Source organism: Streptococcus suis (assembly GCA_022354845.1).
Classification (GTDB): domain Bacteria; phylum Bacillota; class Bacilli; order Lactobacillales; family Streptococcaceae; genus Streptococcus; species Streptococcus suis_AA.
The window spans coordinates 1,499,201-1,556,871 of sequence record CP031970.1 but is presented as its reverse complement, the minus strand read 5'-3'; the positions used below and the strand labels follow the sequence as shown (position 1 = coordinate 1,556,871).

Annotated in this window: 60 protein-coding genes and 1 pseudogene (2 of these 61 running past the window's edge); 47 read left to right on the top strand and 14 right to left on the bottom strand. The window is 39.6% G+C overall.

All coding sequences use genetic code 11. The features are described from left to right. From D2A30_08190 to D2A30_08145, 10 genes are all read left to right on the top strand, one after another. Positions 1–133: the 3' end of a cell division protein FtsQ gene (locus tag D2A30_08190; GenBank protein ULL21553.1), read on the top strand. 890 nt of this gene lie to the left of the window's left edge; the window shows 133 of its 1,023 coding nt (coding positions 891–1,023); the start codon falls outside the window, past its left edge; it ends in the stop codon at positions 131–133. Between the two features lie 143 nt (positions 134–276). Continuing rightward, a complete protein-coding gene (gene ftsA / locus D2A30_08185; protein ID ULL21552.1) occupies positions 277–1,653 on the top strand; it encodes a cell division protein FtsA in 1,377 nt (458 codons plus the stop codon). A gap of 23 nt (positions 1,654–1,676) precedes the next feature. After that, the gene (gene ftsZ, locus D2A30_08180) at positions 1,677–2,912 is read left to right on the top strand and encodes a cell division protein FtsZ (GenBank protein ULL21551.1); all 1,236 of its coding nucleotides are present in this window, start codon (positions 1,677–1,679) and stop codon (positions 2,910–2,912) included. Between the two features lies 1 nt (position 2,913). Continuing rightward, positions 2,914–3,588, top strand: a complete 675-nt coding sequence (locus D2A30_08175; protein ID ULL21550.1) for a YggS family pyridoxal phosphate-dependent enzyme — start codon at positions 2,914–2,916, stop codon at positions 3,586–3,588. Positions 3,589–3,602: 14 nt separating this feature from the next. Further along, positions 3,603–4,169, top strand: a complete 567-nt coding sequence (locus D2A30_08170; protein ID ULL21549.1) for a DUF552 domain-containing protein — start codon at positions 3,603–3,605, stop codon at positions 4,167–4,169. A gap of 5 nt (positions 4,170–4,174) precedes the next feature. Further along, positions 4,175–4,438 (top strand): YggT family protein, encoded by a 264-nt coding sequence (locus D2A30_08165; protein ULL21548.1) that lies wholly within the window; start codon positions 4,175–4,177, stop codon positions 4,436–4,438. Between the two features lie 2 nt (positions 4,439–4,440). Continuing rightward, a complete protein-coding gene (locus tag D2A30_08160; protein ID ULL21547.1) occupies positions 4,441–5,232 on the top strand; it encodes an RNA-binding protein in 792 nt (263 codons plus the stop codon). A gap of 8 nt (positions 5,233–5,240) precedes the next feature. Next, a complete protein-coding gene (locus D2A30_08155) occupies positions 5,241–5,933 on the top strand; it encodes a DivIVA domain-containing protein (GenBank protein ULL21546.1) in 693 nt (230 codons plus the stop codon). 227 nt (positions 5,934–6,160) lie between these two features. Beyond that, positions 6,161–6,604: a GNAT family N-acetyltransferase gene (locus tag D2A30_08150; GenBank protein ID ULL21545.1), complete on the top strand. Its 444-nt coding sequence runs from the start codon at positions 6,161–6,163 to the stop codon at positions 6,602–6,604. 10 nt (positions 6,605–6,614) lie between these two features. Next, positions 6,615–9,404, top strand: coding sequence for an isoleucine--tRNA ligase (locus D2A30_08145; protein ULL21544.1), 2,790 nt, complete (start codon positions 6,615–6,617; stop codon positions 9,402–9,404). A 63-nt stretch (positions 9,405–9,467) separates the two neighbouring features. Here D2A30_08145 and D2A30_08140 read toward each other — a convergent pair whose 3' ends face one another. The 3 genes from D2A30_08140 to D2A30_08130 all read right to left on the bottom strand — a co-directional run bounded on the left by D2A30_08140 (position 9,468) and on the right by D2A30_08130 (position 12,683). Further along, entirely contained in the window at positions 9,468–9,776 is a 309-nt protein-coding gene (locus tag D2A30_08140) for a DUF1827 family protein (protein ULL21543.1), read from the bottom strand. 46 nt (positions 9,777–9,822) lie between these two features. Then, positions 9,823–10,290 carry an NUDIX domain-containing protein gene (locus D2A30_08135; protein ULL21542.1) on the bottom strand — a complete coding sequence of 156 codons (468 nt, stop codon included), beginning with the start codon at positions 10,288–10,290 and terminating at the stop codon, positions 9,823–9,825. 146 nt (positions 10,291–10,436) lie between these two features. After that, positions 10,437–12,683 carry an ATP-dependent Clp protease ATP-binding subunit gene (locus D2A30_08130; GenBank protein ULL21541.1) on the bottom strand — a complete coding sequence of 749 codons (2,247 nt, stop codon included), beginning with the start codon at positions 12,681–12,683 and terminating at the stop codon, positions 10,437–10,439. Positions 12,684–13,011: 328 nt separating this feature from the next. Here D2A30_08130 and D2A30_08125 point away from each other — a divergent pair, with 328 nt between their 5' ends. From D2A30_08125 to D2A30_08110, 4 genes are all read left to right on the top strand, one after another. Then, entirely contained in the window at positions 13,012–13,242 is a 231-nt protein-coding gene (locus D2A30_08125) for a DUF1797 family protein (GenBank protein ULL21540.1), read from the top strand. 118 nt (positions 13,243–13,360) lie between these two features. Next, positions 13,361–14,035, top strand: a complete 675-nt coding sequence (locus D2A30_08120; protein ID ULL21539.1) for an amino acid ABC transporter permease — start codon at positions 13,361–13,363, stop codon at positions 14,033–14,035. A 7-nt stretch (positions 14,036–14,042) separates the two neighbouring features. After that, positions 14,043–14,777, top strand: coding sequence for an amino acid ABC transporter ATP-binding protein (locus D2A30_08115; GenBank protein ID ULL21538.1), 735 nt, complete (start codon positions 14,043–14,045; stop codon positions 14,775–14,777). A gap of 128 nt (positions 14,778–14,905) precedes the next feature. Continuing rightward, positions 14,906–15,757, top strand: a complete 852-nt coding sequence (locus D2A30_08110; protein ULL21537.1) for a bifunctional methylenetetrahydrofolate dehydrogenase/methenyltetrahydrofolate cyclohydrolase — start codon at positions 14,906–14,908, stop codon at positions 15,755–15,757. A gap of 80 nt (positions 15,758–15,837) precedes the next feature. On the opposite strand, the gene D2A30_08105 is transcribed toward D2A30_08110, so the two are convergent. Continuing rightward, positions 15,838–16,746, bottom strand: coding sequence for a neutral zinc metallopeptidase (locus tag D2A30_08105; GenBank protein ULL21536.1), 909 nt, complete (start codon positions 16,744–16,746; stop codon positions 15,838–15,840). Positions 16,747–16,913: 167 nt separating this feature from the next. Here D2A30_08105 and D2A30_08100 point away from each other — a divergent pair, with 167 nt between their 5' ends. The 12 genes from D2A30_08100 (at position 16,914) to D2A30_08045 (ending at position 26,351) form a co-directional block, all read left to right on the top strand. After that, positions 16,914–18,257, top strand: coding sequence for an exodeoxyribonuclease VII large subunit (locus D2A30_08100; GenBank protein ID ULL21535.1), 1,344 nt, complete (start codon positions 16,914–16,916; stop codon positions 18,255–18,257). Further along, complete coding sequence (locus D2A30_08095; protein ID ULL21534.1) at positions 18,232–18,447, top strand: exodeoxyribonuclease VII small subunit; 216 nt, start codon at positions 18,232–18,234, stop codon at positions 18,445–18,447. Before D2A30_08100 ends, D2A30_08095 begins: the two co-directional genes overlap by 26 nt. Continuing rightward, positions 18,447–19,316: a polyprenyl synthetase family protein gene (locus tag D2A30_08090; GenBank protein ULL21533.1), complete on the top strand. Its 870-nt coding sequence runs from the start codon at positions 18,447–18,449 to the stop codon at positions 19,314–19,316. Before D2A30_08095 ends, D2A30_08090 begins: the two co-directional genes overlap by 1 nt. After that, positions 19,309–20,130, top strand: a complete 822-nt coding sequence (locus D2A30_08085; GenBank protein ID ULL21532.1) for a TlyA family RNA methyltransferase — start codon at positions 19,309–19,311, stop codon at positions 20,128–20,130. Before D2A30_08090 ends, D2A30_08085 begins: the two co-directional genes overlap by 8 nt. Continuing rightward, positions 20,123–20,548, top strand: a complete 426-nt coding sequence (locus D2A30_08080; protein ULL21531.1) for an arginine repressor — start codon at positions 20,123–20,125, stop codon at positions 20,546–20,548. Before D2A30_08085 ends, D2A30_08080 begins: the two co-directional genes overlap by 8 nt. A gap of 3 nt (positions 20,549–20,551) precedes the next feature. Beyond that, positions 20,552–22,207: a DNA repair protein RecN gene (recN, locus tag D2A30_08075; GenBank protein ID ULL21530.1), complete on the top strand. Its 1,656-nt coding sequence runs from the start codon at positions 20,552–20,554 to the stop codon at positions 22,205–22,207. Between the two features lie 134 nt (positions 22,208–22,341). Continuing rightward, positions 22,342–22,992 (top strand): HD domain-containing protein, encoded by a 651-nt coding sequence (locus D2A30_08070; GenBank protein ULL22020.1) that lies wholly within the window; start codon positions 22,342–22,344, stop codon positions 22,990–22,992. A gap of 242 nt (positions 22,993–23,234) precedes the next feature. Beyond that, positions 23,235–23,615, top strand: coding sequence for a hypothetical protein (locus tag D2A30_08065; GenBank protein ULL21529.1), 381 nt, complete (start codon positions 23,235–23,237; stop codon positions 23,613–23,615). 146 nt (positions 23,616–23,761) lie between these two features. Continuing rightward, complete coding sequence (locus D2A30_08060) at positions 23,762–24,595, top strand: DegV family protein (GenBank protein ID ULL21528.1); 834 nt, start codon at positions 23,762–23,764, stop codon at positions 24,593–24,595. Beyond that, the gene (locus D2A30_08055) at positions 24,588–25,424 is read left to right on the top strand and encodes a GDSL family lipase (protein ID ULL21527.1); all 837 of its coding nucleotides are present in this window, start codon (positions 24,588–24,590) and stop codon (positions 25,422–25,424) included. Before D2A30_08060 ends, D2A30_08055 begins: the two co-directional genes overlap by 8 nt. Next, the gene (locus tag D2A30_08050; protein ID ULL21526.1) at positions 25,393–25,992 is read left to right on the top strand and encodes a DUF2140 family protein; all 600 of its coding nucleotides are present in this window, start codon (positions 25,393–25,395) and stop codon (positions 25,990–25,992) included. Before D2A30_08055 ends, D2A30_08050 begins: the two co-directional genes overlap by 32 nt. Before the next feature lie 83 nt (positions 25,993–26,075). After that, the gene (locus tag D2A30_08045) at positions 26,076–26,351 is read left to right on the top strand and encodes an HU family DNA-binding protein (protein ULL21525.1); all 276 of its coding nucleotides are present in this window, start codon (positions 26,076–26,078) and stop codon (positions 26,349–26,351) included. 256 nt (positions 26,352–26,607) lie between these two features. On the opposite strand, the pseudogene D2A30_08040 reads toward D2A30_08045, so the two are convergent. From D2A30_08040 to D2A30_08025, 4 genes and pseudogenes are all read right to left on the bottom strand, one after another. After that, positions 26,608–27,521, bottom strand: a pseudogene (locus tag D2A30_08040) (site-specific integrase). Positions 27,522–27,644: 123 nt separating this feature from the next. Further along, positions 27,645–28,502, bottom strand: a complete 858-nt coding sequence (locus D2A30_08035) for an Abi family protein (GenBank protein ULL21524.1) — start codon at positions 28,500–28,502, stop codon at positions 27,645–27,647. Positions 28,503–28,729: 227 nt separating this feature from the next. Then, entirely contained in the window at positions 28,730–29,068 is a 339-nt protein-coding gene (locus D2A30_08030) for a DUF898 family protein (GenBank protein ID ULL21523.1), read from the bottom strand. 87 nt (positions 29,069–29,155) lie between these two features. Further along, positions 29,156–29,932 (bottom strand): XRE family transcriptional regulator, encoded by a 777-nt coding sequence (locus D2A30_08025; protein ULL21522.1) that lies wholly within the window; start codon positions 29,930–29,932, stop codon positions 29,156–29,158. A gap of 545 nt (positions 29,933–30,477) precedes the next feature. Between D2A30_08025 and D2A30_08020 the strand changes: the two genes are divergently transcribed. Beyond that, on the top strand, positions 30,478–30,945 hold the full coding sequence (locus tag D2A30_08020; GenBank protein ULL21521.1) for a GNAT family N-acetyltransferase: 468 nt from the start codon (positions 30,478–30,480) through the stop codon (positions 30,943–30,945). Between the two features lie 22 nt (positions 30,946–30,967). Here the strand turns inward: D2A30_08020 and D2A30_08015 are convergent, their stop codons facing one another. From D2A30_08015 to D2A30_08005, 3 genes are all read right to left on the bottom strand, one after another. After that, positions 30,968–32,227 (bottom strand): hydroxymethylglutaryl-CoA reductase, degradative, encoded by a 1,260-nt coding sequence (locus D2A30_08015; GenBank protein ULL21520.1) that lies wholly within the window; start codon positions 32,225–32,227, stop codon positions 30,968–30,970. A 208-nt stretch (positions 32,228–32,435) separates the two neighbouring features. Next, a complete protein-coding gene (locus D2A30_08010) occupies positions 32,436–33,605 on the bottom strand; it encodes a hydroxymethylglutaryl-CoA synthase (protein ID ULL21519.1) in 1,170 nt (389 codons plus the stop codon). Positions 33,606–33,630: 25 nt separating this feature from the next. Continuing rightward, the gene (locus D2A30_08005; GenBank protein ULL21518.1) at positions 33,631–34,815 is read right to left on the bottom strand and encodes an acetyl-CoA C-acetyltransferase; all 1,185 of its coding nucleotides are present in this window, start codon (positions 34,813–34,815) and stop codon (positions 33,631–33,633) included. A 223-nt stretch (positions 34,816–35,038) separates the two neighbouring features. Between D2A30_08005 and D2A30_08000 the strand changes: the two genes are divergently transcribed. The 3 genes from D2A30_08000 (at position 35,039) to D2A30_07990 (ending at position 37,773) form a co-directional block, all read left to right on the top strand. Beyond that, the gene (locus D2A30_08000) at positions 35,039–35,731 is read left to right on the top strand and encodes a 2,3-bisphosphoglycerate-dependent phosphoglycerate mutase (protein ID ULL21517.1); all 693 of its coding nucleotides are present in this window, start codon (positions 35,039–35,041) and stop codon (positions 35,729–35,731) included. A gap of 107 nt (positions 35,732–35,838) precedes the next feature. Further along, positions 35,839–36,222 carry a lactoylglutathione lyase gene (locus D2A30_07995; GenBank protein ID ULL21516.1) on the top strand — a complete coding sequence of 128 codons (384 nt, stop codon included), beginning with the start codon at positions 35,839–35,841 and terminating at the stop codon, positions 36,220–36,222. A gap of 129 nt (positions 36,223–36,351) precedes the next feature. Continuing rightward, positions 36,352–37,773, top strand: a complete 1,422-nt coding sequence (locus tag D2A30_07990; protein ULL21515.1) for a peptidoglycan GlcNAc deacetylase — start codon at positions 36,352–36,354, stop codon at positions 37,771–37,773. A gap of 266 nt (positions 37,774–38,039) precedes the next feature. On the opposite strand, the gene D2A30_07985 is transcribed toward D2A30_07990, so the two are convergent. After that, on the bottom strand, positions 38,040–39,122 hold the full coding sequence (locus D2A30_07985; protein ULL21514.1) for a DEAD/DEAH box helicase: 1,083 nt from the start codon (positions 39,120–39,122) through the stop codon (positions 38,040–38,042). After that, positions 39,112–40,098, bottom strand: a complete 987-nt coding sequence (locus D2A30_07980; protein ID ULL21513.1) for a gfo/Idh/MocA family oxidoreductase — start codon at positions 40,096–40,098, stop codon at positions 39,112–39,114. The genes D2A30_07985 and D2A30_07980 overlap by 11 nt, the downstream gene beginning before the upstream one ends. Positions 40,099–40,199: 101 nt before the next feature. Here D2A30_07980 and D2A30_07975 point away from each other — a divergent pair, with 101 nt between their 5' ends. The 6 genes from D2A30_07975 (at position 40,200) to D2A30_07950 (ending at position 44,366) form a co-directional block, all read left to right on the top strand. Beyond that, positions 40,200–40,829, top strand: coding sequence for a uridine kinase (locus tag D2A30_07975; GenBank protein ULL21512.1), 630 nt, complete (start codon positions 40,200–40,202; stop codon positions 40,827–40,829). A 1-nt stretch (position 40,830) separates the two neighbouring features. Then, the gene (locus tag D2A30_07970) at positions 40,831–41,370 is read left to right on the top strand and encodes a PadR family transcriptional regulator (GenBank protein ULL21511.1); all 540 of its coding nucleotides are present in this window, start codon (positions 40,831–40,833) and stop codon (positions 41,368–41,370) included. Between the two features lie 91 nt (positions 41,371–41,461). After that, positions 41,462–41,731 carry a DUF1294 domain-containing protein gene (locus tag D2A30_07965; protein ULL21510.1) on the top strand — a complete coding sequence of 90 codons (270 nt, stop codon included), beginning with the start codon at positions 41,462–41,464 and terminating at the stop codon, positions 41,729–41,731. 64 nt (positions 41,732–41,795) lie between these two features. After that, the gene (locus D2A30_07960) at positions 41,796–42,293 is read left to right on the top strand and encodes a GAF domain-containing protein (GenBank protein ULL21509.1); all 498 of its coding nucleotides are present in this window, start codon (positions 41,796–41,798) and stop codon (positions 42,291–42,293) included. Next, positions 42,293–43,960, top strand: a complete 1,668-nt coding sequence (locus D2A30_07955; GenBank protein ULL21508.1) for a DNA polymerase III subunit gamma/tau — start codon at positions 42,293–42,295, stop codon at positions 43,958–43,960. Before D2A30_07960 ends, D2A30_07955 begins: the two co-directional genes overlap by 1 nt. 217 nt (positions 43,961–44,177) lie before the next feature. Continuing rightward, positions 44,178–44,366 (top strand): DUF3272 family protein, encoded by a 189-nt coding sequence (locus D2A30_07950; GenBank protein ULL21507.1) that lies wholly within the window; start codon positions 44,178–44,180, stop codon positions 44,364–44,366. Here the strand turns inward: D2A30_07950 and birA are convergent. Beyond that, positions 44,332–45,288, bottom strand: coding sequence for a bifunctional biotin--[acetyl-CoA-carboxylase] ligase/biotin operon repressor BirA (birA, locus tag D2A30_07945; protein ULL21506.1), 957 nt, complete (start codon positions 45,286–45,288; stop codon positions 44,332–44,334). The genes D2A30_07950 and birA overlap by 35 nt on opposite strands. A 65-nt stretch (positions 45,289–45,353) precedes the next feature. Between birA and D2A30_07940 the strand changes: the two genes are divergently transcribed. The 11 genes from D2A30_07940 to D2A30_07890 form a co-directional block, all read left to right on the top strand. Further along, a complete protein-coding gene (locus D2A30_07940; protein ULL21505.1) occupies positions 45,354–46,388 on the top strand; it encodes a M20/M25/M40 family metallo-hydrolase in 1,035 nt (344 codons plus the stop codon). Position 46,389: 1 nt separating this feature from the next. Then, positions 46,390–47,127: a CBS domain-containing protein gene (locus D2A30_07935; protein ULL21504.1), complete on the top strand. Its 738-nt coding sequence runs from the start codon at positions 46,390–46,392 to the stop codon at positions 47,125–47,127. A gap of 8 nt (positions 47,128–47,135) precedes the next feature. After that, on the top strand, positions 47,136–47,603 hold the full coding sequence (locus D2A30_07930; protein ULL21503.1) for a deoxycytidylate deaminase: 468 nt from the start codon (positions 47,136–47,138) through the stop codon (positions 47,601–47,603). A 623-nt stretch (positions 47,604–48,226) separates the two neighbouring features. Beyond that, a complete protein-coding gene (locus D2A30_07925) occupies positions 48,227–49,417 on the top strand; it encodes a methionine adenosyltransferase (protein ULL21502.1) in 1,191 nt (396 codons plus the stop codon). 31 nt (positions 49,418–49,448) lie between these two features. After that, entirely contained in the window at positions 49,449–50,045 is a 597-nt protein-coding gene (locus D2A30_07920) for a flavodoxin family protein (protein ULL21501.1), read from the top strand. 204 nt (positions 50,046–50,249) lie between these two features. Continuing rightward, on the top strand, positions 50,250–51,509 hold the full coding sequence (locus D2A30_07915) for a UDP-N-acetylglucosamine 1-carboxyvinyltransferase (GenBank protein ID ULL21500.1): 1,260 nt from the start codon (positions 50,250–50,252) through the stop codon (positions 51,507–51,509). 94 nt (positions 51,510–51,603) lie between these two features. Beyond that, positions 51,604–52,176, top strand: coding sequence for an N-acetyltransferase (locus D2A30_07910; protein ULL22019.1), 573 nt, complete (start codon positions 51,604–51,606; stop codon positions 52,174–52,176). Continuing rightward, positions 52,173–53,033 (top strand): methionyl aminopeptidase, encoded by an 861-nt coding sequence (locus D2A30_07905; GenBank protein ULL21499.1) that lies wholly within the window; start codon positions 52,173–52,175, stop codon positions 53,031–53,033. The genes D2A30_07910 and D2A30_07905 overlap by 4 nt, the downstream gene beginning before the upstream one ends. 244 nt (positions 53,034–53,277) lie before the next feature. Next, a complete protein-coding gene (locus D2A30_07900; GenBank protein ID ULL21498.1) occupies positions 53,278–54,195 on the top strand; it encodes a YihY/virulence factor BrkB family protein in 918 nt (305 codons plus the stop codon). Between the two features lie 243 nt (positions 54,196–54,438). Beyond that, positions 54,439–56,076, top strand: a complete 1,638-nt coding sequence (locus D2A30_07895) for a hypothetical protein (protein ULL21497.1) — start codon at positions 54,439–54,441, stop codon at positions 56,074–56,076. A 2-nt stretch (positions 56,077–56,078) separates the two neighbouring features. Beyond that, a protein-coding gene (locus D2A30_07890; GenBank protein ULL21496.1) for an ATP-binding protein crosses the window boundary here: on the top strand, positions 56,079–57,671 show its 5' portion. It continues 1,404 nt past the right edge of the window; 1,593 of the gene's 2,997 nt are visible here — the first part of the coding sequence; it begins with the start codon at positions 56,079–56,081; the stop codon falls past the right edge of the window.

The window sequence follows — 57,671 nt, the reverse complement described above, 5'->3', positions numbered from 1 at the left end:
TACGATTTTGGTTCCTTTAAGTGAAATTGATACCAAGTTGCCATACTATTCAAAAATTGTGTTGGATATTGTCGAACCGTCTGTCATAGATATGGAAGTAGGAATCTATCGATATGTCAAAACTAGTCAATAAAAATATAGAAATTTTCTTAGAAAAAGCCATTCGAGACACTTTTTTTCTAGAAGATATGATATAATAAAAGATGACTAATTGCACTATTTTTTGAAAATTGGAATTATGTTTGTTAAAGTTGAAAGTAAGAGAGGACGGATAGAATGGTAAAAAGCGGCTTTTTTACGGGTTTAGATATTGGTACAAGCTCCGTTAAAGTCTTGGTGGCTGAATATACAGATAATGAAATGAATGTGATCGGAGTTAGTAGCGTAAAAAGCGCTGGCGTTAAGGATGGCATTATTGTAAATATTGATGTAGCGGCAGGTGCGATTAAAAAAGCACTAGAACAAGCAGAAGAAAAATCAGGAATTCGTATTGATAGAGTAAATGTTGGTTTACCAGCAAATCTATTGCAAATTGAACCAACCCAAGGGATGATTCCTGTCACAACAGATTCTCAAGAAATTACAGATTTAGATGTTGAGAATGTAGTGAAGTCTGCTTTAACAAAGAGTATGACACCTGAGCGCGAAGTTATTTCCTTCATTCCAGAAGAGTTCGTTGTAGATGGCTTCCAAGGGATTAAAGATCCTCGTGGTATGATGGGGATTCGTTTGGAAATGCGTGGCATGCTTTATACTGGACCACGTACCATTCTTCATAACTTACGAAAAACAGTTGAACGTGCAGGTGTTCAGGTTGAGAACATTGTGATTTCACCACTTGCTCTTACACGCTCTGTTTTGAATGAAGGAGAACGTGAATTTGGTGCAACAGTGATTGATCTTGGTGGAGGTCAAACGACTGTAGCAGTTATGAGAAACCAAGAGTTGCAATATACGAATATTTACCAAGAAGGTGGAGACTACATCACTAAGGATATTTCTAAGGTATTGACAACGTCACAAAGTATTGCAGAAAACCTTAAATTCAACTACGGAATTGCATATCCGCAGGATGCAAGTGATAAGGAAAAATTCACTGTTGAGGTGATTGGAGAAAGCACACCTGTTGAAGTAACAGAACGTTATTTATCAGAAGTTGTTTCAGCCCGTCTTCGTCAAATTTTTGACCGAGTAAGACAGGATTTGGAACGTACTCGTGCTCTTGATTTGCCAGGCGGTGTTGTCTTGGTTGGTGGCGGTGCCATTTTACCAGGTATCGCAGAATTGGCCCAAGAAGTATTGGGAGCTAATACAAAACTTTTTGTTCCAAATCAAATTGGTATCCGCAATCCTGCTTTTGCTAGCGTGATTAGTTTTGTTGAATATGTTGGTGGTTTAGAAGAAGTTGAAAAGATTGCACAGCGCGCGGTAAATGGTGAAGCTGATTTGCGTCAAAAACCTATTGATTTTACTGTTTCTCGTCCTCGAGTTGTTCCAACTATTCAACCTGAGGTGACTATTCCTGTTGAGACAAACGAGGATAATGAAAGATCTCTTCATGATTTTGAAGAAGAGCATGATGAAACACAATCAGCGACAAGAAGCAATTTCACAGATCGTCTTCGTGGTTTGTTTGGTAGCATGTTTGAATAAGTATAGAAAAGGTGATAAAAACTATGGCATTTTCATTTGAAGCAGCAGCAAGTCATGGTGCTGTCATTAAAGTAATTGGTGTCGGTGGTGGCGGTGGTAACGCCATCAACCGTATGATTGAAGAAGGTGTGGCTGGTGTTGAATTTATCGTAGCCAACACAGACGTACAAGCATTGAGTAGCTCAAAGGCAGAAACAGTTGTCCAATTGGGTCCTAAATTGACTCGTGGTTTGGGTGCTGGTGGTCAGCCTGAAGTTGGTCGCAAAGCAGCTGAAGAGAGTGAAGAAGCTTTGACCAATGTTCTTTCAGGAGCTGATATGGTCTTCATTACTGCTGGTATGGGCGGTGGATCTGGTACAGGGGCAGCTCCAGTGATTGCACGCATTGCAAAAAATTTGGGTGCTTTAACAGTTGCGGTTGTAACACGTCCATTTGGATTTGAAGGAAACAAGCGTGGCAACTTTGCGATTGAAGGAATTGAAGGTCTTCGTGAACAAGTAGATACACTCTTGATTATTTCAAACAACAACTTGCTTGAAATTGTTGATAAGAAAACTCCATTGTTGGAAGCCTTGAGTGAGGCTGATAACGTACTCCGTCAAGGTGTACAAGGGATTACCGATTTGATTACGAATCCTGGTTTGATCAACTTGGACTTCGCTGATGTGAAGACAGTGATGGAAAACAAAGGAAATGCTCTTATGGGTATTGGTATCGGTACAGGTGAAGATCGTGTTGTTGAAGCGGCTCGTAAAGCCATTTATTCACCACTTCTTGAAACAACAATTGATGGTGCTGAAGATGTCATTGTCAACGTAACTGGTGGTTACGATATGACGTTGACAGAAGCCGAAGAAGCTTCAGAGATTGTAAATCAAGCAGCTGGACAAGGTGTCAATATTTGGTTGGGAACATCAATCGATGAGTCAATGAAAGATGAAATCCGAGTAACTGTGGTTGCAACTGGTGTTCGTGAAGAACCAACAGAGCGTGCTAGCCGTTCACGTGTATCAGAGCATGTAGCACCTCGTCGCACTCAGCATTTTGATTTACCAACCAATCCTACGCCGTCTGCTAGCCGTGATGTGACTCAACCTGAGTCACCAAAAGCATCAGCATTTGGTGAATGGGATTTACGTCGTGAAAACTTAATCCGTTCTACAGAAGCAGAACCACAATCTGGTGTTTCCGTTGAAAAATTTACAATGGATGCGGATGAGGACGAATTAGATACACCGCCATTTTTCAGAAATCGTTAAAATGAATCTACAAAAAAATAGAGATGATGTGTTTGCTACTGTTGAACATGCAGAGAAAAATGCACATCGGCCTAGTCAATCAGTGAATGTCATAGCTGTCACAAAATATGTTGACAGCTCTATTGTTAGAGAATTGATTAAAACAGGTATTCATCATATTGGTGAAAATCGTGTTGATAAATTTTTAGACAAGTATCATGCCTTATCTGATCAAGAATTGACTTGGCATCTGATTGGTACACTTCAAAGAAGAAAAGTGAAAGATGTGATCAATTATGTCGATTACTTTCATGCTTTGGATTCAGTCAAATTAGCTGAGGAGATCAATAAACGTGCAGAAAAACCGATTAAATGCTTCTTACAATTGAATATTTCAGGTGAGCAAAGTAAGCATGGCTTCTCTATTGATGAATTAGAGGAGATTATTCCTCAATTGATCCCTTTTGAGAAAGTGGAAGTTGTTGGTTTGATGACAATGGCACCTTTTGATGCTGATTCAGAAGAATTAAACGAAATTTTCTCAAAAATGAATGAGATACATAAAACACTTTCAGCAAGAAACATACCGCATATGCCATTTACTGAATTAAGTATGGGAATGAGCGGTGACTATGTACAGGCAATACAACATGGGGCAACCTTTGTCCGTGTAGGCTCTGCATTTTTTACTGAATAGGGGATGAAGTAGGTATGGGAATTAAAGATACATTTAAAAATTTAGTTAACTATTTTGAAGTAGAAGATGCAAACGAGGTTGATGAACAGTACCAAGCAAATTCTACTGGTAATAAACGACCAGCAATGCATGCTGCTACAATAAAACCGATCAGCAGACCTGTTGAAAGACCAAGTCGTGGCGAATCACGAGGGGATGTAAACAGTGGATCGGAGTCGCGGTTGCAACGCTTACATGATCGTCAGCAAGAATTAATGTCTCATAGCGAACAAGGTAATTTGAAATCAACAATTGATATTAAGTTTCCAAAACGTTATGAAGATGCACCAGAAATGGTTAATCTCTTGTTGGATAATGCAAGTATTTTAATTGATTTCCAATACATGTCTGAACAACAGGCACGCCGTTGTTTGGATTATTTGGATGGGGCACGATCAGTTCTTTCTGGAAATTTAAAGAAAGTTTCAAATACAATGTGGCTGTTAACCCCTGTAAATGTAACGGTGCATATTGAGGAACTCCGTAACACAAATGTCGGTGCGAATCAAGATTCACAATTTGATTTTGATATGAAGAGGTAAATTTTATGCAATTTTTGATTTTTCTTATTTTAAAAATTGTAGAAATTTATTCGTATTTTTTATTGGCATATGCATTATTGAGCTGGTTTCCCAATCTCTATGCGACTCCATTGGGGCGTTTGATTCAGTGGGCTGTGGCACCTATATTAAAGCCGTTTAGACGGCTCAATCTACAGTTCATGGGCTTGGATTGGACAGTTATGGTTGCAATGATTGCACTCAACATTGGAACTCGTATACTGATTCGCATCCTGCTTTTGCTAGCTTAATCATGAAAAATGATAAACAAATAATGCAACATTTTGCCAAGGAAGAAAGGGAATTCGTTGAGAAAATAATGGATATGTGTCAGCAAGTTGAAGATACATATTCCTATAGATTAACGCACTTTCTACATCCCCGACAAGATGATATTGTATCTAAAATTGCGCATTATTATCAATTACAAACTTTTTCAAGTCGTGACTTCTTGCCAACTGAACATTCGAGAGTCATTATTGCTCCAAGTTACTATGAAATAGATACTCAGGATTTTAGGCTAACAGCTCTTGATTTATCTTTTTCAAGAAAGTTTCATACTCTTTCTCATTCTCAAGTATTAGGAACTTTTCTAAATCAATTGGGGATTAAAAGAGAATACTTGGGTGATATCATTGTCAATGAAGAACAGCTTTTGGTGTTTTTAGATGAAAAGTTTGGACAGATTGCTCAACAGTCTATCACCAAAATTGCTCGTGTTCCTGTCAAGGTACGAGAAATTTCATGGCTGTCAGTTCAATTATTGAACCAACAGGACTGGCGTTCAAAAGATGTTCTTGTTTCCAGTTTGAGACTGGATAAGTTGGTTGCGGTTGCTTTTAATCTTTCACGCTCTACTGCGAATAAGTTGATAGAAGCAGGGCATGTAAAGTTGGATTATCTCCAATCCGATCAACCAAGTCGGACAGTTGAAATTGGGCAATTGATTAGTGTGAGAAAACACGGTAGAATTCGATTAAACGAGTTTTTAGGTTTTTCTAAGCAAGGAAAGATAAAATTAAAGATAGACATAGTAAAAACTTAGGAGGAACCATGGTACTAACAGCACTAGAATTAAAAGATAAAACCTTCGGAACAAAATTCCGTGGTTATGATGCAGATGAAGTTGATGACTTTTTAGATATTGTAACGCGTGATTATGAAGAGTTAGTTCGTAAAAATCACGAACAAGAGCTGGAATTGAAGAGTTTGCGTGAGCGATTGGCTTATTTTGATGAAATGAAAGAATCGTTAAGCAAATCCGTTCTATTGGCTCAAGATACTGCTGAAAAAGTGAAAAAAGCTGCGGATGAGCAAGCAGCAAATATCATTAAACAAGCAGATTATGATGTGGCAACCTTATTGCATGAAGCGAAAGATAAGGCAAATGAAATTCTTCGTATCTCGACTGATAGTGCTAAAAAAGTAGCGGTTGAAACAGAAGAGTTGAAGAATAAAACACGTGTGTTCCATCAGCGCTTGAAATCAACAATCGAAAGTCAGTTGTCATTGGTAAACTCACCTGAGTGGGAGGATATTTTACGACCAACTGCATCTTACATCCAAACAAGCGATGAAGCCTTTAGAGAAGTATTGGTAAAAGTGCTTGATGAAGAAGCACCTGTGGAAGAGAAAGACTTGGATTATACCTTACAACTTTCTGAAGAAGAAATTGCAGAATTGACACGTCAAGCAACAGCATTTGAAGAAAATGAAACAATTGCCTTGTCAATTGATGAAAAATAACTGAGAGCAAAGACACTATCAATAGAAATATTTTTAGCGAGTAGGAGACGGTGGAAGCCCTACAATCCCTTTCTTGCGATAATCCCTTTGCATGATTTTTCCTGAAAGAAGTAGGGAAAGACGTCGGTTCACGTTACGAACGCTTGAGGGATAGGGGAAACTCTATCTGAACTAAGGTGGTACCACGAACTTTCGTCCTTATTTGGCGGGAGTTTTTTTTATTTTTTATGATACGATTAGAACTGGTAAACAAAGATAATTTTGATCAGGTGCTAGATCTTGAAGTAGCACCTAAAGATCAGCGCCGAGTGGCGTCAGTTGAATATTCATTAGCTCAGGCATGGCTGTATCGAGATAGTGAAGACCTATTTCCATATGCTGTTAAATCTGGACAGCTAACAGTGGGATTTCTCTTGTTGTCCTATCAGCCTATGGAAAACAGTTATTATATCTGGCGCTTGCTCATTGATCAGAAGTATCAAAATCAGAGCTTTGGCAAGGAGGTCATTCGGCAAGTGTTACAACGAGCTAGGGATGATCAGCAGTGCCATAAGGTTACCGTAAATTATGTAATCGGTAATCATAAAATGCGGTACATCTTAGAAAAATTTGGCTTTCAGCCAGTCGGTTTAGATGGTCAAGAAATGAAAATGGAATTAATTGTTAAATAAAGGAGTTATGATGAAACTAAAAGAAACCCTCAATTTGGGTAAAACAGCCTTTCCTATGCGCGCAGGTTTGCCAACACGCGAACCTGAATGGCAAAAAGCTTGGGATGAAGCAAACTTGTATGTGCGACGTCAAGAACTGAACGAAGGAAAACCGTCCTTCCACCTACACGATGGTCCTCCCTACGCAAACGGAAATATCCACGTTGGGCATGCCTTAAATAAAGTTTCTAAAGATATCATTGTCCGTTCTAAATCGATGTCTGGTTTCCGAGCTCCTTACGTACCAGGTTGGGATACTCATGGTCTTCCAATTGAGCAAGTCTTGGCAAAACAAGGTGTTAAACGGAAAGAGATGGACTTGGTTGAATACCTTGAAATGTGTCGTGATTATGCCTTAAGTCAGGTAGATAAGCAACGTGATGACTTCAAGCGTCTTGGTGTCTCTGCTGATTGGGAAAATCCATACATCACCTTGACGAAAGACTACGAAGCAACTCAAATCCGTGTCTTCGGTGCTATGGCAGACAAGGGCTATATCTACCGCGGTGCTAAGCCTGTCTACTGGTCATGGTCATCTGAATCTGCCCTTGCTGAAGCAGAAATCGAATACCATGACATTGATTCAACATCCCTTTACTATGCTAACAAGGTCAAAGATGGCAAGGGGGTGTTAGATTCAGATAGCTATATCGTTGTTTGGACAACTACACCATTTACTGTTACAGCTTCACGTGGATTGACAATGGGTGCAGATATTGATTATGTACTTGTTCAGCCAGAAGGTTCTGACCGTAAGTATGTATTGGCAGAAGCCTTGGTTGATAGTTTGGCAGCCAAATTTGGTTGGCAATCCTTCGAAGTGATTTCAAAACACAAGGGTGCTGAGTTTGAATATATTGTCACAGAGCACCCATGGGATATTGAAGTGGATGAATTGGTCATCTTGGGTGATCATGTAACGACAGATTCAGGTACTGGTATTGTCCATACGGCTCCTGGTTTTGGTGAAGATGACTATAATGTCGGAATCAAATACAATTTAGAGGTGGCCGTAACTGTCAACGAACGTGGCTTGATGATGGAAAATGCTGGTCCTGATTTTGAAGGGCAATTCTATGACAAGGTTGTTCCAACTGTAAAAGAAAAACTAGGGGACTTGCTTCTTGCTAGTGAAGTGATTAGTCACTCTTATCCATTTGACTGGCGGACCAAGAAACCAATTATCTGGCGTGCAGTGCCACAGTGGTTTGCTTCTGTTTCTAAATTCCGTCAAGAAATTTTAGATCAAATCGAAGCAACAAACTTCATTCCAGGTTGGGGTAAAACACGTCTCTACAATATGATCCGTGACCGTGGTGACTGGGTCATCTCACGTCAGCGAGCTTGGGGTGTACCACTTCCTATCTTCTATGCAGAAGATGGTACAGCGATCATGTCTAAGGAAGTGACGGACCACGTTGCAGCTCTCTTTGAAGAGCATGGTTCAATCATCTGGTGGAAATCAGAAGCTAAAGACCTTCTTCCAGCTGGATTTACTCATCCAGGTTCACCAAATGGCGAATTTACCAAAGAAACAGATATCATGGACGTATGGTTTGATTCTGGTTCATCTTGGAATGGTGTCATGAACGCTCGTGAAAACCTTGCCTATCCAGCAGACCTTTATCTTGAAGGATCTGACCAATACCGTGGCTGGTTTAACTCTTCCTTAATCACCTCTGTAGCAGTCAATGGTAATGCGCCATATAAGGCAGTATTATCACAAGGATTTGTCCTAGATGGTAAAGGCTTGAAGATGTCTAAATCTCTTGGTAATACGATTTTACCAAGTGATGTTGAAAAACAATTTGGTGCAGAAATTTTGCGTTTGTGGGTGACTTCAGTTGATACGTCAAATGATGTCCGTGTATCAATGGAAATTCTTGGACAAGTTTCTGAAACTTACAGGAAAATTCGTAACACACTCCGTTTCTTGATTGCTAATACCTCTGATTTCAATCCAGCAAGCGATGCGGTAGCTTATGACGAGCTTCGTTCAGTTGACCAATACCTCTTGGTGAAATTCAACAAACTGGTTGCACAAATCCGTGATGCCTACGATAGCTATGATTTCATGGCCATCTACAAGTCTGTGGTAAACTTTGTCACGCTTGACTTGTCAGCCTTCTACTTGGATTTTGCTAAGGACGTGGTCTACATTGATGGTGCGAAATCCTTGTCTCGCCGTCAGATGCAAACTGTTTTCTATGACATCTTGGTGAAAATTACCAAGCTCTTGACCCCAATCTTGCCACATACCGCAGAAGAAATCTGGTCATATTTGGAATACGAACCAGAAGAATTTGTACAATTGGCGGAAATGCCAGAGGTGGAAACCTTTGCGAATGATGCGCAGTTGTTGGCTGACTGGGAGAAGGTTATGGTCTTCCGTACTCAGGCACAAAAAGCCTTGGAAGAAGCGCGTAATGCAAAAGTGATTGGTAAGTCACTTGAAGCGCATTTGACAGCCTATGTCTCAGCTGAAACCAAGTCATTCTTGGAAGGCTTAAATGCTGACCTTGCTCAACTTTTGATTGTATCTGATTTGACAGTTACCACCGAAGCTGCTCCTGCATCAGCGGTAGAAGTTGATGATCTTGCCTTTACTGTTGCTCGTGCAACTGGTGAAGTTTGTGATCGTTGCCGTCGCATTGATACTAGTGTTGTAGAGCGTAGCTATGGTGCAACAATCTGTGACCACTGTGCAAGCGTAGTGGAAGAAAACTTTGCGGAAGCAGTAGCTCAAGGTTTTGAAGCGTAAGTATAAAAGTCTATCTATTTTTGGATAGGCTTTTTTCGAAAAAAAAAAGAAGCCTTGAGCTTCTTAATCTTCAGTAATAATAGGGATAGACATTTCAATTAGGCGGTCAGTATGAATCGTTTGAATGGCTGCCTTATTTATTATCCGTTCATCAACTTTCCGACGTAGAAAATAATCGCGAATTTTATTGACTTCTGCTGGTTGGATGGCACGGTATTTATTTCTAATAAGGAGCTCGTAATGTCGTGGAGCTTGTGTAAAAAGGACATCGGTGTTTCCTGCAGAATAGGTTTCTACTAGGAAAGCATCGGTATTGGCTAGTTGATTTTGCACTAATTGAGAATGACTATTCGTCGTATTGATAATTTTCATGCGAAAATTCCTCCGTCTCTTTGGCTACATTATAGCACTCTTGGGCTTATTTATCCAGTCTTTTTTGAGCTAATTCTAGCTTTTTCCATTGTTCAATTCCCCATTTGTGGCTACCACGTTTCAGTTTGTTAATAGCCTCTTCAATAGGAAACCAAGCAATATGATTAAAGTCTTCTAATGGTGCCCCAACTTGTTTGTAACTGGTAACTTGATAGATATAAGCTGGGTTGTAAAAATGAGTATCACGATGGCTGGAATAAAAATACTCAGCCGCTTGACCAAAATATTGTCCGATTTTAGCGGTGAAGCCTAATTCTTCAATTAATTCTCTTTCTAGGGCTGATAGGTGATTTTCCCCTTCCTCAATCTCTCCACCTGGGAGGAACCAGGCTCCATTAGGAGCTTGAACCAATACAATTTTCTCTAATTTCTCATCAGGAATAACAGCATAGACTCCATAACGATTGGTGTAGTGTACACCATTCTTTTTTTCACCGAAAATTGCATTTGACATGGTATTCTCCTTTTAATAGGGGCTTTTTTTTATTATACCATTTTAGCCTAAATTTTTCTTTAAGTATTTGTTGGAATTTTTTGAATTTTATGGATTGGAGATAAAAAGAGCGGGGCAACCTAGCCGGATGCCTCCGCTAACATGTTTTATTTTTCTTTTGGCGGTTGAGCTTTGATTTGGATGGTGCCTTTATTGGTCATGACAGCTCGTAAATCTTTCTCATTAGGATTCTCTAAATAGAAATCGGTAATGGCATCTTCAATTTGGTCTTGAATGGTCCTGCGAAGGGGACGTGCACCCATTTTAGGATCGTAACCAAGATCAACTAATTTTTCCTTTACTTTATCGGTCACATGTAGTCGAATACCGTTTGTAGATAAGCGACGGTTGACGTCTTCCAACATGAGACTGACAATTTGGAGCAGATGTTCTTTTGTAAGTGGTTGGAATTCAATAATTCCATCGAAGCGGTTCATGAATTCGGGAGTGAAGAAATTACCGAGTTGGCCAAGAACAGATTGTGTACGACCTTCCATAGCGGCTCCAAATCCCACGCTGGCCTCAACCTTACCTGTACCAGCATTTGAAGTCATAATGATAATGGTATCTTTGAAGCTGACTGTTCGCCCTTGTCCATCTGTCAGTCGACCGTCATCAAGAACTTGTAGGAACATGTGCATCACATCTGGATGCGCCTTTTCAACTTCATCAAGGAGAATGAGTGAGTATGGATTGCGACGGACTTTTTCTGTTAGTTGGCCAGCTTCTTCATACCCCACATATCCAGGAGGGGCACCGACTAGTTTTGCAACTGCGTGTTTTTCCATATATTCAGACATATCAAATCGAATCATGCTGTCCGCTGAACCGAAGAGCTCAATGGCTAATTGTTTTGATAATTCTGTTTTACCGACGCCAGTAGGTCCTACGAATAAGAAGGAACCAATTGGACGATTTGGTGCTCCAAGTCCTACACGATTGCGACGGATTGCTTTTGCAATTTTATCAACAGCATCGTCTTGTCCAATGACATGCGCTTTGAGATCACTTGCCAAATGTATCAATTGAGACTGTTCTTTTTCTTTCAGCTCGCCAACAGGGATATTTGTTTTTTGTTCAATGATGGCTTCGATTTCTTTTTCGGTAATGAGAGGAATATCCTCCTCACTAATCGTTGCCTTTTGCATTTCTTTATATTTTGCAATTTGGTCACGATAATAGGCAGCTTTTTCGTAATCTTCATTACGAGTTGCTTGTTCTTTACGATTTTCGGCATCAATTAACCGTTGGTCAATTTCTTTAGGATCCACGAAGTTCAAGGTTAAGTTCATTTTTGATCCAGCTTCGTCTAGCAAATCAATCGCTTTGTCAGGTAAGAATCGGTCTTGAATATAGCGGTTGGATAATACGGCCGCAGCTTCAATTGCCTCAGGGGAATATTTTACATGGTGGTAGTCTTGGTATTTATTCTGAATACCTTTTAAGATAGTGATTGTTTCTTCAACACTTGGTTCGTCAACTTTTACAGGTTGCATCCGACGTTCAAGAGCTGCATCTTTTTCTATAATGCGGTATTCATTTAAAGTAGTAGCACCGACCAGTTGCATTTCACCACGAGCGAGGGCGGGTTTTAGAATATTGCCGGCATCCATGTTTCCATCTCCTGCAGAACCAGCTCCGACAATCTCATGAATTTCATCAATGAAGAGAATAACTTCACGTCGGTTCCGAATTTCTTCCATGAGTTTTTGCATGCGTTCTTCAAATTGACCTCGGATTCCTGTTCCTTGAACAAGGCTGACAACGTCTAATCGAATGACTTCTTTGTTTTGAAGTTTATGTGGAACGTCCCCGTCTACAATTTTTTGTGCTAGTCCTTCAACGACTGCAGTTTTACCAACACCGGGCTCACCGATAAGAACGGGGTTGTTTTTGGTGCGACGGTTCAAAATTTCAATCACCCGAGTGATTTCTTGATCGCGTCCAATAACGGGGTCAATATCTCCACGTCGTGCAATCTCAGTAACATTAATCCCAAATTCTTCCAGCAATCCATTTGGTTGTGGGACTGTTTGGGTTTGACCCGCATTTGGTTGATTGAATCGACCACCACCGTTGCCACCGCCTGCTTGAGTAGGAGGTGTTTGATCTCGATTCTTACCAGCTGGGGTATTACCAGGGTAACCACCTAAATGATTGAAAAATTCACTAAAGGGATCCATATTGTTTGGATTAGTTAAGTTCTCCCCTAAGCCACGTAAGATAGCATTATTTGGATCCGTTTTCATAATTTGATAACAATTATGGCAAAGGTCAACTTTCTGTTGTTTTCCATTCATATTTGTATAGAGATGAATGGTGGCATCATTTATTTTACAGTTTGTACAGAGCATTCAATTACCTCTTTTCTAATAGTAACATTACAAAACTCTGTGAAAATTAATCTCATATTTTCCTACTCGAATGTTAGAATATTGTGTATAGATTGAGTCACATACCATTGCGCAATCAGATGAATTTCCACGAAGTAAGGTCTTTATTGAATAGTCAATAAAGGTCAGTTCTGTTTTAATTATATCAAGTTTTGGAGAAAATGCAAGAAACTGATATGCATTCTAGTCTTTCTTTTTACGAAAAATTGGGGGAAGAAATTACTTAAAAATAAGACTTTTTCACAAAATTATGGTAGAATATTTCTATATTAAGAAGAGGAGAATGAATATGGAATCACATTTGGTGAGAATTATCAATCGTCTTGAAGCCATGGCCAGTGATGGTGGTACCTTGAAACGTAATTTTGAACGTGATGGTGTTGTCGTTGCAGAAGTTGCCTACAGCTATGACGAAGAAAATGGTTCAGTATTTACCCTACGTGATGTTGCTGCTCGTGAGACATATACGTTTGACAGCATTGACTTGATTGCAATGGAAATTTACGAATTGTTGTACTAAATACAGGATAGTTAAAAGCGCCACCGGTGCTTTTTCTTTTGTGAATAATTAATCTAGGCATTTGCATAGTTATTCGAAAATGATATAATGTAGTATACGTCTTTTGAGGAGTGAAGATATGAATTTTTCTTTTTTGCCTGATTATTGGGCTTATTTTAATTATGGTGTATTAGTTACCCTTATTATCGCTGTATTTGTTGTTGCCTTTGGTAGTATTTTGGGTGTTTTATTAGCTTTTGCACAACGGAGTAAATATAAATTACTTGTCTGGTTTGCTAATATTTATGTGTGGATTTTCCGTGGGACTCCTATGGTTGTACAGATTATGATTGGTTTTACCATGACTCATTTAGTTGCTCCAACTTTTCAGTTAGGTATTTTATCAGTCGATTTGTCTCGCCTGATTCCAGGGATGGTTATTTTATCGATGAACTCGGGGGCTTATGTATCCGAAACAGTACGTGCGGGGATTAATGCTGTTCCGAAGGGACAATTGGAAGCAGCCTACTCACTTGGTATCCGTCCTTATCAAGCGATGCGCTATGTCATCATGCCTCAAGCTATCAAGAATATCCTACCTGCCTTGGGGAATGAATTTGTAACAATTGTAAAAGATAGTTCCCTTTTATCAACAATCGGCGTTGTTGAGTTGTGGAATGGAGCGACTACGGTCTCTGCGTCAACTTACATTACAACGGAGCCTTTGTTATTTGCAGCCTTCTATTATTTGATTGTGACAAGTGTGTTAACGTTGGGCGTCCAATACTTTGAGAAAAAATTGAATAAGGGGTGACATTGATATGGCAGAGGTTATTATTTCTATTAAGGGTTTGCACAAATACTTCGGAGATAATGAAGTGTTAAAGGGTATTGATTTGGATATCCAACAGGGAGAAGTTGTTGTAATTATCGGTCCATCAGGTTCTGGGAAATCAACATTTCTACGGACAATGAACCTTTTAGAGGTGCCTACTAAGGGAAATGTTACATTTGAAGGTGTCGATATCACTGATAAGTCAAATGATATCTTTAAGATGCGTGAAAAAATGGGGATGGTATTTCAACAATTTAATCTCTTCCCTAATATGACAGTCTTGGAAAATATTACCTTATCACCAATTAAGACAAAGGGAATGAAGAAGGCTGATGCTGAGAAGAAAGCCATGGACCTACTGGCTAAGGTTGGGCTACCAGATAAGGCGACTGCTTATCCACAGAGTTTATCAGGTGGGCAACAGCAACGTATTGCAATTGCTCGCGGATTGGCAATGGATCCAGATGTCTTGCTTTTTGATGAGCCTACGTCTGCCTTGGACCCTGAGATGGTCGGTGAGGTCTTATCGGTTATGCAGGATTTGGCTAAATCGGGAATGACCATGGTGATTGTAACCCACGAAATGGGTTTTGCAAGAGAAGTTGCTGATCGTGTCATCTTTATGGATGGAGGAGTAATCGTTGAAGATGGAACTCCTGAAGATGTGTTCGAACACACGAGAGAAGAACGGACGAAAGATTTCTTATCGAAAATCCTATAACGATAGATACAACAGGATAACTCCGAAAACGTTCGGAGTTTTTCTATATGTTGGATTTTCAAGGAATCGTCCATAGTCAGACGAATGTTTTTACGATATAATAGAAAAAAACTAGAGGAGATTTTAAAATGACAGTCATTGATGGTAAGGCATTAGCAGCAAAAATGCAAGTAGCTTTAGCAGAGAAAACAGCTCAATTGAAGGCAGAAAAAGGATTGATTCCGGGACTTGTAGTGATTTTAGTGGGTGAAAATCCAGCAAGTCAGGTCTATGTACGGAATAAAGAACGTTCAGCCTTAGCAGCAGGGTTTAAGAGCGAAGTAGTACGAGTACCAGATACGATTTCTGAGAAGGAGCTCTTGGCATTAATCGAACGCTATAATCAAGATTCTGAATGGCATGGTATTTTAGTCCAGTTGCCTTTACCTGTCCATATCAGTGAGGAAAAGGTTTTATTGGCAATTGATCCAGATAAGGATGTAGATGGTTTCCATCCGACTAATATGGGGAAATTCTGGTCAGGACATCCAGTTATGATTCCTTCAACACCAGCAGGGATTATGGAGATGTTCAAAGAATATCAGATCGAGCTAGAAGGAAAAACGGCTGTGGTTATCGGTCGTTCAAACATTGTTGGGAAGCCGATGGCGCAGTTGCTTTTAGATGCAAATGCGACTGTCACGATTGCTCATTCTCGGACAAAAAATCTGCCAGAATTAGCTAGACAAGCTGATATTCTTGTCGTTGCCATTGGGCGTGGACATTTTGTTACCAAGGAATTTGTCAAACCAGGGGCAGTGGTGATTGATGTTGGTATGAACCGAGATGCAAATGGCAAGCTGATTGGTGATGTCCAGTATGATGAAGTAGCAGAAGTTGCAAGCTACATCACACCAGTCCCAGGAGGAGTTGGTCCAATGACCATTACCATGCTGATGGAACAGACATATGAAGCTTGTGTCAGAAGTGAAAAGTACTAGTTTCAACTTTTATGGATGAGATAAAAACAAACGAATAAATCAAAAATCCCCAATCATGCACAGATGATTGAGGATTTTTATTAGGGATTTTCTACTGAAAATGTATCTGCATGGGCAAGATCACCATAGGTGTACCCAAGGTTAAACCATTTTTTTCGCTGTTCGGAGGTTCCATGGGTGAAACTGTCTGGAACGGTGCGGCCATAGGCTTCTTGCTGTAGGGTATCATCGCCGACAGCATGAGCTGCATTCATGGCTTCGTCGATGTCCCCAGCATCTAGTATACCTTGACCATCTACATATTTAGCCCAAGCCCCAGCATAGTAATCAGCCTGCAGTTCGAGACGAACGTTCAGGGCATTTCCTTCTTCATCTGATAATTGTGCTCGTTTTTGATGGTATGCCCCAAGAACTTCCAATTCATTTTGGACATGGTGTCCAACTTCGTGGGCAACGACATAGGCCATCGCGAAGTCACCAGACGCCTTGTATTTGCTAGATAATTCTTGGTAAAATGATGTGTCGATATAAATTTTACGGTCAGCTGAGCAGTAAAATGGCCCAGCTTGAGCAGATCCGATACCGCAGCCCGTTTGGGTCTGATCGGTATAGAAAACCATGGTAGGTGCTGAGTAGGTTAAATCATTGGCTTCAAATTCTTGGATCCAAAAATCTTCTGTTGAGCCTAACACCTTACTCATAAATTCAGCATCGGCATCAGACACATTTGTACCTGTGGTGGTGACTTGACTGGACTGATAAGAATTCGTTCCAGTAGAAGGAGAGAGCAATCCACCTAAATTAGACATTCCACCGAATGCTAATAGTAGGATGAGGACTAGCAATTTTCCTTTCCACCCGAGACGTGAAAACAATAAGCCTAATAAGACGTTTCCTCCCGATGAACCTGACGAATAGGACGAGCCAGAACTAGATTGGCCACGTCGGTCCTCAATATTGGAACTTTTTCGTAAATTATCTAATTTCATATATCCTCCCCAGAAACTCTCCACATCGTTTCTTCTAATCTTTCATAAACTATTATATAGTAAAATACCGAAAATAGCACATGAAAGCGTTTGGAATTTATGGGTTAGGTTCTGTATAATAGTGCAAAATTTGGTATAATAGTACGATACTGACAGAAGGAGTGGGCATGGTTGAATATTTATCGGTTAGTCATCTAACGAAGTATTTGAAATTAAAATTTGACCGAGATCCGTACTTGGAGAGGGTCTACTTGACAGGTCAGGTATCTAACTTCCGCAAACGACCTTCCCATCAATATTTTTCGCTCAAGGATGATAAGGCGGTCATTCAGGCGACGATGTGGGCGGGTGTTTATAAACAGTTGGGCTTTGAACTTGAAGAGGGAATGAAAATCAACGCTGTCGGACGTGTCCAGCTTTATGAACCGAGTGGTTCCTATTCCATTGTCATTGAGAAAGCTGAGCCAGATGGTATTGGTGCTTTAGCAATAAAGTTTGAACAGCTGAAACAAGCTCTGACACAGGAAGGATTGTTCAAGCAAGAGTTTAAGCAGGAGTTGCCTCGGTTTACCAAGAAAATTGGGGTCATTACTAGTCCGAGCGGAGCTGTTATTCAGGATATTATTACGACAGTCAGCAGGCGATTTCCTGGAGTGGAAATACTTCTCTATCCTACAAAGGTTCAAGGAGATGGTGCCGCTCAGGAGGTTGTTGCCAATATACAAAGAGCCAATGAACGGGATGATTTGGATGTTCTGATTGTTGGTCGTGGTGGTGGCTCAATTGAGGACCTCTGGGCATTCAATGAGGAAGTAGTCGTTCGGGCAATTTTTGAATCCCGTATTCCTATTATTTCTAGTGTCGGTCATGAAACCGATACAACCCTGGCAGATTTTGTAGCAGATCGCAGAGCAGCCACCCCGACAGCTGCAGCAGAATTGGCAACACCTGTGACCAAGGCAGACCTGCTGGGCTATCTCAATCAGCAGGAAAATAGAGCCTATCAGGCCATGGGAAATCGATTGAAATTCTTAAGAGGTCAGCTTGAAAAAATTAGCCAGTCAGTCATGTTTCGTCAGCCTGAACGCTTGTATGATGGTTATTTACAAAAATTAGACCGCTTGACCAATCAATTGCAAATGCGTATGAAAGAAGTATATAGCCAGCAGAAACAGGCTAGTCTCTTGCTAAATCAGCGGCTATTAGGGATGCAACTTGGTCGTAAAGTAGAGAGCTTCAAAGAGAGAATCATCCAGCAGGAACGACTCTTGAAAAACAATATGACGAACATCTATAACCATAAACTGGCTAAGGCGGATAAATTGATTGAGGCCTTGACCATGCTGGATACTAGCCGTATTGTGGCTCGAGGCTATGCGATGGTTTTACAAGATGGGCGAGTCATAGATAGTGTAGAAAACGTACAAATGGGTGAGAATCTAACCATTCAAATGAAGAATGGTCAACTTGATGTGGAGGTAAAGCATGTCCAAACAGACGAAAACATTTGAAGAAAATTTAGCTGAATTAGAAGGTATCGTAACCAAATTGGAACGAGGAGATGTGGCTTTGGAAGAAGCACTTGCTGAGTTTCAAAAAGGGATGGTCCTATCGAAAGACCTACAAAAGACGTTAGCAGAAGCTGAAAAGACCTTGGTTAAGGTCATACAGGCGGATGGTAGTGAAGCGGAGCTTGGTTAATGGTAGCTAACAAATTGCATATCCTAGAGGAAACCATGGCTGACTTTTACCAGCCTCAAGTGGCTGAACGACTCAACCAATCGGTCCTTTACTCGCTACAAGCTGGTGGCAAACGGATTCGCCCCCTGCTCTTGTTGACTGTATTGGAGTCTTTTGGGATAGAGTTGCAGCCTGCTCATTATCAAGTGGCAGCATGCGTAGAGTTGATTCATACTGGGAGTTTAATTCATGATGACTTGCCTGCTATGGACGATGATGATTTCCGTCGTGGACGTTTGACCAATCACAAGGCTTATGATGAAGCAACTGCAATTTTAGCTGGTGATAGTCTCTTTTTAGATCCTTTTGGATTTTTGGCTCAAGTTCATTTACCTGCTGAGACAATCGTTGCTCTCGTGAGAGAGCTTTCTCAGGCATCTGGGACCTTTGGAATGGTTGCTGGCCAAGTGTTGGATATGGCTGGTGAAGGGCAGTCTCTGTCCTTGGAGCAATTACAAACCATTCATGCCAATAAAACTGGGAAATTATTGACATTTGCTTTTGTAGCAGCTGGTTTGATTGCTGGTCAGACAGATGCGATTATCCACCATTTGCAAAATGCTGGTCAGCTTGTCGGTCTAGCCTTTCAAGTCCGGGATGATATTTTGGATGTGACAGCCACTTTTGAGGAAATCGGAAAAACACCCCAAAAAGATTTATTGGCTGAGAAATCTACCTACCCTGCCCTAATGGGCTTGGAAGCCTCAAAAGTTTTTCTAGAGGACACCCTGAATCAAGCAATCAGCGAGCTAGATCAAGTGGCTAAACTAGTCCCATTTTCAACAAAAGAAATCAAAGAAATCATAGAAAGTTTACGAATTAATGGCTAAGGAAAGAGTAGATGTATTAGCTTATAAACAGGGGCTTTTCGAGACGAGAGAGCAGGCCAAACGTGGTGTTATGGCTGGATTGGTCGTATCGGTCATCAATGGTGAACGTTACGATAAACCCGGTGAGAAGATTGATGAGGGAATCGAACTTAAACTCAAGGGGGAAAAACTCAAATATGTCAGCCGCGGTGGTCTCAAATTGGAGAAAGCCTTGCAGGTTTTCCAATTATCGGTTGGGGGGCAAATAACAATTGATATTGGGGCATCAACAGGTGGATTTACGGATGTTATGTTGCAGGCTGGTGCTAAGCAGGTTTATGCAGTAGATGTCGGTACCAATCAACTCGCTTGGAAATTGCGTCAGGATGAGCGCGTGATTAGTATGGAACAGTACAATTTCCGCTATGCTGAGTTGGGAGATTTCGAACTTGGTCAACCAAGTTTTGCATCTATTGACGTCAGCTTTATTTCACTGAGTCTGATTTTGCCAGCACTCCATCGTATATTAGTGGATGGTGGTCAGGTTGTAGCCTTGGTCAAACCACAATTTGAGGCAGGACGTGAGCAGATTGGGAAAAATGGCATTGTCAAGGATAAATCCGTTCACTTGAAAGTATTGGAAGATGTTACAGCAATGGCTATCGAAAATGGCTATTCAGTTAAGGCACTTAGTTTCTCTCCAGTTCAAGGAGGTCATGGGAATATCGAATTCCTGGCTCACCTAGAGAAATCCATTCAACCAAGTACGATTGCAAAAGAGGAATTAACAAAAGTAGTTTATCAAGCACACGAGGAATTTAAAAAGGATGAATAAACGAGAACGATTAGAAGTCATTAAAGATTTGGTAGTTCGATTTCCGATTGATACACAGGAAGAAATTGTTGACCGACTTGAAGCTATGGGTGTTCATGCCACACAGGCAACGGTCTCTCGTGATATTAAGGAATTGGGCATTATTAAGGTACCTGCTAAGGATAAGGGCTATATTTATGGCTTATCAAAGGGTAGTGGGCAAAAGAATAAGACATCAAAGCTATTAAAGTATGATTCCATGGGGCAGATGCTAAATTTGGTCTTGGTTCCTGGCAGTACTGCAGTTTTCAAGCGCCAAATTTTGGAGCAGTTCGAAGAATGTCTTTTTAGTGTCATTGCAGATGATGATAGCATTTTAATCATTCTAAAGGACAGTGATATGATGCCTCAAATAGTTCAATCCATTAGAAGTTGGTAGACCATGTTACTAGAGGTTTCGATAAAAAATTTCGCGATTATTGAGCATGTTTCATTGAATTTTGAAAAAGGGATGACCATCTTGTCTGGTGAAACTGGTGCTGGGAAGTCCATTATTATTGATGCGATGAATTTGATGCTGGGTGCGCGTGCAACGACAGATGTGATTCGACATGGAGCTCCGAAAGCTGAAATTGAAGGGTTGTTTTCGTTTGAAAATAGCAGAGCAGTGAAGCAGGTTTTGACTGACCAAGGGATTGAGGTTGCAGATGAGTTGATTATTCGCCGCGAAATCCTTCAAAATGGGCGTTCAGTTAGCCGTGTAAATGGGCAAATGGTAAACCTATCTGTTTTGAAGCAAATTGGCCAACATTTAGTAGATATCCATGGTCAGCATGACCAAGAAGAACTCATGAAAGCCCAATACCATATTCAACTGCTGGATAGTTTTGGGGATGATGAGTTTTGGAACTTAAAAGAAGACTATCAAACACAATTTGAAGCCTATCGTCAACTCAGAAAGAGAGTTGCTGAGAAGCGTAAGAACGAGGAAGAGCATAAGGCTCGGATTGAAATGCTGGAGTACCAAATTGCCGAAATCGAGGCAGCTAATTTAGCGGTGGGTGAAGATAGACAACTTCAACAGGAGCGGGATAAGCTATTGAACCACAAACAGATTGCGGATACCTTGGCTAATTCCTATGCTCTTTTGGATAATGAAGAATTTTCTAGCTTAAATAATCTACGTTCGGCTATGAGCGATTTACAAAGTTTGGAAGAATTTGATCCGGAATATAAATTGCTCTCTACAAGTTTGACGGAAGCCTATTATGTTGTGGAAGATGTGGCAAAACGGTTAAGTGATATTGTTGATGCTTTGGATTTTGATGGCAACCGACTCCTACAACTGGAGAGCCGTCTGGACTTGCTCAACACGATTACAAAAAAATATGGTGGAACAGTTGATGATGTTTTAGCCTATTTTGAAAAAATCACAGAAGAATACAATCTCTTGACGGGAAATACTGTTTCTGATGAAGATCTTGAAAATCACGTCAAGTTATTGGAAAAAGATGTGATTTCCTTGGCCAACCAATTAAGTTCAGCTAGACATGATTTGGCTCAACAATTAGAGTATGTTATTCGTCAAGAATTGCAGGACCTTTATATGGATAAAGCCCAATTTCAGGTTCGCTTTACGAAAGGGAAGTTTAATAGCGAAGGAAATGAAGCTATAGAATTTTATATTTCTACAAACCCCGGTGAAGATTTTAAACCCCTGGTTAGAGTGGCATCAGGTGGTGAGCTGTCTCGATTGATGTTGGCTATCAAATCAGCCTTTGCTCGAAAAGAAGGCAAAACCTCCATTGTTTTTGATGAGGTTGATACAGGTGTATCAGGTCGTGTGGCACAGGCTATTGCCCAAAAAATCCATAAAATTGGACAATTTGGCCAAGTGTTGGCTATTTCGCATTTACCACAAGTCATTGCTATTGCTGATTACCAATTCTACATTGAAAAAGTATCGGATGACCATTCTACGGTCTCAAGGGTTCGTTTGCTCAGTCCTGAAGAACGAATTGAAGAAATTGCGAAGATGTTGGCAGGAGATAGGGTAACTGATGCTGCGAGAGAGCAAGCTAAGCAACTACTTAAATAAGTAATGGATGGAAAAAATATATTCGAATGTATTAGCTTTTAGAGCAATTCAAATGACTATATTTTCATTTATGTTTTCATTAATATAATAGGGGCTGGATGGGATTTCCAGTCTCTTTTTTGGAGAAGGAAGTTATGGACCAGGCACAAATTGTACAAAACGTCGCAAAATATGTTGAAGAAAAAATGATAGGAGAAGGTAGTGGTCATGATTGGTGGCACATTGTCCGAGTTCGAAATATGGCTGAGCGAATAGCAGAAGCGGAAGGTGGAAATCTATTTATCTGTCAGATAGCGGCCTTGGTTCATGACTTAGCTGATGATAAATTAGTTGATGATGAGAAACAGGCATTGGAAGACATTCGTCAGCTACTATCTCATCAAGGTTGTTCCGAGTCTGATATTGAAGCGATTATGGATATTATTCAAAATATGTCCTTTAAAGGTGGGCAAGCTCATCAGAGGCCCCTTAGTTTAGAAGGTAAGATTGTACAAGATGCTGACCGCTTGGATGCGATAGGTGCAATAGGAATTGCTCGGACAATGGCTTACTCTGGCAATAAAAATCGGGTGATTCATATTCCAAATTTGAAGGTGCGTGAGGATATGACGGTAGAAGAATATCGTTCCACTAATGGCTCTGCTATTACCCATTTTTATGAAAAACTACTGAAGTTAAAAGACTTGATGAATACTGAAACAGGGAAAAACCTAGCTCATGGCCGCCATGATTTTCTGGAACTGTATTTGCAACAATTTTATCAGGAGTGGGATGGAAAACGTTAACTCGTTGATAGGTTGTGAATGATATTTCGACATTATAAAATACAAAAAAATGAATAAAAACGCTTTACAAAGATATAAAAATGTAATAAAATATGTGCAAAAGATACTTGAGTCAATTTTTATCTAAAACGACATAGAGTTTCATTAGAGGAATCTCAACAAAATGGAGTTTCTTCCTCTGAAAACTGAGTGTGCAAAAGGCAATTATGCCATTAAAATAAAACAGATAGAAGGTGAGCTGGATGAAACGATTGGAACTTTTCTGTGTACTTTTATTCGGTATTAGTTTGTTTTTACCATTTTCTAGTGCTTTAGATCTAGCGAATTATTCATTTGTCCAAATAAATGGTTGGAAGTTTTTTAGCCAATATCCAATTGTGACAATTCTTGCGGTCATCCTATTTTTGCTTCTAACCTTTCAGCTTATCCATTCAAAAATAATCAATTCTTTGTTGACTCTCTTTCTTGGAATTCTTGTTATCTATCTTTACAGTATTCCTTTGGGAGAGATTGCTCAGTTGTCAAAAGAGTTGTTACAACAATTGCCAGTTGGTTATTATGCAAGTGCTTTGCTGGTATTTGTGATGGGATCATTAACGATTCATAAAACATTTTTCCGCTAGATATCTTGTGATTTTTCATGATATGACGACTAAAAACACTCTTTATTCGAGTATTTAGTCGTCATTTTCGTTTCTCCTAGTTCATTTTTAATACAAGATTTGATATAATAGAAACAATAATTTGATGAGAAATGTAGGAAAAGATTATGTCAACAGTCAAGATTGTAACGGATTCGAGCACCACTATTGAACCGCAACTGGTGGAAGAATTAGGGATTACGGTAGTGCCATTATCTGTCATGATAGACGGAGTTTTGTACTCAGATAGCAATTTGAAAGAAGGCGAATTTCTTAACTTGATGAGAAATTCAAAAAATTTGCCCAAGACCAGTCAGCCACCGGTTGGTTTATTTGCAGAGACATTTTCAGACTTGGCAAAAGATGGTAGTCAGATTATTGCAATTGTTTTGTCACATGCATTATCTGGTACTGTTGAAGCAGCTCGTCAAGGAGGAGTCCTTTCGGGAGTAGATGTGACAGTTGTCGACTCAACGTTTACTGACCAAGCCGCTAAGTTCCAAGTTGTTGAAGCAGCTCGTCTTGCAAAAGAGGGAGCCAGTAAAGAAGAGATTCTTGCAGCTATTGAAAGAGTGCGGACAAAAACGGAGCTCTATATTGGTGTCTCCACTCTTGAAAACTTGGTAAAAGGTGGTAGAATTGGTCGTGTTACAGGACTAATCAGTTCATTACTTAACATTCGTGTGATTATGGAAATGAAAAACCATCAGCTAGAGCCAGTTGTTAAGGGACGTGGAGCAAAAACGTTTAAAAAATGGCTCGATGAGTTTATCAATAAGATTGCGGATAAGAAAATTGCTGAAATTGGTATTTCCTATGCAGGTGGCCCAGAGTTTGCTAATGAAATGAAAGAAAAATTACAGCCCTATGTTCAAGCTCCCATTTCAGTTTTAGAAACAGGTTCTATTATTCAGACCCATACAGGGGAAGATGCTTGGGCCATTCTAGTGCACTATGAATAATCGAAAAATTATTCAGGCCCTTGTTTTCTTTTTTCTGAGTTTATTGCTTTCTATTTTTCTCGCAAATTTGGTAATTCCAAAGGCTAGTTCAAAGTTGACTGCAGAAGATAGTACAAAAGTCGAACAACCATCCCTTTACTATCTTGCCGTAGGTGATTCGTTGACAGAAGGAGTTGGTGATACAACTGGTCAGGGAGGTTTTGCTACTTTACTAGCAAACTCATTTACAAATGAGTTTGGTTATCAGGTGACCTACCGAAATTTTGGGATTTCAGGCAATACTAGTAGCCAGATTTACAAGCGAATGAAAGAGGACTCAGATTTAGCAGAAGCATTAAAAGACGCAGATGTGATGACCCTTACTGTTGGTGGCAATGATTTGCGGAAGGTTATATTAAAAAATTTTACCAATTTGGATGTCTCAACTTTTGATAAACCAGCAACAGAGTATGGTAAACGGCTTGAAAAGATTATTCGTCGTGCTCGTGAAAACAATCCCAACCTTCCTATTTATGTTATTGGAATTTATAATCCCTTCTATTTGAATTTTCCGGAACTGACAGATATGCAATTGGTTGTGGATAAATGGAATCAAGAAACAGAATCACGAACTAGGAAATTCTCAGGGGTTTACTTTGTGCCTATCAATGATTTATTGTATAAGGGCTTAGAAGGGGAACAAGGAGTTAGTGTGAATACTTCTAAGATAGCAAATAATTTACTATATGGGGAAGACAGTTTTCACCCTAATAACACGGGATATGAAATTATAAAGCAAGCAGTAATGGAGAAAATTCGTGTCACAAAAGAAGAATGGAAAAATAAATAGTTGGAAATGGCTTTTTTTAATCCTACTTGCTATGGTTTTAGGAACAAGTATTGTTGTGATCAGTCGTTTGGAGAGTAAGCGTGAGGATTTAACAAAGTTGGTTCCAACAAATAGTGAAGATGCAAAGGTTGGTCGTTTTGAGACCAATAAGGAGCAGTTAAATGCTACCATTGCTGAGTATTTGAAAGAGTATCAAACAGACACCTTTCAATATAAGGTTTACTTGACAAGCCAGTTAGCGATTTTTGAAGGTGATTATCAGCTTCTGGGGATGGATATTCCTTTGTATATCTACTTTTTTCCCAGTCGTTTAGAAGATGGTAGTATTTCTTTAGCAGTACAAGAAATTTCAGCAGGGACTCTTTCATTACCAAAAGGAGAAGTGTTAACCTATCTTCAAAAAAATTATAAACTACCGGATATTGTAAAAATAGATGCTGAAAACGCGACGATTCAGATTCAACTACCTGCTATTGAGAATAAATTTGGACTTTATGGAAAAGTGAATACGATTGATTTATACAATGACCAGATCGTTGTTGATATCTATAGAAAAGTGCAAAGATGATAGAAAAAACTTGACCAAATGCCCAAAATCCGGTACTATATTAAGGTGAGTAATAACTCGAAAACAATTGGAGGACTTAGCAAATGGCTAATAAACAAGATTTGATTGCAAAAGTTGCAGAAGCAACTTCATTGACTAAAAAAGATTCAGCAGCAGCTGTTGATGCTGTATTTGGAGCAGTAGCTGACTACCTCGCAGCTGGTGAAAAAGTACAATTGATCGGTTTCGGTAACTTTGAAGTTCGTGAGCGTTCAGCACGTAAAGGTCGCAACCCACAAACTGGTAAAGAAATCGAAATCGCAGCTTCAAAAGTTCCAGCATTCAAAGCTGGTAAAGCTCTTAAGGATGCGGTAAAATAAAACAGTCTGGGGATAGACTGTTTTATCCCTCGCTTAAAAACAAAAGAGCGAGGCTAAGCGTAAAAAAGCCTATTGTATCAACGTTTCTGCGTTGTACAGTAGGCTTTTTTCTGTGTTTTGGGGCTCCCAGAGTCAGGGGAGTGACTCTGGGAGGTTGGAGATGAAGCAAAAGCCTTTTGCGTCAAAGAGTCAGGGGAGTGACTCTGGGAGGTTGGAGATGAAGCGAAAGCCTTTTGCATCAAAGAAGGGCATAAAATCAGTAATTTTCCATGATTTCAGCTACATTTGCCTTGAGTTTCTTTGTGACATGGGTGTAAATTTGGGTTGTAGTCTTAGCATCTGCATGTCCGACACGGTCCATGATAGCTTTCAAGTGAACTCTGTTTTCTGCTAAGCGACTGACTAAAGTATGACGGAAGATGTGATTGGTCAGATTTTTCTGGATTGGTTTATCTAACCTTTCATTTGCTTTCTTTAGCGCCAAGTTGAAAGAATTGGTCTGGATTGGAACACCGTTCTTAGTTGTGAAGATGTAACCCATATCCCGATAACGTGGGTTGGTATTCTTTTCTAGCTCATTCACGAATTCCAATTCCTCGATAATTTCCATTTCCCTTTTGGTCATGAATGTTTCACGATTTCCTCAAGATATTTTTCTTCCACCTTTTTCCAATCTTCCAAAGTCTTCTTAATCCGTGGCAACTTGGCTCTTCTTGATGGATTGTCTTTGGTGATGTCCAAGTCAACTGCATAATCAAAAGCAAGGTTGAGCATGGATTTGTTACGCTCTTTTTTATTCCTAGAGCAGTCCAGGTTGTCTAGGTAATTTTGGACGTATTTTGGGTCAATATTGACTACTTTGACGCCAATGCCGAAACTCTCTCTGATTTCTTTAATATTACCCTTCAGAGAAGCGATAGAGGTCCGTTTGATTTCTTGTTGGTAGAAAGTCCACCATTGGTCGAATAAATCAGTAAATAGCATTTCAGAGCTTTTCAGCTTGCTGAGGATGTCCGCTATCTTTGCATCCAGTATTTTCTGTGCTTGTTTCTGTGCTCTACTTGAATTACTTGTCAAGATTGTAGCTACTCTTTTCCACTTGCCAGTGTATGGGTCTTTATAACGTTCAAAAAATTTATATCTGCCGTCTGGAAGTTGTTCATCCCACATTGTTTTTTACCTCATTTTCTGATAAAATGGGTACGGTAAAGAGGGCCATTTAATGCCTATTCTTTATTGTACAAGATACCTCACACTCAAGGTTTGGCGACGGAGAGTGTGGGGATTTTTTTGTTAATTCAGCAAATTAAGCCAATTATCTGGGAAACCTAGGTCAATTGGTTGAATATTTTCGCTATACCTATTCATAATTTCAACGAATTTACCTCTATTGGTTTCCCAGATTGGAGAATCTTCCAAGAGGGTTTTTAGCATCAAAATATGAACAAACAATTTATTTGTATTATGACGTTTTGTGTGGTGCTTTTCCCAACGAGGGGTATTGATGAATGAAACTCCGTAGAGCCTCATATTGTGAGCAATTTTATTTCTTAGTATTCTTAGGTTATCAATCCAGCTATCCAAAGTACCAGGAGAGAGATTCAGTTCTTTGCTGATATTTTTCCTGTCTCTGCTAGGGATATTCTTATAGAGATATTTGAGATTTCCAAGTGTCAGCAAATTGACAGCTACCCAGATTGGGAATTGTCCACGGTACTTATTGATATGGTGCTTGACAAATAATACTTCACTATTATTAGCAATACTTTTTTGGAAATCGGTCATAAAGCGTTGATGATCTTTTGCTGATTTCCAATAGTTGGCATCTGTATAGATTAGAGGGTCATCTTTGTGATGAACCGCGATATTATATGCTATGCGTGTTTTTAGCATTTCCTCTGCTTCAGATATGAGGGACATCAAAATCGTTCTCATCTCACTATCGAAGTAATAGCGTGTGATGGCCAATTCTACGGATGTGCCAGGCTGATAGTGTCCTGTAATTTTATCTTTGAAGGGAAATAGGTAGCCTGTAATTGTATAATAATTGACATTTTGAAGGGTTCTATACGCTTTCTGATAGTCCGGTATATCTAATCCTCGTTCTTTCAACTGACTTAGTTGTTCATCAATTGTTTTACCTTGCTTCATAGCTGCTCCTTATAAAACAAAAAACGACTTAGCACTGGTACGCTGCAAGGTGCAAGCGTTGCTAAGTCTTAATCATAGGTATATGATAAAACATTAGCGAATATTTGTCAAACGAAAATGTTCTTAAAAAGATACTTTTGTTTTTTATATTGTATTTACCTCTCCCTATACACCTCCACGACTTTACGATGATAGTGGAATAGTCGGGTGGCAGTGCGCTTTTCGTCTTAACCAATATGATGCGTATGTTTAGTAATCCATTGATCAAGTTTGATATTTAACCAGAATGAGTAGATACCTAATGTAACGATAGTTAACAATAGCCATTTTATCCAGTTTCCGAATAACTGCATTGCAGATCCGTCAAAGTAGAGTCTTTGGCCATCGATTACTGTATGCTTAGTTTTCCAACTAATCATGATGCAAATTCCCCAAGGAGCGCATATACCAAAGGTGCAGATAGTAATTAGTGCAGCAAGTAAACTGTGTCCAATATAACTTAATAATCCGCCGTCAAAATAACTCTCGTTTTGTGTGTATACATTTACTGTGACGTTATTTTCCATATAAATCTCCTGCCCGTTTTTCGTGCTGTGGGCGTGCACGTATTTTTAATTAACAAAGTTATTAAACTCTTCAATTACCACAGGGGGTCATTTCTCCCTATAAATATCCACGACTTCCCCGATGGTTCGGAAGTCGGTGTCTGCTGTGATTGGGATGTTGTCATAGTCTTTATTGAGTGATTCTAAACAGTCGTTTTTTAATTTCTTGACATAATTTTCGCCGTCCACTTGAAAGATGCCGATTTTGTTTAGATCTACCTGGTCCTTGAGTTTAATAAATAAAAAGTCGCCGTTTTTGATTTTCGGCTCCATCGAATGACCAACGACGATAGCAACTGTGTCATAGTCTTTTTCATCTGGTATATCGTCTGCGTAGAAGTCTACCATAGTGTCATAGTCATCCTCTTGCCAGTAGCCTGTGCCTGCTGAGACTTTACCAGGTACAGATAAACTAAGACGCTTTCTAGCGTCGTATTCTGCACGTTTTTCTGATATATCAATGATTTTACCTTGCTCTTCGGCTAGAAGCATCCCAGAGGTTGCCAGAAGCTTATTCTTGCATGTCTCATTGAGCTTGGAATAGTTGGATAAGAGAATGGCTTGCCGTGGGTCGAAGTTGGGAAGAGGGATGGAAGAAGAAGGAATTGTGGATTTTTCTTCAATCAAATCCGATTTGTTAATTCCAAAATAATTTGCAAGTGATTCGATTTTATCGATTCTGGGATAGGTTTTAGCGTTTATCCAATCAGAAACGGTCATATATTTCAAATCTAAATCAGAACAGAGTTGGTTTCTATCAACCCCTTTTTTGTTCATGTAGTATTTTAGATTATTTGACATAACCTCTTTATTTCCTAATGACATAAGGTTATCCTCGCTTTCCAAAGATAATTTTACGTTTTTTCCGTGATAAAATCAAGAAAAAGCAAAAAATTCACGGGAAAAACAAAAAAAGTTGTTGATAACACGGAATAACCGTGATAAGCTATAATCAAGGTCAAGGAAATGACCGAATAAAACAGGAGGAAAAGCAACGATTTATTGGTTAGCTGGCTTGTTGGTTCTGTCATTTGTGATACGGCAGATTGTGAAGTGGAAAAAGAAGAAATAATAGCGGAAAGGAGGGGAGGGATAAGATGAGTAACTCTGGGAGGTTGGAGATGAAGCAAAAGCCTTTTGCGTCAAAGAAGGGCAAAATTTTGGTAATTTTCTATATTACACATTCTCGTTTTAATACAATAAAAAAAAACCAGCCTTGGCGGGCTGATTCTTTTTGGAGATTTATGAAAAATTTTAGGATACACTTATAGTATACATGAATTTTCAGATTCTTCATCGGTCTGCAGACCTATTTTGTTAAAAAATAAACATGTGCTATAATAGAAAAAATAAAAAAGGGGAGGTTTTTTATGACAATCCGTAAAGCCAGACCATCTGATATTCCAGTTTTAAATGAATTATTACAAGATATTTTACAGGTGCATCACCAGGCACGACCAGATATTTTTAAAAGTGAAGGTCAAAAATTTTCTGAGGCTAAATTAGTAGCACTTTTGGAAAATCCAGATAAGCCTATTTTTGTCTTTGAACTAGAGGGACAAGTGGTTGGGCATTTATTTTGTGAATTTAGGACTACAAGCGGTGATGTTTTAGAACCAATCAAGACCTTATTCATTGATGATTTGTGTGTAGCCAGCTCTATCCGTGGTCAAAAAATTGGTGAGCAACTGTATGAATTTGCTCTTTCCTATGCTAAGGAGCAGGGGTGCCACAATCTTACCTTGGATGTATGGGCTGACAATGCAGGAGCTGTCCGTTTTTATGAACGCCAAGGAATGAAACCACAAAAGTTCCGTATGGAGCAAATAATAAATTAAAAAAGAGGGGGGTCCCTCTTTTTTAATGTTCTCTCATTTTTGCTAATAAGTTTTGAGCAGTTTCTAGGTTGCTGTGCTTTTCTTTCCGCAGAAGTTGGGCTAGTTGGTCTACTTCATGCTCTACGGCACCAGCAAGTAGCGCTAGGGATTTTGCCTGAAGCTTCATGTGACCAGACTGAATACCTGAAGTAACAAGAGCACGCAGGGCAGCAAAGTTCTGACAGAGACCGACAGAAGCGATGATAGAAGCTAATTGGCGTGCCTTTGGTTGTTGGAGAAGGTCAAAAGCAACTGCTACCTTTGGATTGAGCCCGATAGAGCCACCGACAGAGGCAATCGGAAGAGGTAGAGTGATGGAGCCGACCAAGTGATCGTCATCAATGGACCAAGTAGAAAGGCCCTTGTATTGTCCATCACGGCTGGCATAAGCATGGGCCCCGGCTTCGACTGCCCGCCAGTCATTTCCTGTAGCGATAACGACAGCATCTATACCATTAAAAATCCCTTTGTTATGTGTCGCAGCACGATAAGGGTCCACTTGCGCCAGTTTGCTTGCCAGGGCTATTTTTTGAGCAGTTTCTTGAGCAGTGGCAGAGCTGGCAGCCAGACTTGAGATGGTAATATGACATTGGGCGGTGACCAGTGACTCGGTTGCATAGTTGGAGAGGATTCCCATCAAAGCCTGTCCCTTGCTGAGCTCTTCTAAGTCATCCTTAATAGCTTCTAACATGTTATTGAGGATATTGGCTCCCATGGCTTCTTGTACATCAACCTGAAGATAGACAATCAAAAACTCGTCCTTACTCTCAACAGTCAATTCTCTTGCACCTCCCCCTCGTTTAACAATAGAAGGGTGTGCTTGATTGGCAGTTTCTAAAATACTCTCCTTCTGGTCAAGGATTGCCTGTGTCGCTCTGCTATGGTCCGAAATAGCGTAGAGAGCAACTTGTCCAATCATGATACGGTTATGAATAGTCGTTGTAAAACCGCCAGATTTAGCGATGATTTTGGCTCCGAAAGACGCAGCTGCAACCACAGAAGGTTCTTCAGTGACCATGGGTACAGAATGAGTCTGTCCATCCACTAGAAGTTCTGGGAGTACAGAAAAAGGTAAGGAAAATGTTCCTAGATGATTTTCTGTCATCTTTCCTGCAATTGCTTCTGGAAGGTTTTCGTCTTTGTATAGAATGTCTAAGCTATCTTCGGATAGGGAACGATTCTGTTGGAGAATATCAATGCGTTCTTGGCGTGATTTTTTATAAAATCCGGAAAAAGTTGACATAGGTTCCTCTTTCTACAAGAAAGCGCCCCTTGGTGAGAGCCAAAGGGCGCCATTTTGGCTTCTAAAGTCATTTGAATTAGCTTTGATACATCGTCACTTTCGGCTTGCCGTACTCTGCGAAAGTGACTTGCTTCGCAAGTCTTATTTCCAACCTAGAACAGCCTTTAGGCTGTTCTAGCTACCTGCACCTCAGTTCCTTGTCTGAAAGCTAATTCATTCGACTATATTTACGATAGATACGTTTGTGGTTTTCCACTTTGATAAGGGCAAAGGGACTTTGGTCTGCTGGTAGGTCAAGAGATGTTCCGGTTTCATCAAGAGAAACTTCTTCAAAGAAGACTTGTTCATATTCTTCTACACTGAGTTTTGTACGCTCATTGAGTTGTTCTAAACGATTCTCTTCTAAGTAGTTCTGATAACCCTCAACAAGGGATCCGCTAAAAATCTCACATACAGCACCGCTACCATAACTATAAAAGAGGATTTGATCCCCTGCCTCTAACGCTCTGCTATTTTCCAAAAGGGAAAGAAGAGAGAGGAAAATAGAGCCAGTGTAGACGTTGCCGACGACCTTATTATAGACGATAGCTTCCTGGAAACGTTCGGTCAAGCGACTAAGAGTTTCTTCATCCTGAGCAATAGCTTGCAATCCTTTAAGGCCTTGCTTGGAGAATGGAATATGTAAGCACATGGCAGCAAAGTCTTTAAGTGTTTTGCCTGTTTTTTGTCGATAATAGTCGAAAGTTGTTGTCAAGCAATCGGTATATTGTTCAGTTGAAAATTTACCATCAACACGTGGGTACTTGTCATAGTTTGGACGCCAAAAGTCATAGATATCACGTGTCTGACAGACGTTATCGTTGTTGAGAACCAAGGTACGTGGATTTGCGGTTACCAACATGGCAACAGCTCCGGCACCTTGTGTAGGTTCGCCACCTGATGCAACTCCGTATTTGGCAATATCACTGGCAATAACCAAGACTTTAGATTCTGGAAATAGAGATATGTGGCTTTTAGCGAGGCTCAGGCCAGCAGTTGCACCGTAACAAGCCTCTTTCATCTCGATGGAACGAGCAAAAGGTTGGATGCCGAGTAATCCATGAATGGTAACAGCTGCTGCTTTACTTTGGTCTACGCTGGATTCTGTACCGACAATAACCATATCAATGGTTTGTTTATCTTCTTCCGTTAGAATGGCTTCAGCAGCCTTTGCACCAAGACTGACAATATCTTGAGTAACAGGAGTTACAGCCATTTCTGATTGAAGAAGACCAATTTTAAATTTATTGGGGTCAACATTGCGGGCATGGGCCAAATCTGCCAAATCTAAAACATAATCGGGTGCCGCAAAACCGATTTTATCAATACCGATGTTCATAATGTTTCCTTTGTTATTGGTTAGGTTAGTTTGTCTGAGCATTGGAAATGATGAGGGAAATTCCTTGTCCCCCTCCAATGCAGAGTGAACAGAGTCCGAGCTCTTTATTTTGCTTGATTAATTCATGGATTAGGGTAACCAAAATCCGGCTACCACTTGCTCCAATTGGATGACCTAGTGCGATTGCTCCACCATTGACATTGACTTTTGCAGGATCAATACCAAGTTGTTTGACAACTGGAATTGATTGGGCTGCAAATGCCTCGTTGAGTTCGAATAGATCGATATCCTCGACTGTTTTATTCAGTTTTTGTAGCGCTTTTTGGCTAGCAGTAATAGGTCCAAGTCCCATCAATGCGGGATCTAAACCGCTAGTTGCGTATGATTCGATATAAGCAAGTGGCTGAATATTTAGCTCACTTGCTTTCTCATCAGACATGAGTACCAAGACAGCACAGCCGTCGTTGATGCCAGAAGCATTGGCTGCGGTGACAGTTCCATCCTTTTTGAAAGCTGGACGGAGTGTTGCCAATTTTTCAATTGGCGTCAGACGAGGATACTCATCTGTGGCAAAAATAGTTTCGCCTTTTCGACTGTTCAGCCTAATTGGAACAATTTCTTCAGTGAAACGCCCTTCAGCGATAGCTTTTGCAGCCTTTTCTTGGCTGGTGTGGGCAAATGCATCTTGCTCTTCGCGACTGACATGATAGCGTTCGGCAACATTTTCAGCGGTAATACCCATGTGATAGTCATTGAAGGCATCTGTCAAACCATCCTTTAACATGGAATCTTCCAAGGTAATATGACCAAACTTACTCCCAAAACGGCTTGACTTGGATAAGTAGGCCGCCTGACTCATGATTTCGATACCACCAGCTACAACGACGTCGTTATCGTCAAGAAGGATGGATTGAGCCGCAAGAAGGACTGATTTGAGTCCAGAGCCACAGACCTTATTGACCACATAAGCAGAAGTGGTCTCTGGAATACCCGCGCGTAAAGCAATTTGGCGTGCAATATTTTGTCCGTGACCAGCAGAAAGGACGTTGCCAAAAATAACTTCATCTACAACGTCAGCTGGTATTTGTTTGTTTTGTAAAGCTGCTTCGAGAACCCGTGCGCCAAGTTCAGCAATGTTTATATCTTTTAGACTGCCTCCAAAACTGCCTATAGCAGATCGAAATGCAGACACGATAGCTACTTTCTTCATGAATTCTCCTTGAAATCTAATCAGAACAGTCGTGCTCAGCCTAACTATTATATCACTTTTTTTCGTAAATCCTAAGAAGAAAGCTAGGTCTACAGACTGAATTTTCAAGAAAGAAAAATGTAAGCGTAAACAGATTGTGGAAAAACTAGCATTTTCTGACCAATTCGTGTAAAATAGAAAAGTACAAGAGGGGAACCTCAAAATTTAAAGGAGAATCCATATAATGGTAAAATTGGTTTTTGCTCGCCATGGTGAGTCTGAATGGAACAAAGCTAACCTTTTCACTGGTTGGGCTGATGTTGATTTGTCTGAAAAAGGTACACAACAAGCAATTGATGCTGGTAAATTAATCAAAGAAGCAGGTATCGAATTTGACCTTGCTTATACATCTGTTTTGAAACGTGCTATCAAGACTACAAACTTGGCTCTTGAAGCTGCAGATCAATTATGGGTACCAGTTGAAAAAACTTGGCGTTTAAACGAACGTCACTACGGTGGTTTGACAGGTTTGAACAAAGCAGAAGCTGCTGCTGAATTTGGTGATGAGCAAGTGCACATCTGGCGTCGTTCTTATGATACTTTGCCACCAGAAATGGCTAAAGATCATGAGCATTCAGCACACACTGACCGTCGCTATGCACATCTTGATGACTCAGTTATTCCAGATGCAGAAAACTTGAAAGTTACGCTTGAGCGCGCCCTTCCATTCTGGGAAGATAAAATTGCTCCAGCATTGAAAGACGGTAAAAACGTGTTCGTAGGTGCACATGGTAACTCAATCCGTGCCCTTGTAAAACACATCAAACAATTGTCTGATGACGAAATCATGGATGTGGAAATTCCAAACTTCCCACCACTTGTATTCGAATTGGATGAAAACTTGAACATTGTGAAAGAGTACTACTTGGAAGCATAATTCATCTAAGGCCTGAGTTCGCTCAGGTTTTTTTTTAGTTTTGAATATCGGAGTTTTCATAGAGAGTATGGTATACTGGTGGTATTAAATGGTAGGAGGAATTTATTATGGCAAGTAAAAAAATGCTACATGCATGTTTGCGTGTTGAAAACCTAGAAGCATCTCAAAAATTTTATGAAGAGGGATTTGGATTTAAGGAAACCCGTCGCAAGGACTATCCAGAGCACAAGTTTACTTTGGTTTACTTAGTACTTGAAGGGGATGACTTTGAGATTGAATTGACTTACAATTATGATCATGGTCCATATATCGTAGGGGATGGCTTCTCACATCTAGCTCTTTCTTCGGATGACTTAGAAGGGGACAATGCGAGACACAAAGAATTGGGCTATCCAACGACAGATATAAAAGGCTTGCCAGGAAGTCCAGGTCGTTATTATTTTGTTACAGATCCTGATGGATACCGTGTAGAGGTTATTCGAGCGGATTAATCAAGAAATACCTAAAGAATCAGCACCGATTGTTAACATTTTGACGAGAATGGGGCTGATTTTTTTGCTTTGATTGGGGTTACAACTTGACAAAAAACAAAGTATATTATAGTATAGATTTAGGTGTATATGAAAGAGGAATCTCGCGTGAAGAAATTATTACTGATACTAACCAATCTACTGTTGGTTGGTATGATTTGTTTTTTTAGTCTAATGATTTACCATCGTATTCAAGAAAATCAAATAACCCAGTTCATTGCAAGAAAGGAACGTGTCTTTTTAAAGCATGGTCAAACGAACTTGAGAACAGGAAATGTGGGCTCCACTCATGTTGTTGCTTCCATTCCAACCGATGATGCTGGCAAGAAAATTGGTTTAGTTGAGAATAGAATGGTAGAGTATGTTCATCAAAAATTAGGGGAAGCCAAGCCTACGGGCAATATTAATCGAATATTTTTGGTCAGTAGCCGGCTTGGGAAAACTAACTTTAGAAAGGTTCGGGCTCTGGTAATCAAAAGCGAGGAATATCATCTTTCGACACTTGAAATTGAGAAGGATGGCGAAGAATCCATCGGGGAGCTCTTGCTTACTGAAGATCAGCAACTCTTCACGTTGAAACGCTTTTTTACAGATTCTGATGCCGCGAGAGAGATTTTATCCAATAAATTAAAAGAAAAGCTAGATCAAAGCTCTTTGTCAGACAGCGAAAAAACACAACTACTAAACTTGATCGGTGACATTGATTTGGACCGTTTACCATTCTCATATGAAGATAGCCAACTAAAGGTAAAAATCGTACAAGGTAGTCAAGAAACCACGCTTTCAATTCCCATATCGGAGTTATACCCTGTTCTAAACAGTGACTATCTATCTGAAGCAGATGTGGCAGGTTATAAAGAATATTTGCAAGAGTTAGAAGAATTAGAACGAAGAAAGACTGCAAGAAACATTTCTCTAACATTTGATGATGGTCCGAATTCCTCAACGACACCAGTGGTATTGGATTTGTTGAAGAAATACAATGCGAAGGCTACCTTCTTTGTCATCGGGCAAAATATTGAAGGAAATGAGTGGATTTTACAACGGATGAAAGCTGAAGGTCACGAGATTGCAAACCATACTTGGAGTCATGCAAATTTAACCAAACTTTCTCCGGATACCATTCGTCAAGAGGTTGAAAAAACACAAGTTGCCATAGAAAAAGCAGTTGGTCAGCGATCACGTTTGGTACGTCCTCCATATGGTGCAGTAAATAAGCAAGTCGCAAACGTTGTGAATCTTCCATCCATCTGTTGGAATGTAGATACCCTAGACTGGTCTTCACACAATCCGCAGGCGATTTTAAATCAAGTCAAGTCAAATGCTTGTCCTGGTTCCTTTATTTTGATGCATGATATTCATAAGGAAACTGTTAAGAGCTTGGATTCGGTATTGCAATTTTTAACTTCTCAAGGATACAGTATGGTTACCGTTTCAGAAAGTTTAGGTACTAATCTAAATACACAGTTTGTTTATTATGATCAACAATCGGCAACTATGCCAACGCAATAATAACTAAACAAAAGAACAGAAGCTTGATTGAACTTCTGTTCTTTTTTGGAATTTTATCAGTTTGGGTAAGAGTAGTGGTGAGATGGGAATGAGAAAGTACAGTGTAATATCATCGTCGGCTTAATGATATGAACACAGTTCGCAATATTTCCAGCCTTTAAGATCTCCCAGATAGCTGAAATTGGGAAACTTTTGATGTTCATTGTGCATTACATTGATGGTTATCCAGTTGATAAATAGCGTCACACTAATAGAAAGTGAAAAGATTATACTTTATATAGCTCTTGATTTTTTAAGATAACTTCTTGGACAGAAGCATATTTTTTTAGTTGTTTGAGTTCATTTGGATTTGAAACAAGGGTAATAACCACTCCATCCTTACCCATTCGACCAGTTCGACCAGCCCGATGTGTATAGGCTTCCTGGTCAAAAGGAACCTCAAAATTGAGGACGCATTCTAAATTATCGATATCAATCCCACGAGCTACTAAATCTGTGGCTAGTAAGAGCTGGATCTGGTGGTCTTTAAATCGATCAATAATGACCTTTCTAAACTTGACATTGACATCAGAAGCGAGAGAAATTGCATTGGCTCCGTTGTAGTTTAGTCGTTCTTCAGTTGCACCAAGATCAGATAAGCTATTAAAGAAGACCAATGCTCGAAAATCTGGCACATTTGCAAATTTTTTCAACAAGTTTTGTCGATCACGTTTTTCAACCATCAGATAATAGTGCTGAATATTGTCTAATTTTTGCTCCGATAAATCGATTGTTTCAACAGTAGGTGAAATCTTTTGCCGATCAAATTTAGCAGTTGCACTCATATAGATCAATTGATGATTGCGAGGAACATAGTTGATAATTTTTTCTACAAAATGATATTGAGAATCAGAGAATAGCTGATCAAATTCATCTAAGATGATGGTATTGATATTCATCATCTTTATTTTTTTTAATTTAATCAATTCAAACACGCGACCAGGTGTACCGATTAAGATTTCCGGCCCTTTTTTTAATCGTTCAATTTGTCGTTTTTGACTGGATCCTGATAAGAATAACTGTGCTTGTAATCCGATAGCTTCGGACCAGCCTTTACACACTTCGAAAATCTGCCCAGCTAATTCTGTATTTGGAGCCAGAATCAATAATTGCTGGGATTTTTTGGGGGTAAGAGCAAGTAGACTTGGCCAGAGGTAGGCTAGGGTCTTTCCTGTTCCAGTTGGACTGATTGCAAGTAAGTCTTTTCCTGTAAAAATCGGCTCATATGCTTGTTGTTGAATATCAGTCAAGCTATCAAAACCAGCTTTTTCCAGCATTTCTTGCCATACAGAAGGGAAATTAGTTTTCATGAGTATCCGCCTTAAATGTAATTCCTGCGTCTTGACGCATCAGATAGAGGGTCCGGTGAACATCTGAAGCAACATCTAACCACTGATCTGCCAATGGGTGATTTGCCTCTTCGATGACTTGTGCAAAATGCATGGCTTCTTCAATCATGGATTGGTCCCTCGAAGCAAGAGGGAGTTGGTATTGCTCCCCATTATTTTTTGTAAAAATAGCAGAGCTGATATGCTGACAAGCGTTTAAGGTCAAAGTACCCTCGCTAGTATAGATTTCGCTAGGTAGATGACTGGTCATATTTTTTCCTGCTTGAATACCCACAGTAAAGTTTTCATAGACTAGTTGCCCAAGCCCATTTAAATCAACACTAGATGGTAATTGTTGGGCTACGTAACGAGCTGTATGTGGGGCACCGATAAGACCTATGGCGGCATAAACAGCATAGACGCCAAGATCCATGAGTGCGCCACCTGAAAAATCAGCTGAAAAGATATTCGGTGTATTTCCAGCTAGCAATTCAGGCATTTTTGAAGAATATTTGGCATAAGAAAAATGCCCACCGATAATGGATTTATCTGCCAAGAATTGTCGAATCGTCTGAAAGGATTCTTCTTGAAAGTTTCGAGCTGCTTCAAACAAGAATAGCCCTTTTTCAGAGGCAATTTGGCGTAAATCTTCAAATTCTGCTGGAGTTGATACCATTGGCTTTTCAACGATAGCGTGTTTTCCAGCCAAGAGTACGGCCTTTGCCTGCTGGTAGTGCAAGGAATTTGGACTAGCAATGTAAACAAGGTCAATTTCAGAAGATAAAAATGATGAAAAATCAGTAAACAAGTCTACCTTTTCATATGGTTTTGCAAAGGATTCAGCTGTATCATAGTGTCGAGAAAAAACAGCTCTAAATTGATATTTATTCGTTTGAAGTGCTGCTTTGATAAACTGATGAGTGATAGGAGAAGTGCCAATTATGCCAAAATCAATCATAATGTCTCATTTCTATTGTATTATTTTTTCCATTATAGCATGTTTCGTGATAAAATAGTAATGAAAAAAAGGTGTCAAACTTGAGATAGAAGGAGATGATAATGACTCAAAAACCAATAATAATTGGCGTTACCGGAGGTTCAGGTGGAGGTAAAACAAGTGTCTCTCGTGCCATTTTAAATAACTTTCCAAATGCACGGATTTCAATGATTGAGCATGACTCCTACTATAAAAATCAGTCCCACTTAACCTTTGAAGAACGGATATTGACCAATTATGACCATCCACTAGCCTTTGATACAGACTTGATGATCTATCATTTGAGTGAATTACTGGCTGGGCGTTCAGTGGATATTCCGATATATGATTATACTCAGCATACACGGTCAGAAAGGACTTATCGTCAAGAACCTCAGGATGTATTTATTGTAGAGGGAATTTTAGTACTAGAAGACAAACGTCTTCGGGATTTAATGGACATCAAAGTATTTGTGGATACTGATGATGACATTCGTATTATCCGTCGTATAAAACGTGATATGGAGGAGCGTGGCCGTAGCTTAGATAGTATCATAGAGCAATATACATCTGTTGTAAAACCGATGTATCACCAGTTTATTGAGCCGACTAAGCGCTATGCGGATATCGTGATACCAGAGGGTGTTTCAAATGTAGTTGCCATCGACTTAATCAATACAAAGGTGGAGAGTATTTTAAGAGAGCGTGGTTAGAATGCCGAAAGACAGAATTTTACCCTATATCATTTTAGGAATAGTAGCAACTTGCAACCGTAGGGTCACTGGAAAAGAGATTACTGACTTTGTTCAACTAGATTTAGGAGAATTTTGGCAAGTAGCTCACAGTCAAGTATACCCTGAACTTAAACGGATGACTCAAGATGGTTGGATAACTTGCCATGCAGTTCCAGGAAACGAAAAAGAAAAGCAGTATGAATTAACTGCAAAAGGACGAGAAATTTTGGAACAATGGCTTGCCATTCCAAATGAATCTACACCTTACCAAAAAGATATCTTTTCTATAAAAATGTATTTTATTGAAGACCGCTCAGATCCTAGAGTTTCCGAATTATTAACCTATCAGGTTCAGGTTATTGAAAAGCATTTGCGTCATCTTGAAAAACGTAAAGAGGAACTTTTTTCGGAAACTGATGGTGAACATGTTCCTTATGGGCAATATTTAATTCTGTCACGGGCCATTGAACGCAATCAATCACAGCTACAATGGCTACAAAATACGATTCAAAATTTATAAAAAGCGATTCATTTATTGAGTCGTTTTTTTCTTGCTCTTCGATTTTTAATGTGATAAAGTTAGGAATAAATGTTACTGATATGGAGGGAATATGTCTGTAAAGCAGGGATTTGCATTGTTCTTAATGATTTGGAACCTGGTCGTTTTTTTAGTCTATGGACTTGACAAGGGAAAGGCTAGAAAGGGTTCTTACCGAATTTCAGAAAAGACCTTGTTGATGATGACCTATGTTGGTGGTGGTCTAGGTGCTTGGGCTGGCGGTGCCTATTTTCGTCATAAAACTCAGAAAAAGTATTTTCAACTAGCTTGGGCCGTAGGTGTCTTGATTGACGCCTTGTTGATATACTGGATGTGGAAATAGGCGAAAGCCTTTTTCTTTATTGCCCGAACTATAAAAGTTCCTCTATCTATGCTATAATGATGGTATGACAAAACAAGAAAAAATTTCAAACTATCAATTATTGTTGGCCCAATTGGAGGCTCTTTTAGAGGGTGAAACCAATGCTTTAGCCAATCTATCAAATGCTTCTGCCTTACTTAATCAAGCTCTACCAAACTCTGTCTTTACAGGATTTTACTTGTATGATGGTAGTGAATTGATTTTGGGACCTTTTCAAGGTGGCGTTTCCTGTGTTCATATTGCACTTGGAAAAGGAGTCTGCGGTGAGTCGGCTTCTAAACGCCAGACGATTATCGTAGAGGATGTTCGTTTGCATGACAATTATATTTCCTGCGATGCGACAGCTCTTTCGGAAATTGTGGTGCCAATGGTGAAAAACGACCAATTATTGGGCGTTTTGGACTTGGATTCTAGGTTGGTCGCTGATTACGATACCATTGACCAGGAATACCTTGAGCAGTTCGTCGCGCTCTTAGTGGAGAAGACGGACTGGAATTTTGCTATGTTTGGAGAAAAACGCTAATGTACCAAGCTTTATATCGGAAGTACCGAAGCCAGACCTTTGGGGAGATGGTGGGGCAAGAGGTGGTCGCAACGACGCTCAAGCAAGCTATTGAGCAGGGGAAAATTAGCCATGCCTATCTCTTTTCTGGTCCTCGTGGAACGGGTAAGACATCGGCTGCGAAAATTTTTGCCAAGGCCATGAATTGCCCGAATCAGGTTGATGGTGAACCTTGTAACGACTGTTATATTTGTCAAGCGATTACGGAAGGTAGCTTGGAAGATGTCATTGAGATTGATGCAGCTTCCAATAATGGTGTAGATGAGATTCGTGATATTCGTGATAAATCGACCTATGCGCCTAGTCTTGCAACCTATAAGGTCTATATCATCGACGAGGTTCATATGTTGTCTACAGGGGCCTTCAACGCACTATTGAAAACCCTAGAAGAACCAACGGAGAATGTGGTCTTTATTCTAGCAACTACGGAATTGCACAAGATTCCTGCTACCATTCTGTCAAGGGTGCAACGATTTGAATTTAAGTCCATCAAGGTGACGGACATTCAGGAGCACTTGGCTGCAATTTTGACCAAGGAAGGCCTTGCCTTTGATGAACAAGCATTGACCATCATTGCACGTCGGGCAGAAGGTGGGATGCGGGATGCCTTGTCCATATTGGACCAGGCATTGAGTCTTAGTCAACATCAGCAGGTAACTGTGGATATTGCTGAGGAAATTACAGGCTCCATCAGCTTACGTGCCTTGGATGATTATGTGGCTAGTCTCCGTCAGGCAGATAGCGCCTCAGCACTTGGACATCTACAAACCTTGTTTGATCAAGGAAAGAGTATGAGCCGTTTTGCCACAGACCTCTTGCATTATTTGAGGGATCTCCTCATTGTACAGACGGGTGGTGAAAATACCCATTTGACCACTGGTTTTACGGAAAATCTAGCTCTGGCTCAGGATCGGATTTTTACTATGATTGAGATGGTGACAAAAGGTTTGTCAGACATCAAGTCTAGCCCTCAACCGAAAATTTATGCGGAGATGATGACAATTCGTTTGGCAGAAGAAGGCTCACCTTCGGGAGCAATCGCAGAGCTGCCAGCTGATTTGGTCAGCCAACTTGCTCATCTTCAAGAACAAGTTGCGGATTTGCAGAAACAACTAAGTCAATTATCTAGTCAACCAAGTGCTATTAAGCCAGTTTCACGCAAGCCACAGGCTCCGAAGAAGTACCGATTGGATACCAGCAAGGTTCATGCTATTTTACAAGAGGCTATGGAAAATCCAGCCTTGGCGCGTGAAAATTTGACGCGTTTGCAAAATGCATGGGGAGAAATCATCGAAAGCTTATCTGGAGCAGATCGTGCCTTGCTTGTTGGTTCTCAACCAGTTGCTGCGAATGAAAACCATGCTATACTTGCTTTTGAGTCCCCACTCAATGCCGAACAGACTATGAAACGTGATAATCTCAACACCATGTTTGGAAATATTCTCAGCAAGGCAGCTGGTTTTTCGCCACAGATTTTAGCCATTGCTCAAGAGGATTGGGTTAGCATACGAGCAGAATTTTCGGCTAAGGCAAAAGGGCAAAAAACACAAGAAATCAAAACCGAAACCAGCCCAGTTCCAGAAGAATTTGGATTTCTGGCCGACGCAGTTGAAATTCGAAATGATTGAGCGCTTGGTTTGACCACTTCTACAGCAATATCGGTCTCTGGTCGGATGCGCAATCTGTTTGGATGATGTATACTATGATTAATCCTAAATATTTTTCATAATCTCCTTACAAAAGCACCTCACATTTTGGTGTTTTTGTTTTTGCAGAGTCATAATTTTACATAGAAAGCATATAAAAAATCAGCTGAAGGACTGATTTTTTGGTATAATCTACTTTATGAAACTTTCTCAATTTCTTTTTTTAGCCATTACGACAATATTAGCAGTATACTTTATGAATGCCTCTATTTTGACAGGAGATTATTTAATAGCTGGAATTTATGCTTATATTGGCTATCGAAACCTCCATTTTGCCTATAAAGTAACGAAATTTATTCAACTGGTGGAGAAGCAGTCCAAGAAGTAAGACTGATTTCCCCGCTGGAGATTGTCTTTGCTTTTCCATTCTCTAGTTGAATCACTAAATTACCTGTATCGGTAACGGCGATTGCTCTGCCTTTAAATTCAATTTGATTTTCTACAAAGCTCACTTGTTGACCGACAACAAGTGATTTTTCTTTGTAAAGCGTGATTAATTCATGTTCATCTGTTTCAAGAAAAGCTTTCCAGATGGCTATGATGAGTTGATTGCGGGTAAAGGGTGGTTGTTCCTCAAAAAGGTTGCCTGCAATATGGTGTAGTTCTTTTGGGAAATCGTCAATACGAACATTGATGCCGACACCGATAATGACGTCAGTTACTGTTTGACTTTCCATCGAAGAAATTGCTTCGGTTAAGATTCCAGCCACTTTTTTGCGTCCAAGATAGATGTCGTTGACCCATTTGATTTGAACATCCAAGTCACAGAGGGACTGGATGGCTTTTACCACAGCAGCCGCAGCTAATATAGTGTATGGTTTGAATGCAAGAAATGGGACATTGGGCGATAGACGAAGTGACATATAAATACCACCAGATTTTGAGGCGTAAAATGGTCGACCGAATCGTCCTTTTGCTTTGTTTTGGTGTGGTGCAAGGTAGAGTGCTGGGCTACTATGTCCTAGTTCAATGCCTTGCTTGGCATCCAGTTGGGTGGAGTCACTGCTTCCATTGAGATGGACTGGAAGGTTAAGTTCCTGTGCAATCAATTCAGGTAAGAGTAAGTCCCCTTCAGCCAGTTTATAGCCACGGTTTCGGGCTGCTTCAATGGTTAAACCGAGGGTTTCTAATTGGCGAATAGCCTTCCAAATGGATGTTCGTGAAATGCCTAGCTCCTTAGCCATATCTTCACCACTTATGTAGTCCTCTTTTTCTTTCAAAAGAAGATATATTTTTTGATAGGTTTTCATAACTTCATTATAGCAAAAAAATGGCTTAAAACGTGATATAATAGATTACAAATAAGGAGGTTTTCATGAAGACACTTGATTACATCGTGACATTGACTCAAACTCCGTCACCAACTGGCTATACGACGGATATTATGAACTACATCAAAGCAGAGATTGAAGGTTTCGGTTATGAGGCGACTAAAACACCAAAAGGTGGTGTTTTGGTAACGGTACCGGGGAAAAATGATGAGGAGCACCGTATTTTGACAGCTCATCTGGATACATTGGGTGCTATGGTTCGGGCAATCAAACCGGATGGTCGTATAAAAATGGATTTGGTGGGTGGTTTTGGTTATCCTTCCATTGAAGGTGAAAACTGCTTGATACATTGTGCTAAAAATGGTAAGACCTTCACAGGTACAATGCTTATGCATCAAACGTCTGTCCATGTTTATCGTGATGCTAGTACAGCAGAGCGCAACCAGACCAATATGGAAATCCGATTGGACGAAAAAGTGACCACTGCTGATGAAGTGCGTACCTTGGGGATTGAAGTTGGTGATTTTATTTCCTTCGATCCAAGAACAATTGTGACAGAAACTGGGTTTATTAAGAGCCGCCATTTGGATGATAAGGTTTCTGCAGCTATTTTGATTCATTTGTTGAAGGTTTATAAAGAAGATGGGATTGTTTTACCTTATACCACTCATTTTTATTTTTCAAATAACGAAGAGATTGGTTATGGTGCTAATTCAAGTTTGCCAGATCGGGTTGTGGAGTATCTGGCTGTAGATATGGGAGCGATGGGTGATGACCAGCAGACGGACGAGTACACGGTTTCGATTTGTGTAAAAGATGCTTCAGGTCCTTATCACTATGAACTTCGTCAGCATTTAGTTTCTCTTGCTGAGAGAGAGGGAATTCCATATAAGCTGGATATCTATCCTTACTATGGTTCGGATGCATCGGCTGCTATGCGTGCGGGTGCAGATGTTAAGCATGCTTTACTGGGAGCAGGTATTGAGTCTAGTCACTCTTATGAACGAACTCATTTGGATTCAGTTGATGCGACTGAGCGGATGGTTGATGCTTATTTGAAATCGCTAATGGTAGACTAATATGAATGAAACCCGTTTTTTAGAGTTATTTAATGACCTGGATAAGGTTTTAAGGAAAGTCTGTGGTGTAGCAGATGGAGACTATGCTGACGTTGGTTCGATGTTAACAAAGGCTAAAGAACTAAGCCACCATAATCCCATTGAGGCAAATTGGGACAAACTTTATGTTGCCCGTCAGTTACGGAATTTAATGGTTCATGAAAAACGAACAGGACTGAAAGAGGTGGCTCAGCCGTCACAAGAATTGATTGATGTGTTGGAAAAAGTTATTTCCCAATACCAAGAGCCAGTTACCATTGCTTATTATTTACAAAGGACACAAAAAATCAAACCAATTGTTTTTGATGTTCAGGATAAATTAATAAAGGCTTTAGAAATTGTAGATCGTAAGCATTTTTCTAAGTTTCCGATTTTTTCGGGAAGAGCCTATCAAGGTTTGGTTTCTGACAAGGGACTGACCAATTGGTTAGCCAAAGCCAGTAAAGAGGCTGGTTCTATTCGTGAGAAATTGGTGGAAGCCAGTTTAGCAGATGTTCTTGTTTTTGAAGAAGATAGTATTCAGGTTATCGTTCTCCCTTCCTCAGAAACACTTTATCAAGTGATCAATTATTTTGAGGGCCGTAAGCGTACGACCATTCTTGTGAGTCGTCAAAAGAGTGGGAAAATAGATTCTCCGGAGGATGTCATTGGTATCATTACAGCCCAAGACTTAGCTGAAATTTATGGAATGGTGGATTAGGAGGTCTTATGTCAACAAATCGTTTAGCTTGGGATGAGTATTTTGCGGCACAAGCACTTTTGATTGCAAATCGGGCGACCTGTAAGAGAGCCAAGGTTGGTGCGGTTTTGGTTAAGGATAATAAGGTTATTGCGACAGGCTATAATGGGTCTGTTTCAGGAACTGAACATTGTTTGGATCAGGAATGTCTCATGATTGATGGTCATTGTGCTAGGACCTTGCATGCGGAAGTTAATGCTATTTTACAAGGAGCGGAGCGGGGAATTCCTAAAGGTTTTACTGCCTATGTGACCCATTTTCCATGTCTCAACTGTTCCAAACAATTACTTCAAGTAGGTTGCAAGCGGGTGGTCTACATTAATGAATACCGTATGGATGACTATGCGCGGTATTTATATAATGAAAAAGGGTGTGAGCTTGTTCATCTACCGTTAGAGGTGGTGAAACAGGCGATTGCTGATGCGGAGTTTATTTAGACTTTAGGAGGCTGGGCAGAAAGTCCAACCTCGCTTCTCAGAGTTCGTGTCAACATCTCAGCGCATTGGTTGATTGGCTTTAACAGTCTGGAAGAAGGAGATAAGATTTGCACAGCAAATCTCAGCAGTTCGTATTTCACACTCCAAATCTGACCATTACGACTGTTGCGAACAAAGTTCGCTTTATCTCCAACCTCAAACTGTCTCCCAGACAGTTTGAGCTGTGCGGGGGTGGGAGTTTAAAAGGTCTGGGAGATATAAGCTGACGGCAGTCAGCTCACATAAATTGATGTCTGGGAATAGACTGTGTCAGCTCAACAACTAGAAATAAAGTCTTGTTGAGGACTCTTTTTAGAATGGTCGAGTTCTTTCCCACTCCCTCTTTATTTTTTAGAAAATGCTAGGATAGATACTGAATGTATGCTATACTAGAAACGTTATTAAGTCCCGAAAAGGTAGTTATCAGACTAGTTAACTTTCGCAGACATACTTAGAAGTTATCGCTTTCTCGTTATGTATCTGGAAATTTTACTTTGCTTAAGACAAAAGTCTTTCGCAAAGAACTAGTCTCCTACTAGTTCTTTGTAACCTTGATAACAATTTATTTTAAGGGGGACATTTTTATGTCAGAACGTAAATTGTTTACGTCTGAATCTGTTTCGGAGGGTCATCCGGATAAGATTGCAGACCAGATTTCAGATGCGATTTTGGATGCTATTTTAGCACAAGATCCTGAGGCGCACGTGGCAGCTGAGACGGCTGTTTACACTGGTAGCGTTCATGTGTTTGGTGAAATTTCCACCACTGCCTATGTAGATATTAATCGTGTTGTACGTGATACGATTGCGGAGATTGGCTACACCAAAGGGGAATACGGCTTCGCGGCAGAATCAGTAGGAGTTCATCCATCACTTGTAGAGCAGTCTCCAGATATTGCGCAAGGTGTTAATGAAGCCTTGGAGGCTCGTCAAGATGCTAGTCTAGATCCATTAGATTTAGTTGGTGCAGGTGACCAAGGGCTCATGTTTGGTTTTGCAGTTGATGAAACTCCTGAACTCATGCCATTGCCAATTTCACTTAGTCACAAATTGGTGCGTCGTTTGGGCGAGTTGAGAAAATCTGGTGAAATTGCTTATCTCCGTCCGGATGCTAAGTCACAAGTAACAGTTGAATACGATGAAGACAACCAACCCGTTCGTGTGGATACAGTCGTTATTTCGACCCAGCATGATCCGGAAGTCAGTCAAGAGCAAATTCGTCAGGATGTCATTGAACGTGTGATAAAGGAAATCATTCCAGCTCAATATTTGGATGACCAAACGCAATACTTTATCAATCCAACCGGTCGCTTTGTTATTGGTGGACCTCAAGGTGACTCTGGTCTGACAGGTCGTAAGATTATCGTTGATACCTATGGTGGTTACTCTCGCCACGGAGGCGGCGCCTTCTCTGGTAAGGATGCGACCAAAGTGGACCGTTCTGCATCTTATGCGGCGCGTTACATCGCTAAAAATATCGTAGCAGCTGGTTTGGCTAAAAAGGCTGAGGTTCAATTGGCCTACGCTATCGGTGTTGCTCACCCAGTTTCAGTTCGCATCGATACATTTGGTACAGGTACAGTAGCTGAGAGCAAATTAGAAGGAGCTGTTCGTCAGATTTTCGACTTGCGCCCAGCTGGTATTATTCAAATGCTTGACCTAAAACGTCCAATTTATAAACAAACTGCAGCCTATGGTCACATGGGACGTACGGACATTGATGTTCCATGGGAGAAATTGGATAAGGTAGAAGAGTTGAAAGCAGCTATCTTGTAGGTACATATTTATTATTTGTGCGAGGATATTTATGAAAGCCTTACTTGTTTTTGCACATCCGAGAAAAGAAAGTTTTACCCACGCCCTCGTTCATAGAGTAACGGAGGCTTTGGTAGCAAATGGAGCAGAAGTAACTGTCCGAGATTTGTATAAATTGGGTTTTGATCCAGTTCTTCGAGGAGAAGATACTATTCACATTGAAAATGGAAAATTTGTACGAGAAGCAACTAGTTTTCCTCCAGATGTCCAAACAGAAATGGATCTGATTGCAGAGAGTGATCTGCTTGTTTATATTTTTCCAAGTTGGTGGAATGGTATGCCTGCGATGATGAAGGGTTATGTAGATCGTGTATTTCAGCACGGATTTGCTTATAGTTTTGAATCTGATGAGCCTCGCAAGCTCTTCTCAACAAAGAAAGCTATTTTCTTTACTCCTACAGGGCAACCACAAAATGCGGATAGAAGTCTGACACCGTTAGATCAGGCCATGAAATTTCTAACTTCAGATTGGCTCTTCAACAGTAATAATGCACAAGTCATTGATCATGTTTTTTATGGTCGAGTGCCTTATTTGACGAGTGAGGAATTAGAGAACTATCTACTTGATGCTGAATTTAGAATTCAATAACTTTTTAATGAATGATAACAATTATCCATTAGTTGATCGGACCAGGCTCCAATGCCAGGTCCGTTTTCAAATACTATGAAACTAGATTTTTCACTGACTTTGTGTTAGAATGAAACGTGTGTCTTTTTATACGTATTCTGATAAAAAACCATCAACCTATTGATGTGTTAGGTCAAAGGGCAATCTAAGAAAGTGAATGTTAGTATGAGAAAAATTGTAATTAATGGTGGGAAGGCATTGAAAGGGACTGTTACGGTTAGTGGTGCCAAAAATTCTGTCGTTGCCTTAATTCCTGCCATTATTCTTGCAGAGGATGTTGTCGTTTTGGATGGAGTTCCTGCTATTTCGGATGTTGATAGCTTAATTGATATCATGGAGACGATGGGGGCAACCGTCAAGCGAGATGGAGAGACTTTGGAAATAGATCCACGTGGTGTTCAAGATATGCCAATGCCATATGGGAAAATCAATAGTCTGCGTGCATCCTATTATTTTTACGGATCTCTTTTAGGCCGTTATGGGAAAGCAGTCGTTGGTTTACCTGGTGGATGCGATCTAGGTCCACGTCCGATTGATTTGCACCTTAAAGCCTTCGCTGCTATGGGCGCTGAGACAAACTATGAGGGTGAATATATGCGCCTAGCAACCAATGGACAACGGATTCAAGGGGCTCATATATTCATGGATGTTGTCAGTGTTGGCGCAACAATCAATACGATTTTAGCTGCTGTTAAAGCGAAAGGTCGTACTGTTATTGAAAATGCAGCACGTGAACCTGAGATCATTGATGTGGCAACTCTGCTAAACAATATGGGGGCTCGTATTCGCGGGGCAGGTACAGATATTATTACAATAGATGGTGTAGATCACCTTAAAGGAACTCGCCATCAAGTTATTCCTGATCGTATCGAAGCAGGGACTTATATCGCCTTAGCTGCTGCAGTTGGTGAAGGAATTACTGTAGATAATGTTCTATACGAACACTTGGAGAGTTACATCGCTAAACTGCAAGAGATGGGTGTGCGCATGACAATCTCTGAAGACAGTGTTTTTGTTGAAAAACAAGAAACATTAAAGGCTGTGAATATCAAAACCTCCCCTTATCCAGGTTTTGCGACAGACTTGCAACAACCTATTACCCCCTTACTCCTTAAAGCTACAGGTACCGGAACTATCGTGGACACAATTTATGAAAAACGTGTTGGACACGTGCAGGAATTGGCTAATCTTGGAGCAAAAATTTCAACACGAAGCAATCATATTGCCTTTGAAGGTCCCAATCAACTAATAGGGTCTTCAGTTAAAGCAACAGATTTACGGGCTGGTGCGGCGATGGTTATTGCTGGTCTAATGGCTCAAGGTCGAACAGAAATTACAAATATTGAGTTTATTCTGCGTGGCTACTCAAATATTATCGATAAGTTGACAGAGCTTGGTGCAGATATTCAGTTGATTGAGGACTAGTTGATCTAGTAGATAATTGCATCTTTAGAATGTAATGATTTAATAAATGAAATATATTGGGGCTGGGAGCAATTCTCAGTCCCTTGGGTACACTATGACACTTTGGATACAGTTAGCTAAATTTGCATGTTTTGAAACGGATCATTTCGTTTTGCGACCATTTTCTTACGAGGATGGGGAGGATTTTTATACAATAGTGTCGCATGCTGAGAATCTTCCATTTATTTTTCCGGTTTTGAAGGACAAAGAGATTGCTGTTGCGACAATGGTTGAAAAATTTATCCGTTCGCCATTAGGAAAATGGGCATTAACAGAAAAAAACTCTGGTCGAATGATTGGTGCGCTTTGTTTTGAAAAGTTGGATGAACATTTACAAACTGCGGAGCTTAGCTATTTTCTTAAAAAGGACCACTGGGGACAAGGGTTGATGACAGAGGCAGTACGAAATTTAGTGTATCTGTCTTTTTATAAAGTTGGCTTAAAAGAGTTGGTAATTATCACTCATGAGGAAAATGTGGCTAGTCAAAGGGTGGCTAGAAAAGCTGGCTTTGTGCAAATTAACCACTATCGTGGAAGTGACCGTTATAGTCATAAAATGAGAAATTACTTGAAATTTAGCTTGAAAAAGGCAGATTTTAATTTAGAAATGTACGAGGAAAATCAATGATTACAATTAAATCACAACGAGAAATCGATGCCATGAGTCGAGCTGGTGAAGTTTTGTCAGGAATCCATATTGGATTACGTGACATCATCAAGCCAGGTGTGGACATGTGGGATGTGGAAGAGTATGTTCGTAAAATATGTAAGGAGAATAATGTTCTGCCACTTCAAATTGGAGTTGATGGTGAATTAATGGACTATCCTTATGCGACGTGTTGTGGATTGAATGATGAAGTTGCTCATGCTTTTCCACGTCACTATAAGCTAAAAGAAGGTGACTTATTGAAGGTTGATATGGTTTTGAGTGAGCCCTTAGACAAAGCGGTAGTTGATGTTTCTAAGCTCAACTTTAATGATGTCAAGGCTATGAAGAAAATCACTCAAACCTATCGTGGTGGAGTTGCAGACTCTTGTTGGGCCTATGCAGTCGGTCAGGTTTCTGAAGAAGTGCAAAACTTGATGGATGTAACCAAGGAATGTTTGTACCGCGGTATTGAGCAAGCCGTTGTTGGCAATCGTATCGGTGATATTGGCGCAGCCATTCAAGAATATGCGGAAGGTCTTGGCTACGGTGTTGTTCGTGACTTGGTAGGTCACGGCGTTGGTCCAACCATGCATGAGGAACCAATGGTTCCCCACTATGGAACAAAAGGTCGTGGTCTTCGCTTGCGTGAAGGCATGGTTTTGACTATCGAGCCAATGATAAACACTGGGACTTGGGAAATCGATACGGATATGAAGACTGGTTGGGCTCACAAAACACTTGATGGTGGCTTATCTTGTCAATATGAGCACCAATTTGTGATTACAAAAGATGGTCCACTTATCTTGACTAGTCAAGGTGAAGAAGGAACTTATTAATACTCTTCGAAAATCAAAAGCCGACGTTGTTGACTTGATTTGATGAGTGAAAGGCTCCAGTGGAGCCTTTCAGCCTGTTACCTTTAAATAAAAAAGTAACAGGGTTCTATTTGCATCATATCGACACGAACTGCGTTCGCTCAATTTACAACCTCCAACGGTTCCCCAAACCTTTGCAGCGAGTCTGATTTTGATTTTCATTGAGTATAAATCAATTAGAGAAGGAAAGTATGAGGTTGAATGAATGAGGAAAGTTAAAAAACTAGAAGGACTGAAAACATTCTTTTCAACCTTTTTTTCCTATTACAAATCGGCGGAAATTGAGATAACGAGTGTGGCGGTAGCTTATTATCTTCTGATTTCCATTTTTCCGATTCTGTTGACCTTAGCCAATTTATTGCCTTATTTTCCTTTTGATGTCGATGCGATTCTATCAGTATTAGCAGAATTTATTCCTGAAAAAATCTATCCGACTGTTTCAAATTTTGTGACCAATATTTTAACTAAACCCTCAAGTTCTTGGTTAGGTATTGCTATTCTTACGACTTTATGGACCCTTTCAAATAGTATGATGATTTTACAAAAGGCTGTTAATAAGGCTTATGGTATGGAAAATCATCGTGATGTCATTGTCGGTCGTTTAGTAGGTATCTTTTTGGGGATTGGCTTGCAAATAATCATAGGATTGAGTATAGCGAGTGTGACATTTGGTCAAGCCATTTTTTCTTATTTAGATAAATATTTAAATCTTGAAAATGGTTGGTTGGATATTTTTTTAGGACAAACGCAACCGATTGCCTACCTAGCACTGTTTGCGGCACTGATTATGTTCTATTATTTTTCGCCAAATGTTCGAATACCTAAAATTTGGTATGTTTTCCCTGGGGCTGGTTTTGTTCTATTTATTATGGCAACAACTGGGAAGTTGTTTTCGCTATATTTGGATAACTATGCAAATAAATTATCAGATTTTCGTTCGGCAACAGCAGTAATATTTCTTTTATTTATGGTCTGGTTTATTTTTATGGCCCAGATTCTCATCATAGGTGCAGTCGTTAATGCAAGTGTTCATAAATTAAAATTAGGTGATATCCAGTCAAGAGACGGAGATATTGTTTCAATCTTTAAGCGTGCTAAAGCAAAATATAAAAAAAACGAGTAACCCCTAGTTGGAGGGTGCTCGTTTTTTTCCGCACATTTGATTGAAATATAATCGAATATTTATCATTTACAATTGATTCTAATGTTGACAAAAATTATATAATCAAAAATCTATCAATCATTTAATGAGGATTCTAGTATCTTGCTGTTTATGTTTATTTAGAAAACTGAAATAATTTCTAAATTTAGTATATAAAATGATATAATGATATTATCAAAAATACATGAAAAAGGGTGTATTAAAATGGTAAAAGTAGAATTGCAATACAATCCGTATTTATTTGAGACTTTTGTTAAATTTAATGGGGAAGAACCGATGATAAATAGTCTTGTTGAAAAATATAAAACAGTGAAGTTACAGCAGTGGCTGAATAAGGTCCCTGGGATATTTTACGATGAGATGAATGGTTTTGATTTTGATTTGGAGTTTTCAGGAACAGAGTCAGATTTCCTAAGTCTTCAGCAATCTTTTTTGACTGCAGGTATTACAGAACCAAGTGTTAGATTTTTCCAAAAAGAAATACTAGAGGATGTTGCTACTAAAAATGAACGTATAAACCAGTTGCTTTCTTGGTTAGAAATCAATAGAAACAGAAGATTCCCATATTTGGATTTTATAGAGTTAAATCAAGATTTGTTTGTAAATGAATATCCGTGTTTATTGATTGGTAGTGGAATAGATATTCCAACTAGTTTTCATGATGAAGTCACCATAGAAAGTATTGAGGCTATCAATCAATTACCAAGTGATTTAGAAAATATCCCAATTGTTTTCTACATTGATATGAATAACAAGGAGTTTATAAAAGAGTTTCTCGATGTTCTTCTGATAAATTCAAATGTTATACAGGAGCAGATTTTCTTTCTATGTCCGGGTAACTTGAATCAACCAACGCTCGAAAGGCTGGTTCAGGATTATGGAATCAATTGTCCAACATTTCTAAAAGGAATTTCTGACAAGAGGCTCTTAGATTATTTTCACACTTATCCACAAACGGCTTTTGTTGCTCAAGTTTTGAAATGTTTGCAAAAAGAACTAGAAAAATTACATGCTGAACTTGATATTGAAAATCGACAGAGTCAAAAAGTAAATGCTTTAGTCTATAAGAAAATTCGAACTTTAGAAGATATTTTACATAAATTGAATATATCTAAAGATCAATTTGAAAAGAATGAAGTAGTGGAATTTGTAGAAGAACTACAGATTGTAAAACAAAATTTTATTGAAAAACTTGAAAAATGGAATAAGCGAAGAGTTAGAATTGATAATGATTACACAGCTTACCAGGTGATGGCTCAACTTAATTATTTTGTGCAGTTACAATTTCAAGAATTTTTAAGTCAAGTTGAATCAATCTACTTTTTAAAAAGTAAAGAAATCGAGAATAATAAGTTAGCTATCTATCTGAAGGCTGATTATAATGATGGCTTTGTAGCAAATACTCAACAAGATTTTGATGAGTCAAAGTGGCATGTTTTAGACATGACTGAGTCTTTGAAAGTTTTCAGAAAGCAAGAGATGGTGCAAAAACAGGATGATATTCTTGAACTAATTAATCCATTTATAAAGAAAAAGCAGAGAGATACACTAGAGATGGTTGAAAGAATTACATACCTTTATCAAGATTTTAGAGACAAGGCAGTGGAACTTGTTACTCCTGTAATGGATAATGTCATAGCAGAATGTATTCGATTATTAACGGAAAAGTCAAGTCAAGAAGATAGAATTTATGTTTTACATTTAGATGAGTTGATTGGTAAACATGAGGCTGAGAAGGAAGAGTTAACTAATCAGTTAACAGAGGATGAAAAAGAGTTACAACTCGATAATGATTGGTTCTTACAATTTGAAAATCAAGTTAATAAAATTGGGAGAGGATAAGGATGACAGAATTACCAAAAACTCAAACAGATTTACAACTATCTGATGGGACTGAGTTAAGTTTAAAAAATCGTCTAGATATCATAGATGAGGGTATTCGTCGAAAATATTTGGCTCGTCTTATAGAAATGCCGATTGCACCCATTTATTCAATCAAGCCTCTTGAAGAAGATTTAATTAATAATGTTCGACTCTTTAAAATCACAGAAATGGTTTATCAGAAGGGAGAGCCTGTAACAGATAAATTCACAACTGTTTTTAATACTCTTTCAACTTATAATACATCAGTATTTATTCTCTTGGACAGTGACGGTAATAAGACCGATTTCTATCTAGGTGTTAGAAATAATGAGCAAGACGGCTCAATTAGCAAACGTTCAACGGTAACCTTAAGCGATACGTTAAAAAATACACTAATTGGTCATTTCCCAGGCTCAAAAATCAAAAATGAAGATAGACAATCAATTTCAGTTCTATCAAATAAATTATTAAAACAACAAAATATGGCTTCTGTTAGTGTTGTGGGGACTTCAAAAACAGCTACTTCAGATGAACATTCATTTGTACAAGGACTTGAAAAATTAGCCTTAGCCTTGCAAGGGCGACAATATACAGGTATTATATTAGCTCAAAATCAGTCATCACAATCCATAGAATTATTAAGAAAAGATTATCAAGATTTGTATAGTAAGCTATCTGTTTTACAAAAGAGTCAAGTGACAGAAAATATAAGTACAACTATTTCAAAAAATCAGTCTTTTGCGGAGATGGACGGACGACAAAAAGCAGCAATGATTGGTCAAGCAGCAGTGAATGTTTTAGGGGCTGGACTTGGGGCAGCAATTGGAGCGAATACAGTCGGTATTAGTCCAGGAGCAATGTTAGGAGGGCAATTAGTGGCACCAATTGGTGGCTTCATTGCTTCCTTAGCTCCTGTAGAAAATAGAAGTGAAAGTTATTCAAGTAGTAGAAGCACTACAATTGAAAATAAGGCCATCACCGATATGATGGGGTTATTAGATGAAGCAATCAATCGAACCAATGAATTTGATAGTTATGGTGTTTGGACTGTTGCTGGTTATTTTAGTTCAGACGATATGGCTACAGCTGAGATTGCAGCAAGTAACTATCGATCTTTGATGAATGGGGAACAGTCTGGTCGTGAAGTTTCAGCTATTAATTCTTGGAGGAGAAATAATCCAGAATTATTGGGAGATTTTCAGGATTTAATGACCTACCTTTCTCGGTTTGCTCATCCTCAATTTATCTATGGTAGTAATATCTTGATTAATGCTGCAACGACTGTTAGTGGTAAAGAATTAGGACTTCATCTCGGTTTACCTCGTAAAACAGTACCAGGTTTACCCGTGATAGAACATGCCGAGTTTGGAAAAGAAGTTTATTCCTACACGCCAAGGTATGACGATAATCCTGAGAATAGGTTAACTTTGGGAAAAGTGTTTGATTTAGGGCAAATAACCGATAAGGTTGTTGAATTAGATAATAGAAGTTTGAGTATGCATACTTTTATTACTGGTTCTACAGGGTCGGGAAAGTCTAATACTGTATATCAAATTCTCAGTGAACTTCGCCAA

Bases quoted from the DNA above. Each gene is read 5' to 3' on its own strand.
- ftsA (ULL21552.1), top strand. From the start codon at position 277: ATGGTAAAAAGCGGCTTTTTTACGGGTTTAGATATTGGTACAAGCTCC.
- ftsZ (ULL21551.1), top strand. From the start codon at position 1,677: ATGGCATTTTCATTTGAAGCAGCAGCAAGTCATGGTGCTGTCATTAAA.
- D2A30_08175 (ULL21550.1), top strand. From the start codon at position 2,914: ATGAATCTACAAAAAAATAGAGATGATGTGTTTGCTACTGTTGAACAT.
- D2A30_08170 (ULL21549.1), top strand. From the start codon at position 3,603: ATGGGAATTAAAGATACATTTAAAAATTTAGTTAACTATTTTGAAGTA.
- D2A30_08165 (ULL21548.1), top strand. From the start codon at position 4,175: ATGCAATTTTTGATTTTTCTTATTTTAAAAATTGTAGAAATTTATTCG.
- D2A30_08160 (ULL21547.1), top strand. From the start codon at position 4,441: ATGAAAAATGATAAACAAATAATGCAACATTTTGCCAAGGAAGAAAGG.
- D2A30_08155 (ULL21546.1), top strand. From the start codon at position 5,241: ATGGTACTAACAGCACTAGAATTAAAAGATAAAACCTTCGGAACAAAA.
- D2A30_08150 (ULL21545.1), top strand. From the start codon at position 6,161: ATGATACGATTAGAACTGGTAAACAAAGATAATTTTGATCAGGTGCTA.
- D2A30_08145 (ULL21544.1), top strand. From the start codon at position 6,615: ATGAAACTAAAAGAAACCCTCAATTTGGGTAAAACAGCCTTTCCTATG.
- D2A30_08140 (ULL21543.1), bottom strand. From the start codon at position 9,776: ATGAAAATTATCAATACGACGAATAGTCATTCTCAATTAGTGCAAAAT.
- D2A30_08135 (ULL21542.1), bottom strand. From the start codon at position 10,290: ATGTCAAATGCAATTTTCGGTGAAAAAAAGAATGGTGTACACTACACC.
- D2A30_08130 (ULL21541.1), bottom strand. From the start codon at position 12,683: ATGCTCTGTACAAACTGTAAAATAAATGATGCCACCATTCATCTCTAT.
- D2A30_08125 (ULL21540.1), top strand. From the start codon at position 13,012: ATGGAATCACATTTGGTGAGAATTATCAATCGTCTTGAAGCCATGGCC.
- D2A30_08120 (ULL21539.1), top strand. From the start codon at position 13,361: ATGAATTTTTCTTTTTTGCCTGATTATTGGGCTTATTTTAATTATGGT.
- D2A30_08115 (ULL21538.1), top strand. From the start codon at position 14,043: ATGGCAGAGGTTATTATTTCTATTAAGGGTTTGCACAAATACTTCGGA.
- D2A30_08110 (ULL21537.1), top strand. From the start codon at position 14,906: ATGACAGTCATTGATGGTAAGGCATTAGCAGCAAAAATGCAAGTAGCT.
- D2A30_08105 (ULL21536.1), bottom strand. From the start codon at position 16,746: ATGAAATTAGATAATTTACGAAAAAGTTCCAATATTGAGGACCGACGT.
- D2A30_08100 (ULL21535.1), top strand. From the start codon at position 16,914: ATGGTTGAATATTTATCGGTTAGTCATCTAACGAAGTATTTGAAATTA.
- D2A30_08095 (ULL21534.1), top strand. From the start codon at position 18,232: ATGTCCAAACAGACGAAAACATTTGAAGAAAATTTAGCTGAATTAGAA.
- D2A30_08090 (ULL21533.1), top strand. From the start codon at position 18,447: ATGGTAGCTAACAAATTGCATATCCTAGAGGAAACCATGGCTGACTTT.
- D2A30_08085 (ULL21532.1), top strand. From the start codon at position 19,309: ATGGCTAAGGAAAGAGTAGATGTATTAGCTTATAAACAGGGGCTTTTC.
- D2A30_08080 (ULL21531.1), top strand. From the start codon at position 20,123: ATGAATAAACGAGAACGATTAGAAGTCATTAAAGATTTGGTAGTTCGA.
- recN (ULL21530.1), top strand. From the start codon at position 20,552: ATGTTACTAGAGGTTTCGATAAAAAATTTCGCGATTATTGAGCATGTT.
- D2A30_08070 (ULL22020.1), top strand. From the start codon at position 22,342: ATGGACCAGGCACAAATTGTACAAAACGTCGCAAAATATGTTGAAGAA.
- D2A30_08065 (ULL21529.1), top strand. From the start codon at position 23,235: ATGAAACGATTGGAACTTTTCTGTGTACTTTTATTCGGTATTAGTTTG.
- D2A30_08060 (ULL21528.1), top strand. From the start codon at position 23,762: ATGTCAACAGTCAAGATTGTAACGGATTCGAGCACCACTATTGAACCG.
- D2A30_08055 (ULL21527.1), top strand. From the start codon at position 24,588: ATGAATAATCGAAAAATTATTCAGGCCCTTGTTTTCTTTTTTCTGAGT.
- D2A30_08045 (ULL21525.1), top strand. From the start codon at position 26,076: ATGGCTAATAAACAAGATTTGATTGCAAAAGTTGCAGAAGCAACTTCA.
- D2A30_08035 (ULL21524.1), bottom strand. From the start codon at position 28,502: ATGAAGCAAGGTAAAACAATTGATGAACAACTAAGTCAGTTGAAAGAA.
- D2A30_08030 (ULL21523.1), bottom strand. From the start codon at position 29,068: ATGGAAAATAACGTCACAGTAAATGTATACACACAAAACGAGAGTTAT.
- D2A30_08025 (ULL21522.1), bottom strand. From the start codon at position 29,932: ATGTCATTAGGAAATAAAGAGGTTATGTCAAATAATCTAAAATACTAC.
- D2A30_08020 (ULL21521.1), top strand. From the start codon at position 30,478: ATGACAATCCGTAAAGCCAGACCATCTGATATTCCAGTTTTAAATGAA.
- D2A30_08015 (ULL21520.1), bottom strand. From the start codon at position 32,227: ATGTCAACTTTTTCCGGATTTTATAAAAAATCACGCCAAGAACGCATT.
- D2A30_08010 (ULL21519.1), bottom strand. From the start codon at position 33,605: ATGAACATCGGTATTGATAAAATCGGTTTTGCGGCACCCGATTATGTT.
- D2A30_08005 (ULL21518.1), bottom strand. From the start codon at position 34,815: ATGAAGAAAGTAGCTATCGTGTCTGCATTTCGATCTGCTATAGGCAGT.
- D2A30_08000 (ULL21517.1), top strand. From the start codon at position 35,039: ATGGTAAAATTGGTTTTTGCTCGCCATGGTGAGTCTGAATGGAACAAA.
- D2A30_07995 (ULL21516.1), top strand. From the start codon at position 35,839: ATGGCAAGTAAAAAAATGCTACATGCATGTTTGCGTGTTGAAAACCTA.
- D2A30_07990 (ULL21515.1), top strand. From the start codon at position 36,352: ATGAAAGAGGAATCTCGCGTGAAGAAATTATTACTGATACTAACCAAT.
- D2A30_07985 (ULL21514.1), bottom strand. From the start codon at position 39,122: ATGAAAACTAATTTCCCTTCTGTATGGCAAGAAATGCTGGAAAAAGCT.
- D2A30_07980 (ULL21513.1), bottom strand. From the start codon at position 40,098: ATGATTGATTTTGGCATAATTGGCACTTCTCCTATCACTCATCAGTTT.
- D2A30_07975 (ULL21512.1), top strand. From the start codon at position 40,200: ATGACTCAAAAACCAATAATAATTGGCGTTACCGGAGGTTCAGGTGGA.
- D2A30_07970 (ULL21511.1), top strand. From the start codon at position 40,831: ATGCCGAAAGACAGAATTTTACCCTATATCATTTTAGGAATAGTAGCA.
- D2A30_07965 (ULL21510.1), top strand. From the start codon at position 41,462: ATGTCTGTAAAGCAGGGATTTGCATTGTTCTTAATGATTTGGAACCTG.
- D2A30_07960 (ULL21509.1), top strand. From the start codon at position 41,796: ATGACAAAACAAGAAAAAATTTCAAACTATCAATTATTGTTGGCCCAA.
- D2A30_07955 (ULL21508.1), top strand. From the start codon at position 42,293: ATGTACCAAGCTTTATATCGGAAGTACCGAAGCCAGACCTTTGGGGAG.
- D2A30_07950 (ULL21507.1), top strand. From the start codon at position 44,178: ATGAAACTTTCTCAATTTCTTTTTTTAGCCATTACGACAATATTAGCA.
- birA (ULL21506.1), bottom strand. From the start codon at position 45,288: ATGAAAACCTATCAAAAAATATATCTTCTTTTGAAAGAAAAAGAGGAC.
- D2A30_07940 (ULL21505.1), top strand. From the start codon at position 45,354: ATGAAGACACTTGATTACATCGTGACATTGACTCAAACTCCGTCACCA.
- D2A30_07935 (ULL21504.1), top strand. From the start codon at position 46,390: ATGAATGAAACCCGTTTTTTAGAGTTATTTAATGACCTGGATAAGGTT.
- D2A30_07930 (ULL21503.1), top strand. From the start codon at position 47,136: ATGTCAACAAATCGTTTAGCTTGGGATGAGTATTTTGCGGCACAAGCA.
- D2A30_07925 (ULL21502.1), top strand. From the start codon at position 48,227: ATGTCAGAACGTAAATTGTTTACGTCTGAATCTGTTTCGGAGGGTCAT.
- D2A30_07920 (ULL21501.1), top strand. From the start codon at position 49,449: ATGAAAGCCTTACTTGTTTTTGCACATCCGAGAAAAGAAAGTTTTACC.
- D2A30_07915 (ULL21500.1), top strand. From the start codon at position 50,250: ATGAGAAAAATTGTAATTAATGGTGGGAAGGCATTGAAAGGGACTGTT.
- D2A30_07910 (ULL22019.1), top strand. From the start codon at position 51,604: ATGACACTTTGGATACAGTTAGCTAAATTTGCATGTTTTGAAACGGAT.
- D2A30_07905 (ULL21499.1), top strand. From the start codon at position 52,173: ATGATTACAATTAAATCACAACGAGAAATCGATGCCATGAGTCGAGCT.
- D2A30_07900 (ULL21498.1), top strand. From the start codon at position 53,278: ATGAGGAAAGTTAAAAAACTAGAAGGACTGAAAACATTCTTTTCAACC.
- D2A30_07895 (ULL21497.1), top strand. From the start codon at position 54,439: ATGGTAAAAGTAGAATTGCAATACAATCCGTATTTATTTGAGACTTTT.